Origin of the sequence: Phytohabitans maris, assembly GCF_031085175.1 — a bacterium.
GTDB lineage: Bacteria > Actinomycetota > Actinomycetes > Mycobacteriales > Micromonosporaceae > Phytohabitans > Phytohabitans maris.
In genome coordinates this window covers 229,988-287,658 of the sequence record NZ_JAVHUY010000001.1, presented here as the reverse complement: position 1 = coordinate 287,658, position 57,671 = coordinate 229,988, and the positions used below count along the sequence as shown (strand labels likewise).

At 72.1% G+C, this 57,671-nt stretch carries 47 protein-coding genes and 1 riboswitch (2 of these 48 running past the window's edge); of the genes, 20 read left to right on the top strand and 27 right to left on the bottom strand.

Features of this window, described 5'->3' with window-relative positions; genetic code table 11:
• The 3 genes in view from RB614_RS01290 to RB614_RS01280 are tightly spaced (at most 52 nt apart) and all read left to right on the top strand, a layout consistent with a single transcriptional unit that may run on beyond the window.
• Window positions 1-24, top strand: the final stretch of a protein-coding gene (locus RB614_RS01290; RefSeq protein ID WP_173038887.1) for an acyl carrier protein. It extends 216 nt beyond the left edge of the window; the window shows 24 of its 240 coding nt (coding positions 217-240); its start codon lies beyond the left edge, outside the window; it ends in the stop codon at window positions 22-24.
• Between the two features lie 2 nt (window positions 25-26).
• Window positions 27-1,250, top strand: a complete 1,224-nt coding sequence (gene fabF / locus RB614_RS01285; protein WP_308710421.1) for a beta-ketoacyl-ACP synthase II — start codon at window positions 27-29, stop codon at window positions 1,248-1,250.
• A 52-nt stretch (window positions 1,251-1,302) separates the two neighbouring features.
• Window positions 1,303-2,691 carry an acyl-CoA carboxylase subunit beta gene (locus RB614_RS01280; RefSeq protein ID WP_428982896.1) on the top strand — a complete coding sequence of 463 codons (1,389 nt, stop codon included), beginning with the start codon at window positions 1,303-1,305 and terminating at the stop codon, window positions 2,689-2,691.
• 79 nt (window positions 2,692-2,770) lie between these two features.
• Here the strand turns inward: RB614_RS01280 and RB614_RS01275 are convergent, their stop codons facing one another.
• From RB614_RS01275 to RB614_RS01250, 6 genes are all read right to left on the bottom strand, one after another.
• A complete protein-coding gene (locus RB614_RS01275; RefSeq protein ID WP_308710419.1) occupies window positions 2,771-3,565 on the bottom strand; it encodes a class I SAM-dependent methyltransferase in 795 nt (264 codons plus the stop codon).
• 67 nt (window positions 3,566-3,632) lie between these two features.
• Window positions 3,633-3,995 (bottom strand): hypothetical protein, encoded by a 363-nt coding sequence (locus RB614_RS01270; RefSeq protein ID WP_308710418.1) that lies wholly within the window; start codon window positions 3,993-3,995, stop codon window positions 3,633-3,635.
• Window positions 3,943-5,955: a hypothetical protein gene (locus RB614_RS01265; protein ID WP_308710417.1), complete on the bottom strand. Its 2,013-nt coding sequence runs from the start codon at window positions 5,953-5,955 to the stop codon at window positions 3,943-3,945. Before RB614_RS01265 ends, RB614_RS01270 begins: the two co-directional genes overlap by 53 nt.
• Window positions 5,956-6,020: 65 nt before the next feature.
• Window positions 6,021-7,004: a glycosyltransferase family 2 protein gene (locus tag RB614_RS01260; RefSeq protein ID WP_308710416.1), complete on the bottom strand. Its 984-nt coding sequence runs from the start codon at window positions 7,002-7,004 to the stop codon at window positions 6,021-6,023.
• A 100-nt stretch (window positions 7,005-7,104) separates the two neighbouring features.
• Window positions 7,105-8,112 (bottom strand): coiled-coil domain-containing protein, encoded by a 1,008-nt coding sequence (locus RB614_RS01255; protein WP_308710415.1) that lies wholly within the window; start codon window positions 8,110-8,112, stop codon window positions 7,105-7,107.
• Between the two features lie 4 nt (window positions 8,113-8,116).
• Window positions 8,117-8,250, bottom strand: a riboswitch (cyclic di-AMP (ydaO/yuaA leader).
• Between the two features lie 117 nt (window positions 8,251-8,367).
• Window positions 8,368-9,276, bottom strand: coding sequence for a cation diffusion facilitator family transporter (locus tag RB614_RS01250; RefSeq protein WP_308710414.1), 909 nt, complete (start codon window positions 9,274-9,276; stop codon window positions 8,368-8,370).
• A 190-nt stretch (window positions 9,277-9,466) separates the two neighbouring features.
• Between RB614_RS01250 and RB614_RS01245 the strand changes: the two genes are divergently transcribed.
• Window positions 9,467-10,390 carry an SMP-30/gluconolactonase/LRE family protein gene (locus RB614_RS01245; RefSeq protein WP_308710413.1) on the top strand — a complete coding sequence of 308 codons (924 nt, stop codon included), beginning with the start codon at window positions 9,467-9,469 and terminating at the stop codon, window positions 10,388-10,390.
• On the opposite strand, the gene RB614_RS01240 is transcribed toward RB614_RS01245, so the two are convergent.
• The 3 genes from RB614_RS01240 to RB614_RS01230 form a co-directional block, all read right to left on the bottom strand.
• On the bottom strand, window positions 10,380-12,479 hold the full coding sequence (locus RB614_RS01240; RefSeq protein WP_308710412.1) for a HelD family protein: 2,100 nt from the start codon (window positions 12,477-12,479) through the stop codon (window positions 10,380-10,382). The two genes, RB614_RS01245 and RB614_RS01240, sit on opposite strands and share 11 nt — an antisense overlap.
• 73 nt (window positions 12,480-12,552) lie before the next feature.
• Window positions 12,553-13,458 (bottom strand): alpha/beta fold hydrolase, encoded by a 906-nt coding sequence (locus RB614_RS01235; RefSeq protein WP_308710411.1) that lies wholly within the window; start codon window positions 13,456-13,458, stop codon window positions 12,553-12,555.
• Between the two features lie 182 nt (window positions 13,459-13,640).
• Entirely contained in the window at window positions 13,641-13,967 is a 327-nt protein-coding gene (locus tag RB614_RS01230) for a hypothetical protein (RefSeq protein WP_308710410.1), read from the bottom strand.
• 253 nt (window positions 13,968-14,220) lie between these two features.
• On the opposite strand from RB614_RS01230, the gene RB614_RS01225 reads away from it, so the two are divergent.
• Together RB614_RS01225 and RB614_RS01220 are read left to right on the top strand one after the other, a co-directional pair.
• A complete protein-coding gene (locus RB614_RS01225; RefSeq protein WP_308710409.1) occupies window positions 14,221-14,712 on the top strand; it encodes a DUF3145 domain-containing protein in 492 nt (163 codons plus the stop codon).
• 11 nt (window positions 14,713-14,723) lie between these two features.
• Window positions 14,724-16,469, top strand: coding sequence for a glycoside hydrolase family 3 protein (locus RB614_RS01220; protein WP_428982890.1), 1,746 nt, complete (start codon window positions 14,724-14,726; stop codon window positions 16,467-16,469).
• Between the two features lie 61 nt (window positions 16,470-16,530).
• Here the strand turns inward: RB614_RS01220 and RB614_RS01215 are convergent, their stop codons facing one another.
• Window positions 16,531-17,706, bottom strand: coding sequence for a cellulose-binding domain-containing protein (locus RB614_RS01215; protein WP_308710408.1), 1,176 nt, complete (start codon window positions 17,704-17,706; stop codon window positions 16,531-16,533).
• A 242-nt stretch (window positions 17,707-17,948) separates the two neighbouring features.
• Here RB614_RS01215 and RB614_RS01210 point away from each other — a divergent pair, with 242 nt between their 5' ends.
• Both RB614_RS01210 and surE read left to right on the top strand, forming a co-directional pair.
• Complete coding sequence (locus RB614_RS01210; RefSeq protein ID WP_308710407.1) at window positions 17,949-18,872, top strand: 1-phosphofructokinase family hexose kinase; 924 nt, start codon at window positions 17,949-17,951, stop codon at window positions 18,870-18,872.
• Entirely contained in the window at window positions 18,869-19,675 is an 807-nt protein-coding gene (gene surE, locus RB614_RS01205; RefSeq protein ID WP_308710406.1) for a 5'/3'-nucleotidase SurE, read from the top strand. The genes RB614_RS01210 and surE overlap by 4 nt, the downstream gene beginning before the upstream one ends.
• Here the strand turns inward: surE and RB614_RS01200 are convergent, their stop codons facing one another.
• Window positions 19,676-20,569: a serine/threonine-protein kinase gene (locus tag RB614_RS01200; RefSeq protein WP_308710405.1), complete on the bottom strand. Its 894-nt coding sequence runs from the start codon at window positions 20,567-20,569 to the stop codon at window positions 19,676-19,678.
• A gap of 124 nt (window positions 20,570-20,693) precedes the next feature.
• Window positions 20,694-21,062: an STAS domain-containing protein gene (locus RB614_RS01195; RefSeq protein ID WP_308710404.1), complete on the bottom strand. Its 369-nt coding sequence runs from the start codon at window positions 21,060-21,062 to the stop codon at window positions 20,694-20,696.
• Window positions 21,063-21,504: 442 nt separating this feature from the next.
• On the opposite strand from RB614_RS01195, the gene RB614_RS01190 reads away from it, so the two are divergent.
• Window positions 21,505-22,167 carry a helix-turn-helix transcriptional regulator gene (locus RB614_RS01190; RefSeq protein ID WP_308710403.1) on the top strand — a complete coding sequence of 221 codons (663 nt, stop codon included), beginning with the start codon at window positions 21,505-21,507 and terminating at the stop codon, window positions 22,165-22,167.
• 43 nt (window positions 22,168-22,210) lie between these two features.
• Here RB614_RS01190 and RB614_RS01185 read toward each other — a convergent pair whose 3' ends face one another.
• Window positions 22,211-22,498 (bottom strand): hypothetical protein, encoded by a 288-nt coding sequence (locus tag RB614_RS01185; RefSeq protein WP_308710402.1) that lies wholly within the window; start codon window positions 22,496-22,498, stop codon window positions 22,211-22,213.
• Window positions 22,499-22,747: 249 nt separating this feature from the next.
• On the opposite strand from RB614_RS01185, the gene RB614_RS01180 reads away from it, so the two are divergent.
• The 3 genes from RB614_RS01180 to RB614_RS01170 all read left to right on the top strand — a co-directional run bounded on the left by RB614_RS01180 (window position 22,748) and on the right by RB614_RS01170 (window position 26,249).
• Entirely contained in the window at window positions 22,748-25,024 is a 2,277-nt protein-coding gene (locus RB614_RS01180; RefSeq protein WP_308710401.1) for a sensor histidine kinase, read from the top strand.
• On the top strand, window positions 25,003-25,698 hold the full coding sequence (locus RB614_RS01175; RefSeq protein WP_308710400.1) for a response regulator transcription factor: 696 nt from the start codon (window positions 25,003-25,005) through the stop codon (window positions 25,696-25,698). The genes RB614_RS01180 and RB614_RS01175 overlap by 22 nt, the downstream gene beginning before the upstream one ends.
• Window positions 25,699-25,802: 104 nt before the next feature.
• Entirely contained in the window at window positions 25,803-26,249 is a 447-nt protein-coding gene (locus RB614_RS01170) for a hypothetical protein (protein ID WP_308710399.1), read from the top strand.
• Window positions 26,250-26,448: 199 nt separating this feature from the next.
• Here the strand turns inward: RB614_RS01170 and RB614_RS01165 are convergent, their stop codons facing one another.
• Complete coding sequence (locus tag RB614_RS01165) at window positions 26,449-27,726, bottom strand: ROK family transcriptional regulator (protein WP_308710398.1); 1,278 nt, start codon at window positions 27,724-27,726, stop codon at window positions 26,449-26,451.
• A 296-nt stretch (window positions 27,727-28,022) separates the two neighbouring features.
• Between RB614_RS01165 and RB614_RS01160 the strand changes: the two genes are divergently transcribed.
• Complete coding sequence (locus tag RB614_RS01160) at window positions 28,023-30,329, top strand: putative bifunctional diguanylate cyclase/phosphodiesterase (protein ID WP_308710397.1); 2,307 nt, start codon at window positions 28,023-28,025, stop codon at window positions 30,327-30,329.
• Window positions 30,330-30,954: 625 nt separating this feature from the next.
• Here the strand turns inward: RB614_RS01160 and RB614_RS01155 are convergent.
• Window positions 30,955-32,340, bottom strand: a complete 1,386-nt coding sequence (locus RB614_RS01155) for an MFS transporter (protein WP_308710396.1) — start codon at window positions 32,338-32,340, stop codon at window positions 30,955-30,957.
• A gap of 151 nt (window positions 32,341-32,491) precedes the next feature.
• Between RB614_RS01155 and RB614_RS01150 the strand changes: the two genes are divergently transcribed.
• From RB614_RS01150 to RB614_RS01140, 3 genes are all read left to right on the top strand, one after another.
• Entirely contained in the window at window positions 32,492-33,334 is an 843-nt protein-coding gene (locus tag RB614_RS01150; protein ID WP_308710395.1) for an SDR family oxidoreductase, read from the top strand.
• A 126-nt stretch (window positions 33,335-33,460) separates the two neighbouring features.
• Window positions 33,461-34,522: an LCP family protein gene (locus RB614_RS01145; RefSeq protein ID WP_308710394.1), complete on the top strand. Its 1,062-nt coding sequence runs from the start codon at window positions 33,461-33,463 to the stop codon at window positions 34,520-34,522.
• Between the two features lie 149 nt (window positions 34,523-34,671).
• Window positions 34,672-36,204 carry a sugar transferase gene (locus RB614_RS01140; protein ID WP_428982889.1) on the top strand — a complete coding sequence of 511 codons (1,533 nt, stop codon included), beginning with the start codon at window positions 34,672-34,674 and terminating at the stop codon, window positions 36,202-36,204.
• Window positions 36,205-36,225: 21 nt separating this feature from the next.
• On the opposite strand, the gene RB614_RS01135 is transcribed toward RB614_RS01140, so the two are convergent.
• The 12 genes from RB614_RS01135 to RB614_RS01080 form a co-directional block, all read right to left on the bottom strand.
• Window positions 36,226-37,482 (bottom strand): DUF1501 domain-containing protein, encoded by a 1,257-nt coding sequence (locus RB614_RS01135; protein WP_308710393.1) that lies wholly within the window; start codon window positions 37,480-37,482, stop codon window positions 36,226-36,228.
• 1 nt (window position 37,483) lies between these two features.
• A complete protein-coding gene (locus RB614_RS01130) occupies window positions 37,484-38,755 on the bottom strand; it encodes a DUF1800 domain-containing protein (RefSeq protein WP_308710392.1) in 1,272 nt (423 codons plus the stop codon).
• A 58-nt stretch (window positions 38,756-38,813) separates the two neighbouring features.
• Entirely contained in the window at window positions 38,814-39,980 is a 1,167-nt protein-coding gene (locus tag RB614_RS01125; protein ID WP_308710391.1) for a glycosyltransferase, read from the bottom strand.
• On the bottom strand, window positions 39,977-40,807 hold the full coding sequence (locus tag RB614_RS01120; protein WP_308710390.1) for a glycosyltransferase family 2 protein: 831 nt from the start codon (window positions 40,805-40,807) through the stop codon (window positions 39,977-39,979). Before RB614_RS01120 ends, RB614_RS01125 begins: the two co-directional genes overlap by 4 nt.
• Window positions 40,804-41,958 (bottom strand): glycosyltransferase, encoded by a 1,155-nt coding sequence (locus tag RB614_RS01115; RefSeq protein ID WP_308710389.1) that lies wholly within the window; start codon window positions 41,956-41,958, stop codon window positions 40,804-40,806. The genes RB614_RS01120 and RB614_RS01115 overlap by 4 nt, the downstream gene beginning before the upstream one ends.
• Window positions 41,958-43,067, bottom strand: a complete 1,110-nt coding sequence (locus RB614_RS01110) for a polysaccharide pyruvyl transferase family protein (RefSeq protein ID WP_308710388.1) — start codon at window positions 43,065-43,067, stop codon at window positions 41,958-41,960. The genes RB614_RS01115 and RB614_RS01110 overlap by 1 nt, the downstream gene beginning before the upstream one ends.
• A complete protein-coding gene (locus tag RB614_RS01105) occupies window positions 43,064-44,503 on the bottom strand; it encodes a lipopolysaccharide biosynthesis protein (RefSeq protein ID WP_308710387.1) in 1,440 nt (479 codons plus the stop codon). The genes RB614_RS01110 and RB614_RS01105 overlap by 4 nt, the downstream gene beginning before the upstream one ends.
• Window positions 44,490-45,845, bottom strand: coding sequence for an O-antigen ligase family protein (locus RB614_RS01100; protein ID WP_308710386.1), 1,356 nt, complete (start codon window positions 45,843-45,845; stop codon window positions 44,490-44,492). Before RB614_RS01100 ends, RB614_RS01105 begins: the two co-directional genes overlap by 14 nt.
• An 87-nt stretch (window positions 45,846-45,932) precedes the next feature.
• Complete coding sequence (locus tag RB614_RS01095; RefSeq protein ID WP_308710385.1) at window positions 45,933-47,375, bottom strand: hypothetical protein; 1,443 nt, start codon at window positions 47,373-47,375, stop codon at window positions 45,933-45,935.
• Between the two features lie 109 nt (window positions 47,376-47,484).
• On the bottom strand, window positions 47,485-49,545 hold the full coding sequence (locus RB614_RS01090; protein WP_308710384.1) for an acyltransferase family protein: 2,061 nt from the start codon (window positions 49,543-49,545) through the stop codon (window positions 47,485-47,487).
• Window positions 49,546-49,773: 228 nt separating this feature from the next.
• On the bottom strand, window positions 49,774-51,042 hold the full coding sequence (locus RB614_RS01085; protein ID WP_308710383.1) for an RNA polymerase sigma factor: 1,269 nt from the start codon (window positions 51,040-51,042) through the stop codon (window positions 49,774-49,776).
• A 28-nt stretch (window positions 51,043-51,070) separates the two neighbouring features.
• The gene (locus RB614_RS01080) at window positions 51,071-53,146 is read right to left on the bottom strand and encodes a LamG-like jellyroll fold domain-containing protein (protein WP_308710382.1); all 2,076 of its coding nucleotides are present in this window, start codon (window positions 53,144-53,146) and stop codon (window positions 51,071-51,073) included.
• A gap of 312 nt (window positions 53,147-53,458) precedes the next feature.
• Here RB614_RS01080 and RB614_RS01075 point away from each other — a divergent pair, with 312 nt between their 5' ends.
• From RB614_RS01075 to RB614_RS01060, 4 genes are all read left to right on the top strand, one after another.
• Window positions 53,459-54,475, top strand: coding sequence for an RNA polymerase subunit sigma-70 (locus RB614_RS01075; protein ID WP_308710381.1), 1,017 nt, complete (start codon window positions 53,459-53,461; stop codon window positions 54,473-54,475).
• Between the two features lie 17 nt (window positions 54,476-54,492).
• On the top strand, window positions 54,493-55,035 hold the full coding sequence (locus RB614_RS01070; protein WP_308710380.1) for a dihydrofolate reductase family protein: 543 nt from the start codon (window positions 54,493-54,495) through the stop codon (window positions 55,033-55,035).
• Between the two features lie 314 nt (window positions 55,036-55,349).
• Window positions 55,350-56,744: an ABC transporter substrate-binding protein gene (locus tag RB614_RS01065; RefSeq protein ID WP_308710379.1), complete on the top strand. Its 1,395-nt coding sequence runs from the start codon at window positions 55,350-55,352 to the stop codon at window positions 56,742-56,744.
• A gap of 59 nt (window positions 56,745-56,803) precedes the next feature.
• A protein-coding gene (locus RB614_RS01060; RefSeq protein ID WP_308710378.1) for a carbohydrate ABC transporter permease crosses the window boundary here: on the top strand, window positions 56,804-57,671 show its 5' portion. Its footprint extends 89 nt past the window's final position; 868 of the gene's 957 nt are visible here — the first part of the coding sequence; it begins with the start codon at window positions 56,804-56,806; its stop codon lies off the right edge, out of view.

The following is a 57,671-nucleotide window of genomic DNA, read 5'->3' as shown; positions in this document are numbered from 1 at the left end:
TCCTACATCGAGAGCAACGCCTGACCATGCCACACACAGACGTCGTCGTCACCGGGCTCGGCGCGACCACCCCGTTGGGCGGGGACGTCGCGTCCACCTGGGACGCAATGCTCGCCGGCCGCTCCGGGGTGGGTCCGCTCACCCAGGAGTGGGCGCAAAACCTCCCGGTACGGATCGCGGCGCAGCTCGCCGTCGAGCCGTCCGAGAAGATCGAGCGGGTCAAGCTGCGCCGGCTCGACCGGTCCGAGGCGGTCGCCCTGATCGCCGCGCACGAGGCGTGGGCCGACGCCGGCCTCGCCGACTCCGGGCTGGATACCGAGCGGCTCGCGGTCAGCGTCGGCACCGGTATCGGCGGTGCGATGACGCTGCTCGCCCAGGACGACATCCTGGAGGCCTCCGGCCCGCGCAAGGTGTCGCCGCACACCGTGCCGATGCTGATGCCCAACGGCCCGGCCGCCTGGGTCGGCCTGGAGCTCGGCGCAAAGGCCGGGGTGCACTCGGTCGCCAGCGCCTGCGCCACCGGCGCCGAGGCGATCGCGCAGGGGCTCGACATCATCCGCTCCGGCCGCGCCGACGTGGTCGTGGCCGGCGGCACCGAGGCGGTCGTACACCCGCTGCCGATCGCCGGGTTCGCCTCCATGCGCGCTATGTCGGTGCGCAACGACGAGCCCGAGCGGGCCTCCCGCCCGTGGGACAAGGGGCGCGACGGCTTCGTCCTCGGCGAGGGCGCCGGCGTCGTCGTCCTGGAGCGGGCCGAGCACGCCAAGGCTCGCGGCGCCCGGGTGTACGCGCGCCTCGCCGGCACCGGCATCACCTCGGACGGGTTCGACATCGTGCAGCCCGACCCGGAGGGCCGCGGCTTCGTCCGGGCCGTCCGCAAGGCGCTCGCCGAGGCCGACCTGGCCGGCTCGGACGTGGTACACGTCAACGCGCACGCCACCTCGACGCCCACCGGTGACATGGTCGAGGTCGCCGGCCTGCGCGCCGCGATCGGCGACCACGTGGTGCTGACCTCCACCAAGTCGATGACCGGCCACCTGCTGGGCGCGGCCGGCGCGGTGGAGACGATCGCCACGATCCTGGCCATCCGCGACGGGGTCATCCCGCCCACGGTCAACCTCGACGACCCCGAAGACGGCCTGCTCGACGTGGCCGCGCACAAGGCCCGGCACGTCGACGTGCCGGTCGCGCTGAACAACTCGTTCGGCTTCGGCGGGCACAACGTCGCGCTGCTGTTCACCCGCCCTTAAAGGGAGGCCCGTCGTGACCACCACCACGTCCGCCGTCGCCGATTCGTCCACTGTGGACCATCGCGACCCCGAGGTACGGCTGCGTGCCCTCTTCGACGCCGGCTCGCTGCGGCTGATGATGTCGCGCGACGACTCCGGCGTCCTGTGGGCCCGCGGCGAGATCGAGGGCACACCCGCCATCGCGTACGCCAGCGACGGCACCAGGATGGGTGGCGCGATGGGCGCCGAGGGCTGCCGCCACATCGTCGACGCGATCGACGAGGCCGTCCGCGAGCGGGTGCCGGTACTCGGCCTGTGGCACTCCGGCGGCGCCCGGCTCGCCGAGGGCGTGGTCGCGCTCGACGCGGTCGGCCAGGTCTTCGCCGCGATGGTGCGGGCCTCCGGGCGGGTGCCGCAGATCTCCGTGGTGCTCGGTCCGGCGGCGGGCGGCGCGGCGTACGGCCCGGCGCTCACCGACATCGTCGTGATGGCCGGCGCCGGCCGGATCTTCGTCACCGGCCCGGAGGTGGTCCGCTCGGTCACCGGCGAGCAGGTCGACATGGAGCGGCTGGGCGGCCCCGAGCCGCACGGCCGGCGTTCCGGCGTGGTGCACGTGACCACCAAGGACGACGAGTCGGCGCTGGCCGAGGCGCGCAAGCTGGCCCACCTGCTGGGTCGCCAGGGCCGCCTCAGCCCGGCGGACGTGCCGGTCGGCGACGTCGACGGGCACGACATGGCCGCCGCGATGCCGGCCGAGGCAAACCGCGCGTACGACGTCAAGCCGGTGGTCAAGGCGCTGCTCGACGGCGAGGCGGTGGAGCTGCACGCCCGCTGGGCGCCCAACATCGTGACGACGCTGGGCCGCTTCGCCGGCCGTACCGTCGGGGTCATCGCCAACAACCCGCTGCGCCTGGGCGGCTGCCTCGACTCGGCCAGCGCCGAGAAGGCGGCCCGCTTCGTGCGGATGTGCGACGCGCTCGGGGTACCGCTGGTCGTGCTGGTCGACGTGCCCGGCTACCTGCCCGGCCTGGGCCAGGAGTGGGACGGCGTGGTGCGGCGCGGCGCCAAGCTGCTGCACGCCTTCGCCGAGGCGGTGGTGCCGCGGGTGACGCTGGTGACCCGCAAGGCCTACGGCGGCGCGTACATCGCGATGAACTCCCGCTCCCTCGGGGCGACCGCGGTCTTCGCCTGGCCCAACGCGGAGCTCGCGGTCATGGGCGCCTCCGCGGCGGTCAACATCCTGCACCGCAAGAAGCTCGCCGCCGCCCCGATCGAGGAGCGCGAGGCGCTGCGCACCCAGCTCGTCGAGGAGCAGACCCGCGTGGCCGGCGGCGTCGGGCGAGCGCTGGAGATCGGCGTGGTCGATGACGTCATCAAGCCGGACGAGACGCGACGCCGCATCGCCGAGGCGCTCGCCGGCGCACCCGCCGCCCGCGGCGCCCACGGCAACATCCCCCTCTAGCGCCGCACTCCCCACGGCTGTGATCAAAGCTCCCCTCAAGTCGTTAGAACGACTTGAGGGGAGCTTTGATCACAGCCCATCACCCCGACTCGGTACGGCGGTGGGCGCGGAGCATCAGGGAGACGCCGGGGAGCGACTTGACCGGCAGGTACCGCTCGGCGGCGATGATCGCGGTCAGCCCGAGGTTGACCACGGCCGGCAGGTCGTCGAGGTCGCTGCCGGTGGACTTGCGGCGGCGCCAGGCTGCGATCGGGCGGAGCAGGACGTTCCAGCTCCACATCTCGTCGATGACCAGCCCGGCCTTCTCCACGACGGCGGCCAGCGACTCCCGGGTGTACCGCCGCACGTGGCCGACCGCGACGTCGTGGGCGGACCAGAGCCGCATGTCGCAGGGTACGGCGATCAGCGCGCTGCCACCCGGCCGCAGGGTGCGGTGGATCTCGCCGGCCGCGGCGTGGTCCTCGTCGATGTGCTCCAGCACGTCGAACGCGACGACCAGGTCCAGGCTCGCGTTCGGCAGCGGCAGCGCGCGGGCGTCGGCCCGGATCACGTCGAGCCCCCGCTCGGCGGCCACCTCGGCCCCCTCCGGGCCGTACTCCAGCGCGACCGGCGACCATCCTCGGCGCTTGAGCACCCGCGTGTTGCCGCCGCCGGCCGCCCCGATGTCCAGAGCCCAGCGGCCACCGCCTGCACCAGGCGCCCCAAAGACACCACGAGCGCCGAAACCGCCGCCGGAAGGGGCAGCGACACGGGCGACCGGAGCGACCGGACGAGGGAGGCGGCGCAACGCCCGGTCGAGCAGCACGCGGCGCTCCCGGTACCACCAGTGGGTGTCCTCGAGCGCGGCCAGCTTGCGGATCTCGGTCGCCTCCACCCCGTACACCCTAGGTGGTGCCGGCATGCGACCTGATCACCGCCCACCGGGCACGGGCCCCACAGCCTCATGGCGCGGGCAACGAGTACACGGCCATCCGGGAGTTTTCGAAGCGCAGCGGTGCCAGGGCGGCCAGGTCGGGCGACTCCAGCCGCACGTCGCGGTCGACCACCAGCCAGCGGACGCCCCGCGCGCGCAGAGCTCGCAGCACGTCGGGGGTCGGCTCGTAGAACGCCGCGTCGTTGGCGGCCAGCAGCGCCGGCTCCCAGAACGGTACCCATGGCCCCTGCGGCTGCCCGACCACCCGCGGCGCGAACGCCCAGCCCTCGACCAGCACCGACCGCTCGGTGTACGCGCTCAGCCAGAACGACCGCGCGTCACACAGCCCGGCCTTCTCGGGGAGGAGGCAGTGCGCGTTGGTGGCGACCACGTCGTCCGGGTGGCTGTGGTCGTGCACCCAGCGGGCGGCCTCGATCCGCGAGGCGGGCAGGGCGGTCACCGCGTACGCGCCGCCGTTCGGGTAGCGGTGTGCGGCCTCGGCGTCCATGACCAGCCCCGGTGCGCCGGCGACGAGTACGGCCGTCAGCAGCACCGGAGCGAACCGCCCGCGCCACAGCAGCCCGAGGATCGCGAGCCCCAGCGCCAGCCCGAGCGCCCAGAACAGCAGCGGGAGCAGCGGCTCGTACAGCGGCTGCCAGGTGACCTGGGCCGGGCCGCCGATCAGCTGCACCGCGCAGAGCAGCGCCCCGAACCCGATCGCGAAGCCGACCCGCACGCCGACAGCCCTCCTGTCGCGGGGGGGGGGGGGGGGGGGGGGGGGGGGGGGGGGGGGCCGGCGCCCCCCCCCCCCCCCCCCCCCCCCCCCCCCCCCCCGCCCCCCCGAACCCGATCGCGAAGCCGACCCGCACGCCGACAGCCCTCCTGTCGCGGGCGGTCTCGTCGCGCGAGCGCGACGAGACCACCCGCTCCGGAAAGGAAACGACCGCCCAGCCCCACGCGGAGAGGATCACCCCGAACGCGAACGAGGCCCGCAGGAAGTACTGGTTGCTGCTGCCCGGGTGCGCGGTCGCCAGGTAGAGCACGGGCCCCACGGCCGCCCCGGCGAGCAGGAAGACCTGCTCCGGCAGCAGCCGAAGCCGCTGCCGCCACAGCAGCGCGACGATCCCGGCGAGCCGGAGCTGCATGTTGAGCAGGAACGCGACCACGGCGAGGATCCAGGTGGGCGCGGACGAGACGTACGGTGCGAGGCCGGAGAACGGGCGCACGGTCACGCCGTGGCTCTCGAACGCGAACAGGACCGCGGTCGCGAACACCTGCGCCGCCACCGCCAGCCCCAGCGCGCCGAGCACCGCCCAGGGCAGCCGCCGCCGGCTCACGAGCAGTACCAGCGCGGTGATCCCGAGCGCGCCGGCGGCCACCGGGATCGAGCTCGCCTTCGCCCCGGTCGAGCCGGCGAGCAGGAGCCCGGCGAGCACCCACGTGCCGCGCGAGGCCTCGCCCCGGACGATCGAGGCGAGCACGCCGATCAGCGGCAGGAGTAGCACCCAGCTGTACGTCATCGACGGGCTGCCCCACACGATGAACGTCGCCTGCGTGCCGAAGAGCTGCCGGATCCCGTTCTCGTAGCCGAACTCGCCGATCGTAAACATCAGCACCGCGGCGCCCACACCCACGTACGGCCGGCGGCTGACCCGCCGCCCCACCACGGCGACCAGCACGATCGCGAGCGCGCAGAGCGCGGGCACCGCGAGGCGGAGGAAGACGGTCGGCAGGTCGACGCCGCTGACCAGCGACGCCGCCCCCATGTGCGCGAACCCGAACCAGTGGTAGTGCAGCGGCTCCCCGGCCACCTGCGGCACGTCGAGCGGCGCCTGGTGCTTGGCCGCGCCGGCGATCGACATCTGGAACGACAGGTCGAGGTACTGCGCCTGCCCCTCGGTGGTGGGCAGGATCGGGTTACGGCGCAGGAAGGAGTCCCACAGGTAGGCCGTGAAGCCGGCGATCACGCCGGTCACCGCCCACGCCCAGCCCGCCGGCACCGGCGTGTGGCCGCGCACCATCCAGTGCCGCCGCAGCGCCGGCACCGCGAGGAAGGGCACGACCACCGCGGCCGGCCACACCCACAGCCACCGTTCGGCGCCGGCCGACACGAAGACGAACCAGGCCGCCAGCTCCAGGACCAGCCCGACCGCCGCGCCCATCGCCAGCTCTTCGACCAGCGTGTGCGGCCCGCGGCGCAGCGCCCGGTAGACCAGCGTGCCGGGCAGCACCACCGCCAGCGCCGCATACGCGGCGTAGCGCGCCACGTCCAGGACCGGCGTCCCGGTCGAGAGCAGGGCGGCGGCCACCACCGCGAGGGCCACCGCCGCCGGGCTCCATCTCCGCGCCATCTCTGGTACCCGCGCCGGCCGTCCCGCCTCTTCGGCGCTCCCCGCCGAGCGGCTCGCCGTAGCGGTCACTCGAGGCTGTCCACCATGGACACCTGTGCCGGCGCCGGTGCGGTGGCCCGGGTGTCGTCGGCGATGTAATAGGCCGGTCGCGCTTGCACGGCCGTGTAGATGCGGGCGACGTACTCGCCGAGGAGGCCGAGGCAGAGCAGCTGGACGGCGCCGAGGAAGAGGATCGCCAGGTAGAGGGAGGGCCAGCCGGAGACGGTGGCACCGAGCAGGTACGCGACGATGGTGACCGCGACGAGCAGCCCGCAGACCGCGACCCCGGCCAGCCCGAGCCAGGTGGCCACGCGCAGCGGCGCGGCGGAGAAGCTGGTGATGCTGTCGGCGGCGAGCGCCACCATCCGGGACAGGGGGTATTTGGTGTGCCCGGCCGCCCGCTTTTCCCGCTCGAAGGTCACCTCGCCGCTGGGAAAGCCGAGCCAGGGCACCACGAGCCGGAGCACCGGGGTGCGCTCGGGCAGTTCGCGGAGGGCTTCGACGGCGGCGCGGCTGAGCAGGCGAAAGTCGCCGGCATGGGCGGGCACGTGGTTGCCGACGATGCGCCGCATCAGCCGGTAGTAGACGCTGGCGGTCCAGCGCTTGAACGCGGTGTCAGTGCTGCGGTCGGCCCGGACCCCGTACACGATGTCCAGGTTTTGGTCCTGGGCGAGCCGCAACATGGCGGCGATGGTCTCGGGCGGGTCTTGCAGGTCGGCGTCGATGCTGACCACGTAGTCGCCGCGGGCGCGCATGAGCCCGGCCAGCAGGGCCGGCTGGTGGCCGCTGTTGCGGCGCAGCCGGATCACCCGCAGCTGCGGCCACTCCCGGCGGGCGGCGAGCAGCGCGGCCGGGGTGTTGTCGGTGCTGCCGTCATCGACGGCCACCACTTCGTACGGCTCGCCGAGCGCGTCGAGGACCCCGCGCAACCGGGCCACGAGCAGCGGTAACACCGACTGCTCGTTGTATATCGGCACGACGACTGACAATGCCGGCTCGGAGGCGACCACGCCCGCACGCTATCAGGATGACCTGTGCGCGGTCGGTAGCCATCGACGGCTCAGACCATGGGGTGACGGTGTCACCCCATGATCGAGCCCCGGCAACGCCTCAGTCGATGACCGAAAGGTGTACGTGGTTCGTGTGTAGCTCGCTGGGTCCGCAGCAGCCGCTGTACGACTTCCAGCCGCTGCTCGGCAGCCAGATCTGGCGGAACCAGATCACGTACAGCACGCCCAGCCGGCTCGCGTTGTTGACGAAGAACCTGGCCAGGTTGTTGCCATACGTCTTCGCCGCACCGCTGGCCGTACTGCCGAAGATGTCGTCCTTGTCGACGGCGAAGTCGCAGGCCTTGCCTTCCGGATGCTCACCGGACGAGCCGTCGCGGTAGCAGGAGACGAAGATGCCGAAGCCCGCCGCCTTGGCCTGCTTGTACGCGTGGGACGTACGTGGCGTGATACACCCGTTGCCCGACGTCGGGTCGGGGCGGATCGTGCAGCCGGAGCCTCCGCTGAAGCGTGCCGCCACCGCGGTGGCGCCGCTGCCGACGGGCGGGCCGCTCGCGTTCTCGCCGCCGCCGGCCTCCTTCAGCGCGGTCTCCGCCTGCTTCTTGCGGGCCGCCATGACCTGCACCTGCTTCTGCTGCTCGCGGATCTCGTTGTCGATCGCGAGCTTGGCGCGGGTCGCCTGGTCCTTGGTGTCGAGCAGGTCACGGAGCTTCTTGTCTTCGGTGGCCGCCACCGCGTCGAGTGCCGCGGCCCGGTCGACGAAGCCCTCCGGGGAGGAGCTGTTGAGCAGCGCGGAGACCGGGCCGAGCCGGCCGCGCTGGTACGCGACGTTGGCCACCTCGCCGATCACCGCGGTCTTGACCACCAGGTCGCGCTCCAACTGGGCCAGCTGGCTGGTCAGCTCCTGCTGGCGCTTCTTGGACGCGTTCAGCGTGTTTTGCGCCGCGAGAAAGCCCTTGGTGGCCGCGTCGAGCTGTTTGCGCAGGGTGGCGGTGCCGCCCTCGTCGTCGGTGGGTGCGGCGGCCGCCGGCTCCGCGGGTAAGCCGATCAGCGCGAACGCCGCGGCGAGCAGCACCACGACAAGGCTGACCCGGCTGCGGGCATGAGCCATCAACCATCCTTCCAGTCAGCCGCCTACCGAGTTAGCTGACGGGTTCGGGACGGAAGTACCCCTACCGCTGTCGCGGATTCACCCCAGTGGATCGGTGGTTCCCCGGCTCGCCCGAGGGCGACTCGGCGGCGGTCAACACCGGCGCCGGGGGGCGCCACCGGGCGTCGACCGGAGCCGAGAATAGCGGCTTTCCATCGATGTGCCCACTGTTGCACTGATCGTGACGAATCAAGTACGCCCTGCTCAGGGCCACTTTCACCAGCCGGCGGGATGGCAGTCGCCGGCCCGCGGCTCCACCTGGAGGGTCGCGTGCCCGATGTCGAAGTCGTCGTGCAGCGCCTCGCGGGCGGCCACCAGCACCGGCCCCACCTGTGCGGACTCGTCCAGCGTGAGGTGTGCCGAGGCGACCTCCATGCCCGAGGTCAGCGTCCACACGTGCAGGTCGTGCACGTCGCAGACGCCGGGAACGGCCGCCAGCCGCCGCTGCACCGCGGTCACGTCGAGGTGCTCGGGCGCGGCCTGGACCAGGATGCGCACGGCAGCGCGGGCCAGCCGCCAGGTGCGCGGCAGGATGAACAGGCCGACCGCGACCGCGATGATCGGATCCGCGTACGCCCAGCCGGTCAGCCCGATCACGGCCGCGGCGACGATCACGCCGACCGAGCCGAGCAGGTCGCCGAGGACCTCCAGGTAGGCGCCGCGCACGTTGAGGCTCTCCCGCGCGCCGGAGCGGAGCAGCCCGAACGCGACGAGGTTGGCGACCAGGCCGGCGACGGCGACCACCAGCATCGGGCCGGCGGGCACGTCGGGCGGGTCGCCAAACCGGCGGACGGCCTCGACCAGCACGTAGATCGTCACGCCGAAGAGCAGGACCGCGTTGGCGAGGGCGGCGAGGACCTCCAGCCGGTACAGCCCGAAGGTGCGCTGCGGGTCACTGGCCGCCCGGGAGGCGGCGTAGATCGCGGCGAGCGCCATCCCGATGCCGAGCACGTCGGTGAACATGTGGCCGGCGTCGGAGAGCAGCGCCAGCGAGCCGGTGAGCAGCGCGGCCACGGCCTCGACCAGCATGAAGACGGCGAGCAGGACGAACGCGCCCCACAGCCGCGCGCGGTGGCGCTCCCCCGCGCGCACAGCGGTGGCGCCGTGATCGTGTTCCGCACCCATCGGCCCAGGATACATGCTGACATTGCTATGTATGCAAACCTGAGACTGGCATTCAATGTCGCCTGGCCCGCGCGCTCGTGACGGCCGACCCGCCGCCGGCACCCTCGTCGGCCGCACCCGCGCGAAGTCGAACCGGTCGGGAAAGATGTGCGTGGATTCTGATGTGGACCGATCACAGGGAGTACCCATCGTGCTGACCAGACGAGCCCTGATCACCTCATCCGCCGCCGCGGCCCTCACCGCGGCCACGCTGACCGTCCCGGGCGCCGCCGGCGCCCACGGCTCCCGCCATCGACGCTTCCCCGACACGATCCCGCTGCCGAACGCGTTCCAGCCCGAGGGGATCGCGATCGGCCGCGCGTTCGCGTACTTCGGCTCCCTCGCCAACGGCGACATCTACCGCGCCAGCCTCGCTACCGGCCGGGGCGAGATCATCTCCACGGGCCCCGGCACCCCGTCGGTGGGCCTGAAGATCGACGACCACGGCCGGCTCTTCGTCGCCGGCGGGGCCGCCGGAAACGGCCGGGTGGTCGACACGCACAGCGGCCGGATCCTGAAGTCGTGGACGTTCGCAAGCGCTCCCACGTTCGTCAACGACGTGGTGCTCACCCCCAAGGGCGCGTTCTTCACCGACTCCAACCAGCCGTTCCTCTACAAGGTGCCGCTGAGCCTGCGCGGCGAACCGGTCGCGCTCCCGCTCACCGGCGACCTCGTCTACGGCACCGGCTTCAACGTCAACGGCATCGCCCGTACGCCGGACGGCCGCGGCCTGCTGGTCGTGCAGTCCAACACCGCGAGCCTCTTCCGGGTGGACCCGGACACCGGCGTCACCAAGGCGGTCGACCTCGGCGGGTACCCGCTGACCAACGGCGACGGGCTGCTGACCATCGGCCGCACGCTGTACGTGGTGCAGAACCGCAGCAACCTGGTGTCCGTCTTCGCGCTCGACAAGCGGGGCCTGAGCGGGCGCCTCACCGGCACCCGGACCAACCCCAACTTCGACGTGCCCACCACCGTGGCCGCCTTCGGCGACCGCCTCTACCTGCCGAACGCCCGCTTCGGCATCACGGTCACCCCGGAGACCACGTACAGCGCGAACTCCGTCAAGCGCTGAGAGTCACCAGGCGCTGGGTGGCCCGCGACAGGGCCACGTAGAGCGTCCGTGCGCCGGCGTCGGTCCTTATCTCCTCGGGCGAGATGAGGACCACGCCGTCGTACTCCATGCCCTTGGCCTGCAGGCTCGTCACCACCTGGAGGCGGTCGGTGGGCAGGCCGGCCACCCACCCGGCGACCTCGTCGCGGCGGGGCACCGGCGTGATCACGCCGACCGTGCCCTCGACGTCCGCGAGCAGGCGCTCCGCGGCCTCGCGGGTCGCGTCCGGCAGGGCCGCCGCGGCGACGGTGAGCTCCTCCGGCGGCACCCCGGTCGAGCGCACCGCGCGCGGCAGCGCGATGTCCGGCGAGACCTCCCGGATCACCTTGGCCGCCACCGCGAAGATCTCCGCCGAGTTGCGGTAGTTGGTGGTGAGCGTGAACTCGTGCCGGCGCCGGCCGCCCAGCGCCTTGTCGCGGGCCCGGGCCAGCTCGGCCGGGTCGCCGGTCCAGGCGCTCTGCGCCGGGTCGCCGACCACGGTCCACGAGGCGAGCCGCCCGCGCCGGCCGAGCATCCGCCACTGCATCGGCGAGACGTCCTGCGACTCGTCGACCACCACGTGCGCGTACTCGCGGTAGTCGTCGGGGCGGCGCACCGCGGCGGCGCGGGCGGCCCGCTGCCGGTCCGCGTACGTGCTCACCTCGCGCACGCCGTCGACCACGTGGAACGGGTCGCGCTGGCGCTTGGCCGGCTGCGGCGGGCGGCCGAGCATCTCGTCCAACTCGTCCAGCAGCGCCACGTCCGCGACGGTCGGGTCGCCGGGGGTGAAGGCGCCGCGGAGCAGCGCGGTCTCCGCGCCGCTGAGGATCCCACCGGTGTACGACCGCAGCCGCCCCGGGTCGGCCAGCCAGGCCAGCACGTGCCGGGGCGCCAGCCGGGGCCACCACGCCTTGAGGAACTCGCGGAAGTCGGGGTGCTCGGCCAGCTCGTCCTCGAAGTCGACCTGCTCCGGCAGCCCGCGTACGCGGTTGCGCCGGGCCTGCGCCCAGAGCGCGTCGAAGAGCCCGTCGATGCCGGCCCGGCGCACCTCGTTGCGGCGGGCGCCGCGGGGCAGCGCGCGGGCCCGGATCGCGTCGAGCTCGGGGCGGGTGAGGCGGAGCAGGTCGCCGTGGTAGAGCAGGCGCAGCTCGGTCGGGCCGCCCGGCACCGCGTCGCGGACCGCCCGCTCCAGCACCCGGCGCATGCGCAGCGAACCCTTGATCGCGGCGACCGCGGTCGGGTCGGTACGGGTGGCGCTCACGCCCTCCACGATCGAGCCGAGCGACTGCAGGGTGGCCGCCTCCTCGCCGAGCGAGGGAAGCACCGAGGCGATGTAGTCGACGAAGACCGACGAGGGGCCGGCCACCAGGATGCCGCCGCCGGCGAACCGGGAGCGGTCGGAGTAGAGCAGGTAGGCCGCGCGGTGCAGCGCCACCGCGGTCTTGCCGGTGCCCGGGCCGCCCGAGACGATCGTGACGCCCGAGGCGGGTGAGCGGATCGCCTGGTCCTGCTCGCGCTGGATGGTGGCGACGATGTCGCGCATCCCCCGGCCGGTGGCGCGGGCGAGCGTGGCCAGCAGCGCGCCGTCGCCGACCACCCGCATGCCCTCGGGCGCGGCGGCCGGGTCGAGCAGGTCGTCCTCGATGTTGGTGACCTTTTCGCCGCTCGACTGGATCATGCGGCGGCGCACGACGCCCCGCGGGTCGGCGGCCGTGGCCTGGTAGAACGCCGCCGCGGCGGGCGCCCGCCAGTCGACCACCAGCGGCTCGGCGTCCTCGCCGCGCACCCCCAGCCGCCCCACGTGCAGCACCTGGCCCTCGCGCAGGTCGAGGCGGCCGAAGACCAGGCCCTCGTGCTCGGCGTCCAGGGCGTGCCGGCGCCGCGCCGCGTGGAAGACCATCGCATCCCGCTCGACCAGCGCGCCGAAGTTGCCCACCCGGGCGAGGCGGTACCCCTCCTTCTCCGCCCGGGCCGCAGCCTGCCGCAGCACCGCCAGCCGGGCGTAGACCCGGTCGACGTGACGCTGTTCGGCGGCGATCTCCTGCTGAAGGGTGGTGGCGGCGTCGGTCAAGTTTTCGGGGCTCCCAGGAGAAGGTGCGGCGCCTGTGTGACAAGGCCAGACAAGGGTACGCGTCCGGCGCTCGTCATGCCCTCCGGTGCCGATCGGCGGCGGCCCGGACGACGCCCAGCAGCGCGGCGGTGACCACGTCCGGGCGTTCCAGCATGAGCATGTGCCCGGCGCCCGGGCAGATCGTGAGCGCGGCCCCGGGCAGTGCCTGGGCGATCGACACCGCGCAGACCGGCGGGGTGAGCCGGTCGCGCTCCCCGACCAGGACGGCGGCCGGCACGGTCGGCAGCGCGGCGAGCGTCTCCAGGCGGGCCTGGGCGCCCACCGAGGGGCGGAAGCCGCCGATCGAACCGAGTGAGGCGCGGGCGACCGCCTTCGTCGTGAGGTGTACGTCGGCCGGGTCGCACGGGTGCCCGAAGAGCAGCCACCGCAGGCTCGGGCGGAGCGCCAGCGTGAGCGCCCGGTGCGGCCGCCAGCCACCGAGCCGGGCGAGCAGCTGGGCGCCGGTCATCTCGGCCGCCCGGATCAGATGGGCGACCCGCGGCGGCAGCCCGTACACGGTATGGGTGTGTCCCTCGGCGGTGGTGCTGAGGAAGAAGAGGCCGCCGACCCGGGCGGCGAAGTCCGCGGGGTGCCGGTGGGCGTACTCCATGATCGTCATGCCGCCGAGCGAGTGGCCGGCGAGCACGACCGGCCCGCTGGGCGCGACCGCGCGCAGCACCTCGGCCAGGTCGTCACCGAGCTGGTCGAGCGTGGCCGAACCCCGCTCGACGCTGCTGGAGCGGCCGTGGCCGCGCGCGTCGTACGTGACGACGCGGGCCTCCTCGGCCAGCGGCAGCACCTGGCGATGCCACGTGCGACCGTCGAGCACCCAGCCGTGCAGCAGCACCACGGTGACCGGGGCGCCGGGCGGGCCGGCGGTGCGCAGGTGCAGTCGGGGGCCGTCCGAAAGCCGGATCTCGGCCTGCTCGACTGTTGTCATGGGCGCCTCCGTAAGTACCCACGGGTAACAATCATGCCTCGGAAACGCCCCGGCGAACAGTTGGGGTCTGTATGCGGGCTTGCGCATGGCGGCGTCTGGGCGCGGCGCGGCCCGGCAAAGGAATCTGATACAGAGCCCAGAGGCCCCGCCCAAATGGGCGGGGCCTCTGTCAGATGTTGGGCTCAGGCCTCGAAGACGCCGGCGTCGACCAGGCGCTTTTCGGTCGCGTCCCAGCCATCGCCGGGAGACGCGGCGGCGAGGGCGACGATCTCCGCACGGATCTTGGCGCCGTGGCCGGCACCCGCCAGCGACCGGATCTCCTCCACGAACGCGTCGGAGTCGGTGCGCAGGTGGACGGTCTTGCCGTTGGTCAGGTTGCGCACGTAGGCGTGCTTGCCCTTGTTGAGAGGGATCAGGTACTTGTACTCGCCGAGCACGCTCAGGGCGCCACCCGCGCCCTGGCCGGCGCGGACGGATGCGCGCGCGGTCTTGGAGGTGTTGCTCGCCACGGAGGCACTCCTTGCAGGGAGGACAGAGTAAACAGACCAGAGAACTTTACCCGATGCACCGGCCGCACCGCTCGTGCGGTGGCCAGCGCTCTCCGTCACAACGCCGGCGGAAATGCGTTACGACCAAGGGGAATTCTCGGCCGAGTTTTCCGATTCTCTGGCGCACCATCCGTCACACCAGTCATCATGTGATTCAACCGCCCGTTGATCGAGGTCGTAGGGGAAGACGCACCTCGCTCTCCGGGAGGTCACAGTGCCAACGCGTGGCGTCGTATACGTCCACTCGACCCCGCTCGCCGTGTGTGCGCACGTCGAGTGGGCGATCGCGCGCGTCCTCACCGCGCCGGTCAACCTGCACTGGACCAGCCAGCCGGTCGAATCCGGCGCTCGCCGGGCCGAGTGCAGTTGGACCGGACGCCCGGGGACCGGCGCGGAGCTGGCTGCTGCCCTCCGGCAGTGGCCGATGATCCGTTTCGAGGTCACCGAGGAGCCCAGCCCAGGCGCCGACGGCGAGCGCTTCATGTACGTGCCCGGCCGCGGCCTCTTCCGCGCCACCGCCGGCGCGGCCGGTGACATCCAGCTCGGCGAGGACCGGCTGCGCAGCATCATGGAGAGCGCCCGCGCGCCGGAGGCCCTCGCCCACGCCCTCGAGCGGGCCCTCGGGACGGCCTGGGACGCCGAGCTCGAGCCCTACCGGTACGCCGGCGACGGCGCCCCCGTCACGCTGCTCACCCGGGTCGGCTGACGGTCGTCCATTTGCCCCGGCTCGCCCAGGCTGTTCTGATAGCTGGCGTGCGTCTGCGAACCCGCGCGCTCCTGGCCGTGCTCCTGCTCGCGGCCGGCTGCCAGTCTTCCCCTCCGGCGCCGGCCCCCACCACGTCCGCACCCGCGTCCGCCAGACCGACGCCGCCGGCCGGCTCAAGCCCGGCGCAGCGGGCCGCCGCCCTCGCCGGCACGCTCTCCGACGAAGACCTCGTGGGGCAGGTGCTGATGCCGTACGCGTACGGCTCCTCGGCCACCGACGTCACGCCCGGCAACAAGGCGGGCAACCAGCAGCTGGCCGGCGTCGACACCCCGGCCGAGATGGTCGCCCGGTACCGCCTCGGCGGCCTGATCCTGGTCGGCTTCTCCGCGGACGACCCCACCTCGCAAAACCAGGGCACGACCAATGTGGACAGCCCCCAGCAGGTGCGCGGGCTCACCACTGGGCTGCAGGCCGCCAGCGCCAAGCTCGCCGCCGGCTCCGCGCCGCTGCTCATCGGCACCGACCAGGAGTACGGCGTGGTCACCCGGATCAAGACCGGCGTGACCGCGCTGCCGAGCGCGATGGGTGCCGGCGCGGCCGGTGATCCCCGCCTCACCGAGGCCGCCTGGCGCGCGGCCGGCGACGAGCTCGCCGCGCTGGGCGTCAACGTCGACTTCGCCCCGGTCGCCGACGTGCTCGGCAACGCGGGCAGCTCGGTGATCGGCTCCCGCTCGTTCGGCGCCGACCCGACCCAGGTCTCCGCGCAGGTCGCCGGCGCCGTACGCGGCCTGCAGGCGAGCGGCGTCGCGGCCACGCTCAAGCACTTTCCGGGCCACGGCCACACCGCCGGCGACTCGCACGACGCGCTGCCCGGTCTCGGGCAGAGCCGGGCCAGCCTCGACCGCGGCGACCTGCCCCCGTTCGTGGCGGGCATCGGCGCCGGTGCCAAGCTCGTGATGTCCGGCCACCTCGACGTGAAGGCGATCGACCCGGGCACGCCCGCGACGTTCTCCCGCAAGGTCCTCACCGACCTGCTCCGCGGCCAGCTCGGCTTCCAGGGCGTGGTCGTCACCGACGGCATGAACATGGCCCCGGCCAAGCGCTGGCCCGCCGGCGAGGCGGCGGTGCGCGCCCTCAACGCCGGCAACGACCTCCTGCTGATGCCCGACAAGCTGCCCGAGGCGTACAACGGCCTGCTGTCCGGCCTGCGGGTCGGCGACCTGAGCCGCGCCCGCCTGGTCGAGGCGGTCACCCGGGTGCTGACGCTGAGGTTCGAGCTGGCCGGCGGCGCCGCGCCGGAGATGTCCACTGTGGGCAGCGCCGCCCACCGCGAGGCCGCCGCCAAGCTCGCCGCCGCCGCGGTCACCCAGCTCCGCGGCGCCTGCGGCACCGCACTGCGCGGCCCGGTCCAGGTCACCGCCGCGGGCGGCCGCGACACCGCGCGCGGCTGGCTCGTCGAAGCCCTGCGCGCCGCCGGCGTCCAGGTCGTCACGAGCGGCGGTACGGTGGTCCACCTGGTCGGGTACGGCGACGGGCAGGGCGACCTCCGCAAGGGCGCGGCCGTCACGGTCGCGATGGACACCCCGTACCTGCTGGCCAAGTCCGACTCGCCGGTGCTGCTCGCCACGTACTCGTCCAGCCAGCCGTCGATGGCCGCCCTGGCCGCCGTACTGGCCGGCAAGACCCCGGCGAAGGGCCGCTCCCCCGTCCCGGTCACCGGCCTCCCGCGATCGTCCTGCACCGCCCAGGCCGGCTGAGCAGGTTGCGCCCGCCACCGTCCGGGAGGGAGCGGGGTCGCTCCCTCCCGGATCGCTTGTGCTAGCAGCCGATGCGGGTGGTGCTCAGGGCTACGTCGTCGAACCAGAGGGTGTCGGCGCCCTCGCCGTAGCTCTCCCAGCCCAGCCGCAGGTCCGTGAGGTTGGGGCGCCAGTTGGCGCGGGACGACCACTGGCGGTCGACGTCCGGCGTGGGGGTGCCGTCGGCGACCAGGCCGGCCACCTCACCGCCGTCCACCCAGGTACGCAGGTGGCCCTGTGTGCCGTCCACAGTGAACTCGACGCAGGTCCACCGGTTCGTCGCCAGCGGCAGGCTCAGCGCGACCCCGGCCGGGCTCTGCTCGGGCAGCGTGGCGTCGTCGGAGGCACGGTTCCATTGCAGGGCACCGTTCTGGCCGCCCATGCGCAGGTCGCGGTTGCCGTCGGCGGCGTCGCGCATGGCCAGGAACGTGACGTGCTGGGCCGGAAGCGCGGTCGTGTGGCGTACCCAGAAGCGGGCGTACCGCACGGCGCCCAGGCCGCTCACTCCGCTCGTCGTACCCACGAAGACGTGGTTGCAGTAGCCGGTGGCGCCGTTCACGCGTACCGACTTGGCGCTGCTGTGCGCGACCCCGGTGTCCACTGTGGCCGTCCCGGTGCCCTGGCAGTCCGGATAGGACACGCTCCACGCGCCGGACGGGGCACCGCCCGCCTGGCTCTCGAAGCCGTCGCAGAAGGCGGCCGTCCCGCACCCGGTGGGCGGAGGCGGCGACGTGGGCGGAGCGGAGGTCGGCGGAGCGGAGGTGGCGGGAGGCGAGGTGGGGGCCGCACCGTTGCAGGCCTCGCCGTTCAGCGTGAAGCCCGACGGCGCGGCGTTGCTCGCCGCGTACGTGCCCTGCACGCCGAACTCGGTCCAGCCACCGGCCGGCAGCGAGCCGTTCCACGCCGCGTTGGTCGCGGTGACCGCGGCACCGGACTGGGTCACGGTGGCGCTCCAGCCGTTCGTGATGCGCTGGTCGCCGCCGTACGTCCAGGTGACCGTCCAGCCGTTGGCGGCGGCGTCGCCCGCGGTCACCCGTACCGTCGCGGTGAACCCGCCGGCCCACTGGTTGACCCGGTAGTCGACGAGGCAGCCGGCGGCCGCCCCGGCCGCTGGTACCAGGGTCGGGCTCACCGCGACCGCGGCGCTGACCAGCAGCGCGGCCGCCCCGGCGACGGCGACCCGTGCACGCACTCTCATGAAGCAACCCTTCCATTGATGATGTTCGTTAATCATAAACGTCAATGGCTTTCGTGTGCCTCCCGGGCGTACCCGGATCGCCGCTGCCGGACCGACGGCGGCGCCGACCCTTCCCGCGAACGCGTGTCGTTCGTGGCGCTGACCGCGCTAACCGCCATTTCCGCCTACAAGCCGTGGGGCAGGACCCGCCGCACCGGCGGGCGGGCGCGCGTATCAACCGCCCGGGCGGGGAACTAGGGGGTATGGCCAACCACGTCCTGGTGTTCGCGCCGGCGCCGCAGCTCACCGTGACCGTCGAGCAGCCGGCCGAGGCGGTGGAGATCCACGTACACCCAGGCGGCCAGGGCGTGTGGCAGGCCCGCATGATCATCGAGCTGGGCCCGCCGGTCGTCATGTGCGCGGCGGTCGGCGGCGAGATCGGCCAGGTGCTCCAGGCGCTGCTCTCCGCCGAAGGGATCGAGCTGCGGGCGGTCACCCGCGAGGCGACCAGCGGAGGGTACGTGCACGACCGGCGCGGCGGCACCCGCACCGAGATCGCCGACGTGCCTGGCGAGCCGCTGAACCGCCACGAGCTGGACGAGCTCTACAGCCTCACGCTCGCTGCCGCCATGCGGGCGCAGGTCGCGGTGCTCAGCGGGCCGGCGGAGCCGTCGATGCTGCCCGCCGACACGTACCGGCGGCTCGCCGCGGACCTCGGCCGCAACGGTGTCAAGGTGGTGGCCGACCTCTCCGGCGACTACCTGTCGGCGGTGCTCCAAGGGCAGCCGTATCTGGTCAAGGCCAGCCACGAGGAGCTGATCACCGACGGGCGGGCCAAGGACGACAGCGAGGCCGAGCTGATCGGCGCGCTGCACGGGCTGCACGCCGACGGCGCCACCACGGTGCTCGTCAGCCGGGCCGGCGAGGGGGCGCTGGCGCTGCTGGACGGCGAGGCGTACCGGGTGGAGTCGCCCCGCCTGGAGGTGGCCGACGCGCGCGGGGCCGGCGACTCGATGACCGCCGGGGTGGCGGCCGTGCTGGCCCAGGGCGGCGACGCGGGCACCGCGGTGCGCACCGGCGCGGCGGCGGGCGCCCTCAACGTCACCCGCCACGGGCTCGGCAGCGGCCGGGCCGACGCGGTGCGGAGCCTTGTCGAGCGGGTAAACCTGAAGAGACTTGACGCATGAGGATACTTGTCACGAACGACGACGGGATCCAGGCGCCGGGCATCCGGGTCCTGGCACGGGCGCTGGCGAGCGCGGGGCACGACGTGGTGGTCGCCGCGCCCAGCCAGGAGGCGAGCGGCATGAGCGCGGCGATGACGGCCGTGGAGGAGGACGGGCGGATCGTGGTGGTGACCCACACGATCGACGGTCTCGACGGCGTCGAGGCGTACGGGGTGGCCGGCTCGCCCGCGTTCATCGTGCTGATCGCCAGCCGGGGCGCCTTCGGCCCGGCGCCCGACCTGGTCTACTCCGGCATCAACCGGGGCGCCAACGCCGGCCTCGCGGTGCTCCACTCGGGTACGGTCGGCGCCGCGTTCACCGCCGCCGACAACGGCTCGCGGGCGCTCGCCGTCTCGCTGGACGTGCTCACCGCCAGCGCGGCCTCCGCGGCGAGCGGCGGCGCGGCCGGGCTGCGGCCGGGGCACACCGACGCGGGGCGGCACTGGGAGACCGCGGCGGCCATCGCCGCCGACCTGCTCCCCACGGTCAAAGACCTCCCGGAGGGCACCGTCCTCAACCTCAACGTCCCGGACCTCCCCCGCGACCACGTCAAGGGGGTACGCCGGGCCCGGCTGGCCCGCTTCGGCCAGGTGCAGATGGCGGTGGCGGAGACCGGCCGGGGGTACGTGCGGACGGCGCTCGAGGAGTCCAGCGCGCGGCTGGAGGAGGGTACCGACCTGGCGCTGCTGGCCGAGGGGTACGCCACGCTCACGGCAGTACGCGCGGTAAGCGAGGTCGACGTCGACCTGCCCGACGGCCCGTGATCAAAGCTCCCTTGACGTCGTTCTAGCGACTTCGAGGGAGCTTTGATCACGGGTGGGGATGGACGGGGCGGGCAGCATCGCCCAGAGCGCGAACGCGAGGTCGCGGCTGCTCGGCCGGTCGGCGGGGCGCTTGGCCATGCACGAGCGGCACATGTCGGCGACCTCGCGGGGCAGGCCGGCGATCGCCAGCACGGGCGTCGGCGCCAGGCGGCGCACGTGCGGCGACTCCAGCGACCCCGGGTACGGCGAGCGGCCGGTCAGCATCTGGTAGAGGAGCACGCCCAGCGAGTACACGTCGTCGGCCGGCTGGGCAGCGCTCGTGACCGGGTGCGCGGGCACGGCCGGCCGGCGCGGCACGGTGGTGCGGGTCACCCGCGGGCGGTCGTTTCGCGGGCGGTCCACAGTGGTCGCCAGCCCGAAGTCGATGATCTTCACGCCGTCGCGGGTGAGCATGATGTTTTCGATCGTGAGGTCGCGGTGCACGAAGCCCCGCCGGTGCGCCACCGCCAGCACGTCGGCGACCGTCGCGGCGACCCGCAACGCCTCCTCCCACGGCATCGGGCCGTCGGCGAGCCGGTCGGCCAGCGAGACGCCGCTGAGCAGCTCCATCACCATGTACGGCGCGGAACCGCCATCGGGCAGCCGCATGTCGCCGAAGTCGTAGATCCGCGGCACGCTCGGATGCCGCAGGCGCTGCGTGATGAGCGCCTCGCGCCGCACGCTGTCCTGCGCGCGGGCGTCATCGGCCAGCGCCGGCGACAGCACCTTTACGGCGAGCGGGCGCGGCGACACCGCGTCCACTGCCTCGTACACGACCGACACGCCCCCGCGCCCGATCGGCCGCAAGACGATGTATCGCCCGACGATGGCGGTGCCCATCCGCAGCAGCGTCACGCCACCGGACTATTCCGTACATGCTGGATCAATTACAAGGCCCAGTTGCGTGTCACACGACATCGACGAACGTCTCGCACGCTGCGCGATTAGCCGGTCACGCGCCGGGCGACGGAGGGCCGGATCAGACGCCGGGAGAGGGCACCTCGGGAGCCTGCGCACTGCCCGCGAAATAGGGCTCGGGCGCGCCGAAGAGGCCGAGCAACCCGGTGACCCAGAGCTGGCGGTGCACGAACCGGCTCGGCTCGGTCACCAGCAGCTTGACACCGCTCACCTCGGCCGTCTGGAACCCGGCGACCATCGCGCTGATGCCCACCGAGTCGATGAAGGTGACAAGTCTCATGTTGAGCTCGATGCGGCCCGGCCGGCTCTTTGTGAGCACCGCCGCCACCGCCTCACGCACCTCGTGCGCCGTGTCGACATCGATCTCTCCGCGCGGAGCAATCTCCACAACACCGTCGGGGGAAACCGACGTCACGATCGACAGGCTCACGCGAACACCTCCACCCGCCCGGAACCCAGGCGCCTCGTCAGTACGCGGGCCGCGACCGAGCGTATTCCTCCGCCCGGCCAGCCGCCAGACCCCGGTGCCGGCAATGTTTCCGGTCTCCCGGGACAAAAGCGGCCAACCCGGACAGTCAGTATCATTCTTACCCACGGCCCCACGCACGCAAACTACCCACCAGGGTACCGGTGCGCGCCACTGGAATCGCCGGTCGAGTGTCGCGAATTGAGTTGATCGTCGCAGCTTGAGGCCGTAAACCCGGTTCGTGCCAAGATCGGGGTTGCGCTGATCACCATCTGCACGTGCAACGCGCAGGATAAGGTACTGCCATTGATGAAAGTTGCAGGTTTCTGTTGACCGGCCGATGAGGCAGGAAAATACTCCCGGTATGCGGGAGATTACATATTGCGCACCGCCTGTGGCGCCTTGCGTGGCAGCGGCAGCGCCCGCCCCCCGCCTGCCGGCCGTCCACTTCGGCCCCGTGCTCCCGTTGCCACGGCAGGTCGCCCGCTCGGACCCGCCCCCGGCAGAGCCGCCCCCGGCGGCGCCACTCCCGGCGGTGGCCGACCTCAGCACCGGCGGCGAGCGGAGCCTGGCCCGGCTGGCCGCCCTCGTCCGCGCGGAGATGGACGACCCCGACGGCCTCGTCTACCAGCCGGTCCTCGCCGGGCAGCTCTGGCAGGCGGTGCTCAGCGGGCTGCTGGCCGCGACCGCCGACCGGCTCCGCGAGGACCGCGCCCGGCGGGAGCCGGCCAGCCGGCCGCGGGCCGTCAAGCGGGCGATCGACGCGATGGAGGCCGAGCCGGACCGGGCCTTCACCGCCACCTCGCTCGCCGCGGCCGCCGGCACCAGCGTGCGCACGCTGCAGGAGGGTTTCCGGCAGCACGTGGGCATGCCGCCGATGGCCTACCTGCGCCGGTTACGGCTGACCCGGGCGCACGCCGACCTGCAGGTCGCCGAGCCCGGCCGGGAGACGGTGGCCAGCGTCGCGCACCGGTGGGGCTTCGCACACCTCGGCCGGTTCGCCGCGGCCTACCGCGCCGAGTACGGCCGGGCGCCGGCCGACACCCTGCACGACCGCCCAGCCGGATAGCCACGCCCGGGCCGCACCCCGCGCGGTCCGGGCAGGCCCGGGGCTACTCTCCCGGGTCGCCGTGGCGCAGCAGCGCCATCCGCCGCACCGGTACGCCGTTGAGCGACTCACCCGCCGCCGGCTCTCCAGCGAGCGCCCGCACGTACGCGGCGACCCGGTCGATGGCCTGGCGGCCGTCCCGGAGCGTCAGCGCGAGCGGCGACTCCCAGCCGGGCGCCATGCCGAGCTGCGCCGCGTGTGCCTCGTCGTAGCCGGCCAGGAACGCCACCGCCTGGTCCAGCGCGTGTGCCGCGAGGTTGAGCTCGCGCCGCACCTCGACCTCATCGATCATGACCGAATCCCCCACTCGAGCCATGCCAGAGCCGGTCGAGTCGCGGGCTGGCGAGCCGACCGGGCAGCGGAAACACATCCGGTGCGAACCTAAGCACGCAGAGTCACTCGGTCGAGCCGATACACGCGGACCCTGTCCACAATGCGCAGCCGTTAACAACAGCCAAACTTCTACCTCCAGAGGTATAGGTGGCCTACGCCCTCCGTCGGATGCCCGCGGCGGCCGCCGAGCCCTATCGTCGTACCCGTCATGGGGGTCCTGCGAAGCTGGCTGCTGCCCGCGCTGCTGGCCGCCGGCCAGGCGGCGCTGTGGCCGGGCCTTCCGGTGCTGCTCGACCGGCCGGTCGACCGGGTGGAGGTGGCCGCGGCGCTGGCCGCGACGGCGCTGGCCGCCACCGCGCTCGGGTGGCGGCTGCGGGCGCCGGTCGGCGCGCTCGCCGTGATCGTGCCGGCGCTGACCCTGGGACTGGCCGCCACCCCGCGCGACTCCCTCATCCTGCTGACCTTCGCCGACGTCATCGCGCTCTACTCGGTGGGCGCGCGGCGGCCGGGCCGGGTCACGTTCGCGGTCACCGTCGGGCTGATCGCCTGGCAGGCCGGCGTCGGCGTGCTCCTCTACCCGGACCTGCGCGACTACCTCGGCAACGTGGTGATCGCGGTCATCGTGTACCTGCTCGCGGCCGGGCTCGGGCGGAGCCGGCGGCGGTGGCGGGCGGCACGTGCGCGGGCCGCCGACCGGCTGGCGCGGGCCGAGGCCGACCGGCGGCAGGCGTCGGTGCAGGAGCGCCAGCGGTTAGCCCGCGAGCTGCACGACGTGAGCGCGCACCACCTGACGTCCATCGTGGTCACCGTGACCGCCGCGCAGCGGCTCGCCGCCCGGCGGCCGGAGCTCGCCGGCGAGGCGCTGGAGTTCGCGGCGCGTACCGGCCGGGAGACCCAGTTCGCTCTGCACCGGCTGGTGGCCGTGATGCGCGGGGTCGAGCTGGAGGGCGGTACCGGGCTGGGACACCGGATCGAGGAGCTGGCCGCCGGTTTCGCCGCGCTCGGCCAGCCGGTCACCACGCGGCTGAGCGTCGACTCGGTGGCCGGCCCGGTCTGCGACGCGGCGTACGGCATCGTGCGCGAGGCGCTCACCAACGCGCTGCGGCACGCGCCCGGGGGCCCGGTGGAGATCGCGCTGAGCCAGCGGAGCGGCACGGTCGAGGTACTGGTGACCAACGCCGCCGCCACCGCGCCCGGCGCCGCGAGCGGGCTGGGCTCCGGGCGGGGCGTCGAGGGCATGCGGGAGCGCGCCACTGCCACCGGGGGCACGCTCGAGGCGGGCCCCGAGCCGGACGGCGGCTGGCGGGTGCGGGCCCTGCTGCCCGGTTCCGCGGCGTCCACGATGGCGCGTCCACTGCGCCGGGTACGTGGACCACGGCTGGCCGACGTCGCGATCGCCCTCGCCGCCGCCGCGCTGCCGGTCGCGCTGATGCTCGTCCCCGACCCGACGATGCCCGAAGTGGACGCGGCCGCCGCGGCCCTCGCGACCATGCTGACGGCCGCGCACGCGCTCCCGCTGCTGTGGCGCCGGCGGGCGCCGTGGGCGGTACTCGGGGCGGTGCTGGCCACCACCGCGCTCTGGCCGGTCGTGGCCGGCTTCCACCTGCTGCCGGCGGGCGCGCTGGCCGCGCTCTTCGCGGGTGTCTGCGCCGACCTCGTCGCCGTGTACGCGGTCGCCGCGTACGGCCGCCCCCGCCACCTCACCTGGCTCTCGATGCCGCTCGCCGCCGGTGTGCACGGCGCGGTCACACTGCTGACGTTCGCGCTCGACGGGCGGCTGCTGGACCAGCCGATCGCGCCCGCGCCGATGGTCGTCCTGCTCGCTCCGACCGCCGCGCCGTACCTGCTGCTCGTCGCTCCGGTGTGGACAGCCGGGTTTCTGACCCGGGTGGGGCGCGAGGGCGTGGTGTCGCGGGAGCGGCGGGCGGTGGCGGCCTCAACGGCGGGCGCGGTCGAGCTCGCGTACGCCGAGCGGCTGCGGATCGCCGCCGGCCTGCGCGCCGCGGTCCTGCGGCACGCCGCGCTGGTCACCGAGGCGGCCGAGGCGGGGCGGCTCGACGCCGTCCTGGAGTCCGCCCGGGCGGCGCTGGCCGCGATGCGCGAGCTCCTCGGCGACCTGCGGGTCGACCCCGAGCGCGCACCGCAGCCGACCACCGCCGCGATCGACGCGCTCTGCCGTGACCTGCGCGCCGCCGGACGGCGGGTGGAGCTGCACTCGCCCGCGCCGGCACCCGTGCTGCCGCCGGCGGTCGACGTGTCCGCGTACCGCGTGGTGGAGACCGCGCTCGGCGCGGGCGACGACGGCCCGGCCCGGGTGACCCTCGGCTATGGCCCGGCCGACCTGCGCATCACGGTGACCGGCGTCCCCTCGGCGACCGCCGGACCGGTCGCGGCCGGCCTGCACGCGCGGGTCGCGGCGATCGGGGGGCGCATGACGGTTGATCCAACCGGGACGATGGACGTATGGCTGCCCTCCCGGACCTGACCCGCGTGCTCGTCGTCGACGACCAGCCGGTCGTCCGCGCCGGGTTCGCCGCGATCCTCGACGCCGAGCCCGACCTCTCCGTGGTGGGCATGGCCGCCGACGGCGCGGCCGCGGTGGAGCTCTCCGGCAGCCTCCGCCCCGACGTCGTCGTGATGGACATCCGCATGCCGGGCATGGACGGGTTGACCGCCACCCGGCTGCTCACCGGTGCGCCGGACCCGCCGCGGGTGCTGGTGCTGACCACGTTCGACCTCGACGCGTACGTCTTCGAGGCGCTGCGCGCCGGCGCCTCCGGGTTCCTGCTCAAGGACGCCCACCCCGACGACCTGCTCGCCGCGATCCGGGTGGTCGCGGCCGGCGACGGCATGCTCGCGCCGGCCGTCACCCGGCGGCTGATCGCCGCGTTCGCCGGTGGTGTGGTCGCCCCGCCGGCCGAGAGCGCGCCGCCGCCCGGCCTGACCCCGCGCGAGCGCGAGGTGCTCGCGCTTGTCGCGAGTGGACTGTCCAATGCGGAGATCGGGGCACGCCTGGGCGTGGCGACCGGCACGGTCAAGACACACGTCAACGCGCTCCTCACCAAGCTGGGCGTGCGCGACCGCGTGCAGGCCACCATCCTCGCGTACGACATCGGGCTCGTGCGGCCGCGCGGTGCCGCCCCGCCGGCCGCGGGCTAGGCGGTATACCCGACCTCTACCCAGCGATACAGGGCGATCTCCTTGTCCGGCATGACGATTCGCGTCTCGTCTGTTCGTACCGTCAGCTCATGGTTGATCGAAGCGTGCGAAGCACCGGCATCCTGGCGACGGCGGCGGTGATCGCGGGCGTCACCGCGGTGGCACTGATCGTGCTCGGCTTCTGGCTGCACGGCTGGGTACCCCTGAGCGACGGACCCCGGATCGCCGATCCGCGCTGGTGGCTGGGGGTGCTCAGTCATATCGGCGGCTCTCTGGTGCTGGGCAAGGGCGGGTTCAAGGTCGCGCTCGCGCTGGTACTCGCCGCGTCCGGCGCCGCCGTCTGGCTCCGCGAGCGCCGCCGCCAGCGACGGGAAGCGGCGCTACGGCCGGCGGCGAGCTGGCGCTCGCCGAAATCCCCGGCCTCCGCTGCCGGGTCCGCGCCACAAGCCCACCGCGGCGCTCGCCGGCTGGCTGCCGGGGCCGAACGCACAGACGGGGCAGCTCGAGAGCTGCCCACACACACATCCGTCCGTCCGGCGTCGAGGTGCTGAGGTGTCATGGACGCGCAGACCCCAGACGGCCGCCGGCTCCTCGCAGGGGCTGGGGTGAGTTCGCCGACCGCGGAGGGTGAGGCCGCGGGAACGCACCCCAAGAAAACGCTCCGCTGCGCTCCACGTTTCCCCGGGGACCCCGCGCAACGGTCTGGACCACGACGGACAGCGCGGCAGGCCATCCCTTGAAATAGATCCTTTAGGCGGGCGTCCGGGTGCGGGCGAGCGTGGCCAGCGGGTCGGCCATCAGGTCGGCGAAGCCGAGCTCGGCCGCACCGACCAAAGTGGAGTCGTCGCCGAGGGCCGAGGTGCGCAGCCGCACCCGCTCGCGGGCGACCGGCAGCACGTTGGTCGCGATGCGGTGGCGCACCTGGGGCGCGGCGCCCGGGTACACGTCGCGGAGCATGCCGCCGAAGATGACCATGCCGGGGTTGAAGAGGTTGATGAGGTTGGCGACCCCGATGCCGAGCCAGTCGCCGATGCGGCGCAGGGCCTCGCGCGCCACCTCGTCGCCCCGGTCGGCGTCGTCGACCACGGCGCGCAGCGCGTCGCGGCCCCAGAGGTCGGCGGGGCGGCCGGCGGCGTCGAGCAGCGCCCGCTCCCCCACCTCCGCCTCCAGGCAGCCGTGCGAGCCACACCCGCAGGGCCGCCCGTCGTACGGGTTGACCACCATGTGCCCGAGCTCGCAGCCGTACCCGCCGTCGCCGTCGAGCAGCTTGCCGCCGACGATGATGCCGCCGCCCACGCCGACGTCGCCGTGCAGGTAGAGCAGGTTCTGGAAGCCGATGCCGGCGCCCCGCTGCTGCTCGGCGAGCGCGCCCAGGTGCGCCTCGTTGCCGACCGGAACGGGGATGCCGAGCCCCAGCCGGCGGCCCAGCTCGGCGCCGAATGCCTGGTCGACCCAGCCCATGTCCGGCCCGAACCGCACCATGCCGTCGCCCGGCCGGATCATCCCGCAGTACGACGCACCGATCCCCACGCACACCGACTCCGCCGGCGCCGCCTCGTAAAGCTGGCGGCCGAACCGGGCGAGCACGTCCACCACGCGGTCGAGGTCGGCGCCGGCCCGCTGGCGTACCGCCTCGCGCCGGTCGAGCACCGCGCCGCCGAGCCCGACCCGGGCGGCGACCAGCCGGTCCACGGCGACGTCGAAAGCCAGCACGTACGCCCAGTCGGGGCGCACGCGCACCACCAGTGACGGGCGGCCGGCACGGCCGCGCTGGTCCTCACGCCGCGGGCCCGCGGCACCAGCGCCGGCGAAGGCGCCGGTGGGCGGCTCCTCGCGTACGAGGCCGGCGGTGCTCAGCTCCGCGGTGAGCGCCATGATGGTGCTGCGGTTGAGCCCCATGCGCTCGGCCAGCGTGGCCCGCGACACCGAGCCGGCCAGGTGCACGTGGCGCAGCAGGGTGCCGAGGTTGTGCCGGTGGATGCGCTCCTGCGGCAGCCCGATCGCCGGCGTCGTCGGGGCTCTCGACATCGTGGGAAACCTCGTACAGCGGGACTTTTCCCAGGATCGTAGGTTGCCACCGACCGGCACCGCCAGCATGCGCCGGCGGAGGCCGCGTGGCGCCGCCGGGCGGGAGTGGACCGGCCACACGGCACCCAGCCGGGCGGAAGCGGAAAATACCGATTAGTCCGTAGGTACGGAACGCGAGAGGGCAGTAGACTCAGGCGCTGCCCAGCCACTCTTGGCCGCCCCCAGGGGGTTCCGTGATCGGTGCGCCGCGCCGCGCCTGGCTTGTCGTTCTGGCCGGGGGTCTGACGCTGGTCCTCGTGGCCTGGCCCCTGCCGCCCGCGGTCGCCGCCCCGATCTGGATCCTCACGCAGCTGGTCACGGTGGCCGTCGCGACGTACGCGCTGACGAGCCGCGAGGCACTGCACCGCTCCGGCTGGTGGGTGCTGCTGGCCAGCTGCGGCCTCGGCCTGGCGAGCGCCGCGCTGCACGTGGTGCCGGCCGGCGAGATCTCCGACACGGCGTGGCCGGTCGCGCTCGCCGCCCGTTCGGCCCTCTTCGTGCTCGGCCTGACGCTGCTGCTCGGCGTGCGCCGTGCCCAGCCCGCCGACCAAAACTTCCTCGACGCCGCGATCGTCGCGGCCGGCCTGGCGATCGTCGCGTGGGCGTTCCTGGTCGAGCCGTGGCTCAGCGTCGACCCGCCGGACGCCCGGTTCATCGGGGTGGTGGCCTGCTTCGGCGCGCTCGACCTGCTGCTGCTCGCCCTCTCCCTGCGGATCCTCACCACCCCCACGTCGCGTACGCCGACGATGCTGATGCTCGCCGCCGCCGCGGGCGTGGTGCTCGCCGCCGACCTGGCCTCGATCCCCCGCGTGGGCACGCACGCGCTGGACGGCTTCCAGCCCGGCGGGCTGGTCTTCACCGCCTGGCAGCTCTGCGGGGTACTGGTCGCGGCGGCCGCACTGCACCCGTCGTACCGGCACGGCTACCGCCGGCCCGACGGCGGCACCGACGACGTGCTCCCCCGGGCCCGGTTCGTCACGTTCGTCTTCGTCGCGCTGCTCGCACCCGTCGTACCGGTGATCGGTCTGGTCGCCTCCGGCCTGGTCCGCCGCGAGTCGGTGCCCGCCCTGGTCGGCGCCGCCGCCCTCACCTGCGTGCTGCTGGTGCTGCTCGTGGTGCGGCTGGGAAACTTCGCCCGGCTGGCCGTGCGCCGGGCCGCCGCGATGAACGTGCAGTCCGCCGCGCTGATGGTGCAGGCGACCGCGCTGCAGCAGGCGCTCAACGACCAGGAGGCGCTGCAAAAGGAGCTGGCCCACCGCGCGCTGCACGACCCGCTGACCGGGCTGGCCAACCGCGCCGTGCTGGCCGAGCGGCTGGAGCTGGTGCTGCTCGACTCCGGTCGCGGGCCGGGCGGGCTGTTGCTGGTCGACCTCGACGGCTTCAAGGACGTCAACGACACGCTCGGCCACCCGGCCGGCGACGAGCTGCTCATCCGGGTGGCGGACCGGTTGCGGGTGGCCGCCGCGGGCGCCGACACGGTGGCCCGGCTGGGCGGCGACGAGTTCGCGGTGCTGCTCACCGAGACCGGCGCCGAGCGCTGCCGGCTTCTCGCCGGGCGGGTCATCGAGGCGGTCCGCGAGGCCTACCCGCTGGCCGAGCGGCAGGTCCTGCTCGCCGCCAGCGCCGGCCTGCTCATCCTCGACCCGGCGCGCGCCGAGCCCGCCGAGGCACTGCGCGACGCCGACCTCGCGCTCTACGCCGCGAAGGAGGCCGGCAAAAACCAGGTCGTCGAGTTCACGCCGCGGATGCGCGAGTCTCGCCTGCGCCACGCCGAGCTGGCCGCGAGCCTGCGGGCCGCCCTGGCCGACGACGCGCTCACCGTGCTGTACCAGCCGATCGTCGACCTCACCTCGGGCCAGCCGGTCGCGCTGGAGGCGCTGCTGCGGTGGCGGACCGCGGACGGCCGCGACGTGCCGCCCAGCAGGTTCATCGCGGTGGCCGAGGAGATCGGCCTCGTCGTCGACGTCGGCTCGAAGGTGCTGCGCGACGCCACCGCGCAGGCCAGCCTCTGGCACGCCCGGTACGACGTGGCGGTCAGCGTAAACGTGTCGGCGCGGCAGCTGGCCTCCCCGACGTTCGCGAGCGACGTGCTCACGGTCCTCGCTGAGCGCAGGCTGCCGCCGGCCGCACTGATCGTCGAGATCACCGAGACGGTACTGGTGGAGGCGGCCGGGGCGGCCGGCGAGCTGACCCAGCGGACGCTCACCGCGCTCCGCGAGCACGGCGTGCGGATCGCCGTCGACGACTTCGGCACCGGCTACTCGTCCCTGGCCTACCTGCAGCGCCTCCCCATCGACATCCTGAAGATCGACCACACGTTCACCGCGTCGCTGGAGTCGCCCGGCGAGCGCGACGTGCGGTTCGTCGGCGCGATCCTCGGCCTCGGTGCGAGCCTCGGCGTGCCGACGGTGGCCGAGGGCGTCGAGACGCCGCGCCAAGCCGCGCTGCTGCGCGAGCTGGGCTGCCCGCTGGGGCAGGGCTTCCACTTCGCCCGGCCGTGCCCGCCGGAAGACGTGCTCGACTACCTCTCCGCCCCGGTCGCCATGCGCGCCTCCCTCACCTGAAAGACCGGTTCAAAGAGAAAGATTCGAGCTACCGCGACGCCCGCGGCGGTCCAGACCGTTGCTCCCGCGGCCTCACCCTCCGCGTCCCACACCCCAACCCACCTGGGACGGTGGCCTCCTGGATCGACAGCGGGGGTGACACACACTCGGGCCGACCCCGCGCGGATCGCGACGTTCAGGGTGAGACACGGGCCCCCTATCCCAGGATCGGCGGTCCGAGATCAGCCCAAGCACGGAGATCGTGGTACGAATCCGCCCGCGTAGGGGCGGTTGCGTACCACGATCTCGACGGCCACCGGCCGCAGGAATGCCGCGGCGACATTCACGATGTCTCGGACGCGGCCCATCGCGACGGTGTCTGGTCGCGGCGGGAGCCGCCGCAAGCGCGGACATGGTTCTGCGAGGTGTAATCGGCGTGCGGGGTAGGGCGGGCTGGCTGGGGCCTTGCGCTGGCGGGGTTGTGAAGCGCGGAGGGTGGGGCCGCAGGAACGCACCCCAAGAAACGCTCCGCTGCGCTCCACGTTTCCCGGGGACCCTGCGCAACGGTCTGGACCACGACGGGCATCGCGGTAGCTCGGATATGGCTCTTGGCGTTGGTCTTCCGGGGCGCCCGCGGGCGGCGGGGTCAGTGGGCGCGGGCCTCGTGTGGGATGCCGGCCGGGGTCGGGGGGCCGGGGCGCCGGGCGGCGCGGGGCGCGGTGATCGTCGGGGCGGCGATGTCGATGTCGCGGGTCTCGCGCGAGAAGAGGAACGCGACCAGCGAGATCAGCGCGGTCAGGATGATCCAGCCGGCCACCAGCCAGGGCGCGCCGCCGCCGGCCCGCAGCAGCGCCGCCGCGACCAGCGGCGAGAAGCCCGACACGACGGCGCCGATCTCGCGGGAGGCGGCGAAGCCGGTGTACCGGACGCCGGCGCCGAAGAGCTCCGCGTAGAAGATGGGCTGCACCGCGATCATCGGGGCGAAGCCGAGCGCCATCGCGGTGACCATCGCCAGCCAGATCACCACCGGCTGGCCGGTGCCCACCAGCAGGAAGAGCGGCACCGCGAACGCGGCGGTGAACACCACGCTGAAGAGGTTGAGCGGGCGGCGGCCGATCCGGTCGGCGAGCGCGCCGTACACCGGCTGGAGGGCGATCACGACCAGGCTGAAGAGGATCACGCCGGTCAGCGCGACGGCCCGGCTCTGGTGCTCCTCGTCGACCAGGTAGGTGATCATGAAGGTGCCGTAGACGTACACGACGGCTGTGTCGCAGACATGCGCGCCCACCCCGACGAGGAAGCTGCGCGGGTAGCGCCGCAGCGTGGTCTGCACCGGCGCGGCCACGGTCGTGCGGTTGCGCTCCATGGCCAGGAAGACCGGCGACTCGGCGACCCGCAGCCGCACGTACAGCGAGACGAAGATGAGCACGAAGCTGGCCAGGAACGGCAGCCGCCAGCCCCACTCCCGTACCGCCTCGGTGCCGAGCAGCTGCACCAGCAGGAACGCCACCGTGCCGGTGAGCAGGCCGAGCTGCACGCCGGTCTGCACGAACGAGGCGTAGTACGCCCGCCGCCCGCGCGGGGCGTGCTCGGCCAGCAGCGTGGAAGCCCCGCCGAACTCCGCGCCGGCGCCCAGTCCCTGGCAGACGCGGGCGAGGACCAGCAGGATCGGGGCGGCGACGCCAGCCGTCTCGTACGTCGGCAGCAGCCCCACGATGCCGGTCGCGAAGCCCATCAGCAGCGTCGTCATCACCAGCGTGGAGCGGCGGCCGATCCGGTCGCCGAGGCGGCCGAAGAAGAACCCGCCGAGCGGCCGGAAGATGAAGGCCACCCCGAACGTCGCGAACGACGCCAGCACCTGCACCGGGTCGGAGGCGGTGGGGAAAAACAGGTCACCGAGGACAAGTGCCGCGGCAAGGCCGTAGATGAAAAAGTCGTACCATTCCAGGGCGGTCCCCACCAGGGACGCCGCGACCACCCGGCGCAACTCGGCGCCGGCGCTGGTAGATGCGGCGGGGGTCGGCGGGGTCAAGTGGGGCGCTCCGGCTCGGTGGGAAGGGTGAGATATGCAACCCCGTGTTTCTGGGACGGGGGTTTCGCGGCAGGGTACAGCGTGCCAGGTTTGACGCCGCCCGTGGTGGTTTCGCGGGCGTGTTGCTGATCGTGGGAAGGACGATGCAGCCGTGACACTCGCCGTCACCGGTGCCACCGGTCGCCTGGGCCGCCGCGTCGCCGAGCGGCTGTCCGCCTCGGGGACGCCCCAGCGCCTGGTGGTCCGCGATCCCGAGCGGGCGCCGAGCCTGCCCGGGGCCGAGGTGGTCCGCGCCGAGTACGCCGACGGCGCGGCCGCCCAGCGGGCCCTCGCGGGAGTGACCACGCTCTTCATGGTCTCCGGCGCCGAGGAGCCGGGCCGGGTCGAGACGCACCGCACGTTCGTCGACGCGGCGGTCGCGGCCGGCGTCCGGCACGTGGTGTACACGTCGTTCTTCGGCGCCGCCCCGGACGCCACGTTTACGCTGGCCCGCGACCACTGGGCCACCGAGCAGCACATCGCCGCCAGCGGGCTCGACGCCACGATCCTGCGCGACAACCTGTACATCGACTTCTTCCCGCTGATGGTCGGCGACGACGGCGTGCTGCGCGGGCCGGCCGGCGAGGGGCGGGTCGCCGCGGTCACCCAGGACGACATCGCCGACGCCGCGGTGGCCGTACTGCGCGAGCCGGCGGAGCACGTGAACGCCCGGTACGACCTCACCGGCCCGGCCGCGCTGACGCTGCGCGAGGTGGCCGCCACGATCACCGAGGTCACCGGGCGCCAGGTCAGCTACCAGGACGAGTCGCTCAACGAGGCGTACGCGTCACGCGCGGCGTACGGCGCGCCGGCCTGGCAGGTGGACGCCTGGGTCAGCACGTACACGGCGATCGCCGCCGGCGAGCTCGACGGCGTCACCACCGCGGTCGCCACATTGACCGGCCACCCCGCGACCAGCCTCGCCGAGCACCTGTCCGCGCTGCCCGCCGGCTGACCTCCGGCTGGCAGGCGTGCCACCGGTCGCCATGCGGAGTCGACGCTCACTGATCATCGACGGTCGTAGCAGCGGTTTAACATGCGGGGCAAACGCCGAGTGGGATGTGTCAGTACCATCAGGCCCATGCCTCGCCGCCCACCCCTCGCGGAAATCGACTCGACCCGGTCCCTGGATATTCCTACGGAGGGCGCCCCGACGAAGAAAACGTCGACCAAGCGCCGCCGCACAAAGCGCATCGCGCTCATCACGCTGCTGGTGCTGGCTCTGCTCGCCGGTGGCGGCCTGTTGGGGACCGGCCTTTACCTGCGGTCGGTCGAAGGCAGCATCGAGCGCGTCGAGGCGTTCAGCGACGTGCCTGAGGAATCACGTCCGCAGAAGGTGGCCGAGGACGCCGAAAACCTCCTGATCCTGGGTAGTGATTCACGTGACCCGGAAAACACCTCTGGTTCCCGTAGCGACACGATCATCCTGGCCCACCTGTCCAAGGGCCGGACGAGTGCCCAAATGATCTCGATACCGCGCGACACCTGGGTGCATGTTCCCGCCACAAAGGACGGCCAGCGCGGCAACCGCGACGCGAAGATCAACGCGGCGTTCGCCTGGGGTGGCTTTCCACTGATGGTGCAAACGGTGGAAAGCTTCACCGGCGTACGAATCGACCATTTGGTGATCATTGACTTCGCCGGCTTCCAGGAGATCGTCGACGCCCTGGGCGGAATCGACATCGAGGTGGATCAAAACTTCACCTCCATCCACGAGCCGTACCGGAAGTTCACCACGGGCCAGCACCACATGGACGGCGCGACCGCGCTGGACTACGCCCGCCAGCGCAAGCAGTTCGCCGATGGTGACTTCGCGCGGATCCGGCACCAGCAGCAGGTGATCAAGGCCATCCTGGACAAGGCCACATCCGGCGGCCTGCTCACAAATCCGGCAAAGCTCAACTCATTCCTAAAAGCGACAGCCAACGCCGTATCTGTCGACAAGACGCTCAACATCTTCGACACTGCGACCAACCTTCGCCATCTACGCAGCGAAAATCTCACATTCATCACTAGCCCGACAAAGGGCACGGGTCGGGTCGGTTCGGAGAGCGTTGTCTTTCCAGACAAGGAAAAGGCCAAGGTCTTCTACGACGCGGTGCGCCGCGACGCGGGTGCTGAAATCCTCAGCAACGCAAAATAGGAGCCGAGGGTGTCCTCTTGGCCATGGCGTACCAACATGTCCGGCCGTATCCTGCTGACGGCCGCTCGCGGTTCGCAGTCTGCTGCCAGGCTTCATCGGGGGACGTCATGAGCAGTTCGAGTGTTTCTGCCGTTGGTCACGAGGCCACGGTGGAGTTACCGATCGTCGGACCGCGTCACCGCGCACCGGCGGTGACGGCCGACGACCCGGCCGAGGGCGACGAAGACGACAGCAGTCTGGCCGTGGTCCCGCGCCAGCGCCCCGCGTCCGGGGAGCGGCCGCCGGCTGAGACGATCCGCTCGCGTCCGGCCGCGACCGCCGTCCTGCCGTACGTGGGGTCCGACGCGTCCAAGCGCACCCGGCCACTACGGGCCTGGATGATCACCGCACCGGTCGACCTGGCCGCGCTCCTGGCGCCGCTGCTGCTGACCAACCAGTACTGGCGGGGCACGCTCTTCGCGGCCGGGTTGACGATCCTCATTTTCGCCGCGGGCCGCCTCTACCATGCGCGGCGGCACGTGAGCATCCTGGACGAGCTTCCCAGCCTCTGCGGGCGGCTGCTGGCCTCGGCCGCCATCGTCGCGATCATCGCGGCGCTGCGTCACGAGTCCGTGGAGTACGTGGCCGGTTTCATGCGCGGCGTCGCCCTGTCCGCCGGGCTGGTGATCGTGGGCCGTGCCCTCACCAGGAGCTTCACCGTCCTGGCGCGCAAGCGGCGCTGGGTCGAGCACAACGCCATCGTGATCGGTTCCGGTCCCGTCGGCGTCGAGCTGGCCCGGCTGCTGCGCCGCTACCCGCAGTACGGTCTGCGCTTCGCCGGCTGGGTCGACACCGGCACCCGCGACGATCCCGAGGCGCCACCCCTGATCGGCACCCTGGACGACCTCGAAAAGACGATCACGATGGTCGAGGGCGACGTCCTCATCGTCGCCGACACCGAGTGCGCCGAGTCGACGCTGATGGAGATTCTGCGGCGACCCGGCTGCGCCACCTGCGACCTGTGGGTGGTGCCGCGGCTGTGGGGTTCGCACGCCCAGGGCCGGCTGCCCGATCACATCGGCGCGATCCCGGTGGTCCAGGCCCGCCACATGTCGCTGTCCGGCCCGCGCTGGGGGGCGAAGCGGGCGTCGGACATCGTGTTCGCGTCGATCGCACTGACCGTGCTCAGCCCGGTCTTTCTGCTGTGCGCCATCGCCACCTTCCTCGACGGAGGTCGCGGGATCTTCTTCAAGCAGGAGCGGATCGGTCGCTACGGCAAGCCGTTCCAGGTCATCAAGTTCCGCTCGATGCGGCCGCGCGACGACCACGAGTCGCAGACAAACTGGTCGATCGCCGACGACCAGCGGGTCAGCGCGATCGGCCGGTTCATGCGCCGCACCTCGCTGGACGAACTGCCCCAGCTGTGGAACATCCTGCGCGGCGACATGACCGTCGTCGGACCGCGCCCGGAACGCCCGTTCTTCGTCGAGAAGTTTTCGGCCGAGCACCCCGACTACGCGATGCGCCACCGGGTGCCGGTCGGGCTGACCGGACTCGCACAGGTCAGCGGCCTGCGCGGCGACACGCCCATCTCGGATCGGGCCCGGTTCGACAATTACTACATCGAAAACTGGTCACTCTGGCTGGACGCGAAGGTGCTGCTCCGCACGATCGCGGAGGTCTTCCGGGGCGGCGGGCGTTAGGCCCTGTCTCTGAAACAGGGCCTAACTCGGCGGGATCAGCGGCAGTATCTCCGCCTCGTACCCGTGCAGGTAACGCGCCGGCTCGGCGTCAAGCACGGCCGCGAGAGCGGTGCCGAAGATGTCACGGAAGTCCATCGTGGCCTTCAGGTCGCCATCGTCCAGATCGGACAGTGACGGCTGCTCGCCGTAGAAGCCACCGGCGACGCTCGGGCCCAGCACGAAGACCGGTCCGGCGGTGCCGTGGTCGGTGCCGTCCGAGGCGTTCGCCCGTACCCGCCGGCCGAACTCGCTGTAGACCACCACCATCACCCGCTGGCCGGCCTCCGTCCGCGCCATCCGGGTAGCGAAGCCGGAGAGTGCCTGATCGAGCTGCCGCAGCAGGCGCTCGTGTCCGGCCCGCTCCTCCGCGTGCGTGTCGAACCCGCCGAGGCTCACCGAGTACACCTGGGTGGGGACGCCCACCTCGATGCATTTGGCGATCAGGGACAGCTCCGCCGCCAGCGTGCTGGAGCCACCGGTGCCGGTGGCCGGCAGCTCCATGACGTCTTCGAGGCCGGGCGTACTGGCTGTCTGCTCGGCGTGCTTGACCAGCTGGTCCACCTTGATCAGGTCGGCGTACGCCGCCGCGGCGCGCGCCTGGGCCGGCGATTCCTCCGGCTGGCTCCGCCCGAGCTGGGCGAGCATGTCGGTGGTCAGGCCGTCGGGCAGCCGGAGGCCACCGGTGCTCACACACGCGCCGGTGCGCGTCTCGCCGGCGAGCAGCGGTGGGAGCACCGACTCGAAGCTCACCGCCGCCTCCGGGGCGGCGTTCGTGCCGTCCAGCCAGCGGCCAACCCAGCCCGTCTCGACGGGTCCGCTCGGCGATGCGCTCTGCCAGATGTCCATCGACCGGAAGTGGCTGCGATCCGGCTTGGGATAGCCGACGCCCAGGGCGATGGCGAGCCGCTTCTCGTCCCACAGCCGCTTCAGCCCGGGCATCATCGGGTTGAGCCCGAGGGCGCCGTCGAGCCGCAACACCTTCTCCGGCTGGTACGCCAGCTCGGGCCGAGCGGCGTAGTACCTCTGGTCGCCGTACGGGATGACCGTGTTGAGGCCGTCGTTGCCGCCGTACAGCGTGACGATGACGAGCTTGCCGGTCTTCGCGGTCTCCTCCTTGGGCGCCTTCGCCGCCGTGTCCAGCAGCTCGGCGATGCCCAAGCCGGCCGCGCCGGCCACGATGGCACCGCCACCGACGACTCCGGAGGCGAGCAGAAACTTGCGACGGGTCAACGCGTCCATCTCACGTCACCAGGTATTCCGGGCTGGCGAGCCCGAGGACCAGCAGGGTTGGCGTATCGGACACACCCTTCATCGCGGCATACGTTCGGTTGGTCCAGGTATCGACGGCGAGCAGGTTGGCGAGCGACTCGGGCGTCAGCCGGTCGGTGACCGCCTGCTTGGCGAATCGGTTGGCCAGGCCGAGCCGCACCTGCGCCGCCCCGGCGGTCAGCCACGCCGTGCCCGCCGGCCAACCGCCGACGCTGGGCGGCGCGAACGGCAGCTGTCCCAGCCGTTCGAGGCCGTCGATCACGAGCAGCAACGTGTCCGGGGGGAGGCTGCCCGGCCGCAGCCCGAGCTGGCGCATCGCCCCGACGAGCCACTCCACCGGCTGCTTGACCAGCTTGCCGCCGGTCGCCAGGAACGCCTCGTCGACGAGGAGCACGCGCAGCATCGCCATCGTGTCGGGGAACGCGGCGACCATCCGCTCCCGGGTGGCCTCCGGTATCGGTTCGGTCGCCGACGCGTACCGGAACCACAGCCGGGAGGCGAGGAAACGCGGGCACGCCTCCTGCGTCAGCAGGAAGTCGACCAGACCGTCGGTGTCGAAGTCGCGCGTCGTGCCGAGGATGGTCTTCCTGCCGCGATCGGCGGATGCGGGATGGAGGAACGACGTCGCGGCGTCGTAGTCCAGCCGCCAGCCGGTCAGCGCCCGGCCAGCCTCCTTGACGTCACGCTCGGTGTACGTGCCGATGCCGAGCATGAAGAGCTCCATCAGCTCGCGACCGAGGTTTTCGTTCGGCGCCGACCGGGTGTTGAGCTGCCCGTCGAGCCAGTAGATCAGCGCGGGATCGCGAACCATGCGGTGCGCCATCGCCGAGAAGTCGAACGTGCTGCGCAGCGTGCGGTGCTGCCGCAGCATCAACTTTGGACGGATCACCTTGCGCACCGACGTCGCCCAGTGCCCGTGCCAGAAGAACACGAACTTTTCGCGTGCCTGGTGGTCGGCCATGGTGAGGCGGTCCAGCCACCACTGGGTCAGCGTCTGCGTCTGCCGCCAGCGCTTGTCGGCCGCCACGGCCCGCTGCGCGGTGGTGGCATTCTTCGGCAGCATGGAGAACGGATCCGGTCCCAGGCTCGGGATGGGCGTGCTGGAGGCACCCACGTCCGGTCCGGTGGGCGCGGTCAGCGAGGCCACGGTCGCCTCGTAACCGGCGGCTCTGGCGGCGGCCAGCTCTGTGGAGATCGGACCGTAGCCGGCTCGCCGCAGCAGCAATGCGACGTCGTCGGCCATGTCAATCAATGTAGGGGACCGTGTTCGCTCGCGCGCCCAGGCCCCCATGATCTATTTCTCAAACATCGACGGCCGCGCTGCCCACGGCGGCGGCATACGCCACGTTCAGCTGCCGGGCCACCGCTGCCGAGCTGTGGTTGGCCACTGCCCACTCGCGACCGCTGTGGGCGAGCCGCTCGGCCTGCGCCGGCTGGCTGAGCAGGTCACTGACGGCCGAGACCCAGCCGGTGCCATCGTCCGCCACCCGCACGTGTACGCGGTCCTGTACCCCCGCACGGGCGGCCACGGTGGTGGTCGTCACGGTCGGCACGCCCGCCGACAGCGACTGGATGAGCTTCATCTGCACGCCGGTGCCGCGGAAGATGGGAGCGATGGCCACCGCGGACTGCCCGTAGTGCGGCTCGACACTCGGCGCGTTCGGGTAGAGCTCGATCCCGTTTCCCGCCTCGGCCAGCGCCTGCACCGACCGGGGCGGATCCGAGCCGACGATCCGGAGCCGCGCGTCGGGCACCAGGGCGCGGATGCCGTCCCAGCACTCGCGCACGAACCAGAGCAGGCCGCTCACATTCGCCTCGTACGAGAGCCGGCCGACGAAGAGCACCACCGGCTCGACCGGGCCGGGGTCCCGCTGGATCGGAAAGTCGCAGGGGCTCCGGACGACGTACGTGCTGGGCCGCTCCACACCGGTCAGCGACGGCGCCGACAGCATGAGGGGGACCCGCTTGGCGACCAGCTCGTCCTCGCGCGCCCGCATCCGGGCCGCCTCCACCCGGCCGAGCGCACGCCAGGCAGGGCTCGAGCTGGTGGCCGCGAGCTGTTCGTAGTACTCGCTGCGGAACTCGTCCAGGTCGACGATCACCGGCGTGCTCCCGCACTCCTCGACGAGGTGGACGGTGCGAAACACGTTGAGGTGCACCACATCCGGCCGCCACTCGTCGAGCTTCCTCCGCAGGGCGGTGGTCAGCGCCTTCGGGCTCGCGTACCCCTGCTGCAACGAGACGCCGGTGAGCAGCGCGCCGAGGCTGCGGGTCATCGAGCCCGCGCGGGTATTGGGCACGAGCGTCCGCTCCCCCACCGGAAGCTCGTCCGCGAGGCGGGCCTCCGCGTCGTGCTTCACCAGACTCAGGAAGTGGACGTCGTGCTCCTTGGCGAGCATCTGCAGGAACACGTGACTGCGCGGGCGGACCGGGGCCGGCACCCACGGCGTCACAAAGAGGATCTTCAAATCGGTAACCTCCTCAAGGCACCCGCGAGAACACGCTGGCCGCGCGTGCCGTGTTTGGAAAAGTAGACAGACATGCCCGACCGGTACAGCCGGCGCTTGCCGACCGCGGCCGTGCTCGTGCTCTCCTTGTGGTCGGCCACGCTCGAGCCGACCGAGGCGACACCCCAGCCGCGGTCGCGCAGCCGCCGGCAGATGTCGACGTCCTCGAAGTACAGGAAGTATCCGGGATCGAAGCCGCCGACGTCGTGAAACGCCCGCGCGCGTACGAGCATGCAGAATCCCGAGACCCACGACGCCGCGCGGGTCTCGCCGGAGGGCCCGACGTCGAGATACTCCAGCATCCGCAGCCGCGACCGGAGGAACGGCAGCCGTGGCAGCCAGCTCTTGACCCGCCGGGGCACCAGGTGGTCGACACGCAGCGCGGCGAGCCACTCCTTGGCCATGCTCGGCTCGGGGCCTGACGAGATCCCGTACGTGCCGTCGGGATACCGCATCAGCGGCGCCACCGCACCGAACCGCGCGTCGCTTCGCAAAGCCTCGACAAGCACCGCGTAGTCCTTGTCGGCGATGTGGCAGTCGGGGTTGAAGAGCAGGTACGCGTCGACATCCGGGACGCTCTCGACGGCGGCGTTGATGGCCGCTCCGAAGCCGACGTTCGGCAGCGTCAACACGTGCGGCGTGTACGACCGCGCGATCCGCACGCTGTCGTCAGTGGACGAGTTGTCGACCACCACGATGCGGTCGAGCGGCAACGCGTGCAACGAGCCCAGGCTCATCGGCAGGTCGCGCGAGGAGTTGTACGAGACGACGACGGCAGCGACTCTCACTGTCCACTCGCAATCGTGTAGGCGTCGAGGTAGGCGCGGACAGTGTTGTCCCACTGGAACATCTCGCCGACGTGTGCGCGCGCCCGGTGCCCGCGCCGGGCCGCCTCGTCCGGTGACTCCACCGCGACCCGGACCGCGGCGGCGATCTCCTCGGCCGTGTCGGCCACGAAAAGCGTCGAGGCGTCACCGCGAACCGACTCGGCCGGGCCGGGCGACGTGATGACCGGGCAGCCCAGCGCCATCGCGTGGACCACCTTCATCAACACGCCACCGCCCACGATGGACGGTACGACGACGGCGTGCGCGGCCATCATCTCGTCGCGGATCTCCGGCACCGCACCGGTCACCACGATCCGGCCGTCCGCCGCGCCGAGGGCGAGGATGTCCGCCGGCGGTTCCGCGCCCACGATCCGCAGCTCGGCGGTGGGCAGCACACGCCAGACGGCCGGCATCACGTCGCTGGCCAGATAGTGCGCCACCAGCGCGTTCGCGCGGCGCCACATGGCTCCGGCGAAGACCAGCCGGGGCCGCTCGGCACCGGCGGGTGGCTGCCAGGGCACGTCGGCGATCTCTATGCCCGGGCGGGCGACGAGCGTATTCGGGTTGTACGACGACGCGACCGCGTAGTCGGCGTCGGAGAGCGTCAGCACGGCGGCCGCGCGGCGGATCGCGGCCCGCTCGAAGCGGCGCGTCCGCACCAGTTCGGCGAGCCGGTACGGGCGTTCCAGCCCGGAAGAGGCCCGGTACGACTCGGCCATGACGTTTTCGGTGATGTCGTGCAGGCCGAGCACCGTATTGCGGTATCCGCCGAGCACCTCCGCGCACTGCAGGTACTCCCCGTGCACGACGTCCGGCTTGAGCCGATCGATCAGCTCGACGACGTCCGCGGTCGACTGCCGGGGCCATGCCTGCCGCAGCCACGCCGGCTTGGGCCCGAGCCGGTCCAGCGGGCTACTTCGCGGCGGCGCCGTCGGCCCCAACAGCGAATAGCTCAGGCCCGCCTGGTCGGCCTCGGCCGAGCGATGCTGCGGCGAGTAGACGAACAGGTCGGTTTTTTCGGCAAGTCGCGGTGTCAGCCGCACGATCGTGTCGGCTGCCGCGTGGAGGTGCTTGACGTTCGGCGCGAACGGCGTGAGGAGCAGGACCCGCATCAGCGCAGCCCCTTCATCGCCGACCCGACGAAGTCGTGTGCGATCCGCCCCTGGCCCGCGACCCGGGCCGCCGCCGCGCGAAACTCCTCAGTGGACTGCGCCGCCAGCATCGCGGTGCGGTGCAGGGTCGCGGCGTCGACGTCCGCTGGCACGACGAACCGCTCCAGCTTCAGGTCTACGAACGCGTCGAGCACCTTTCGCTCGTACGCGACGGCGACCGTGGGCACGCCGAGCGCCACCGCCATGACCGCGGCGTGCAGCCGCGTACCGATGACGAGCTGGTGCGTGGCCAGCCCGCCCAGCCACTCGTCGAGCGCATCGGCGAGCCGGCCCGTGCCGTCCAGCGGGTTGGGCGCCAGCTCCAGCACGTCCTGGAACGCCCGGTCGTAGATGTCGCGGTCGTCCTCGCCCTGCGCGCCCCGGCCGAACGCCATCGGCAGGAACGCGCCGGTCCACCCCTCGGAACGCAGCCGGTCCACGCAGCCGGTCAAGCTCGCCAGGAGCGTGCGCTCGGTCTCCGGGGCGAGCGGGCGCATCGACAGCGCGAAGCGCCGGCCCGGCCCGGCCGGTGGCACGTCGGGGAGCTTGAGGGCGTACGCCATGTCGCCGATCACCTGGGCCTTGCCGCCGAAGTGCGCGGCGCTGCGCTGGTCCCGTACGCCGACGGCGGCACACGCCGCGCCGAGCACCCGCAACAGCCGGCGACCGAACGGCGTGGCCCCTTCCCGTACGCCCGCACCGGCGACCACCACCGGCGTGCCGGCCACCTTCGCCATGCCGACGATCCTGGAGAAGAGCACAAGTGTGCCCGGCCAGGGCAGGTTTGGCGATCGCTCCTGAAACACCGTGCCGGGGCCGAGGAGCAGCACGTCGCAGTCGCGGATCGCCCGCTGCGCCGCGGCCTGCCGTTCACCCGCCCCGCGCGCCCGGATGGTCGGCATGTGCAGCGCGTCGACGGGGTGCAGGGCCGCGACCCGCTCGGGCGTAGGTGTGAAGACGACGAACGACGCGTCCTCCACGACGGACCGCACGCACGACATCAGCGTGTGCAGAAGGATTTCGTCACCCAGGTTGTCAGAACCGAACCAGCCGACAATGCCGACCCTCATGCGCTCTCCCCGATGGTCTGCGGAACGCGGCGCGAAGCCCGTCTCTGGTAAAGGAAACTGAGCGCGGCTGTCGCCACGAAGTAGCCGCCGGTGATGACGGCGACCGCGGTGGGCGACGCCAGCGCGGACAGTACGGACAGCAGGATCGCCGCGACGGCGACGTATCCCACCGAGGCGAGAACGGGCCGTACGAGCGCCCCGATCCGCACGAACCAGAGCAGCGAACCCGCCACGACCAGTTCGGTGAGGGCCGCCGCGCTGGCCGCCCCGTACGCCTCGAACCTCCGGTCGAGCAGCAGGTTGAGCCCGACGCTCGCGCAGATGCTCAGCACCAGCACGACCAGCCGGCTGGACGCCCTCCCGTGGGCGAGAAGGATCGCCGACAGGCCGAAGTTGGCGAACCGCAGCGCCAGGAAGAGCGTGAGGATCGACGCCAGGACCAGCGTCGTACGGCCCTCGCCGCCGAAGAGGATCGCCACGGCGATCGGCAGGCCGATGCCGATCAGCCCGGCCGCCGCCTGCCCCGCGATCCGGAAGAAGGTGAAGATGGTGAGCGGGTCGTCCGTCGACGGGGCGCCGGCACCGATACGCGGCGCCGCGTACGCGAGCGCGCCCACCCCCATCGAGGCCGCGACCTGGACCGCGGGGCCGATGATGGCGGCGGCCGAGACGTACTCGCCAACCTGGGTGGCGGTGACGAAGAGCGCGAGCACGGCGACGTCGCCGCGGAAGTAGACGAGCCCGAGCAGGTCGGTCGCGAAGTACGGCAGCGACCGTCGCGCGTGCCGTACGATGTCGAGCCGGCCCGGCGCGCGCACCGCCCGCCAGATGCCGACGAGCAGGAAAGCGGCGCCGGACCGGACGATCGCGGCCACCACGACGTACGCCGCGGCGTCGCCGAAGGCCAGCCCGTCGCCGAGCCAGGCGTCGGCCGCACACACGGCGACGAGCGCCAGACCCACGGAGGTATTGGTGAACGGCTCCACCCACGCCCGGTGGGTGCCCCGGACCAGCACCCACGCGGTCTCGTTCCACTGCTCGAGGACGCTCGCCAGGAAGAACAGGAAGAAGCCGAGCCGGATCGGCGCCGGAAGGGCCAGCAGCGACACGGGATAGGCCACCCCCGCGGCGAGCAGCAGGACCGCGAGCCGTCCACAGTGGATGCGGCCGACCTCCGGCGGCGACACCAGCCCGGCCGCCACGTCACGCGTGAGGTACGTGGGCAGGCCGATGGAGAGGGCCGCGGCGGTGAACGAGGCGGCGAGCGTGGCGAGGCCGTAATAGCCGACCGCCTCCGCGCCGGCGCCACGGGCGAGCAGCGCCATGACGACGAGGGTGGTCAGCCGGGCCAGGATCGTGGAGAGCCCGAGCAGCCCGGAGGAGACGGTCAGCGAGGAACGCTTGCGCTCCGGCGCGTTGACGTCAGTTGAGACCATCGCCCACCTGCCCTGAGCCGGTGCCCGCCCGCGCGCCGAAGTAGCCCAGCACGAGCGAGAAGATGAGGAAGTACGGACCCTGCATCAGGCCCCAACCGGTCATGGCGATCAGGCCGATGCCGGGCAGGGCGCTGACCACGACCCGGGCCGCCAGGTCCGAACCACGGGTGCGCCACGTGTAGTAGATCGCCCGCGCGGCCACGACGAGGAACGGCAGCCACAGGTAGAACGCGCCGGCTACGCCGACCTCCGCCGCGCTCAGCAGGAAGACGTTGTGCACCGGCACGCCGCCCGCGGTGAGCGGGTCCGTGGCACCGACCACGGCGACGTACCCGTTGGGCCCGACTCCCGCCCACGGGTGGGCCTCGATCGCGTGGAACGCGACCTTCGCGACGTGCCCTCGGGCGCCGCCGCTCGGATCGGCCGAGAAGCGCGCGATCAGCCACGGCAGCGACGCCGCACCGAGCGCGAGCGTGATGCCGATGACGACGAAGTGCCGGCGCTGCCACCGGCCCGCCGTGAGCTCCAGCAGCACGAAGATGACGATCATCGAGATGATGGCGACGAGCACGGACCGGCTCTGGGCCAGCGAAACCCCGACGAGGACAGCGCCGAGCGTCAGCCAGGCGGCCCATCGCTCCCAGGTGGTGCGCTGCGGCAGCATGAGCGCGCAGAGCCCGCAGAAGAAGAGCAGCTTTGCCAGCTCGCCCGGATGGCTGGTCAGGCCCGTGGCCCGGCCGAGCACGTCGAGCGCCTGCTGGCCGCCGATCCGGCGCAGTGGCAGGCCGATGCTCGCCAGGAGGATCGCCGCGAGCTGGATCCACGCCGCGATGGCGAAGGCCCACACCAGGAACGACCTCGCACGGTCCTGCGCCTCCCCCGCGACTCCGATGGCGAATGTGATCGCGCCGAGGGCGAGCTGGAGCAGGCCCGAGACGGTGCGCGCCGACGGGTCCCAGGCCGAAATCATGAATATGATCAGCCAGACGAGGAAAGGCGCCCACAATAACAATCCGGTCAGAAAGCCGCGAGTAGCGCGGATTGCCACCACCACACCCGCAACGACGATCGCCGCCGTGTACGTATGAAGGGTTGGTGACGGATTTGCTATCCCGGCATAGATGGCGCTTTCGGACGGAAGGATTGCCACCGGAACGAGCGCCAGCGCGGCGATCACAACACCCACGGCAAGCGGCACCCGCTGCCGCCGGTCGAGCAGTTCGGCCGCGAGTGATCGACCCTTCATCAGCAGTGAAGGATCCCGCTCACCGTCGCTGGAGCGCTCGGCCACGGGGGGACCGCCTGCTGTGCCGGTAAACATGCCGATCTCCGTGTGTTTCACCGAAGTAAACGCGACCCGCTGCCGCGTGCGAGATTGCATGTACCGAGCTGGGGTGGTCGGTCGCTCGCGCGCACATCATAGATCGGATCAGAACTTCGTCTGGTCCCGGACGCCGTTCGCGACGCGACGCAGGTCGTTGAGCCAATCGGACGGGCTGGTCATGCGAAACACGAGCTGGCGGTCGATCGCACCCTCGGGTGTGCTGCGCCAGAAGGCGACAATCACAAGGCCATAACGCGTGCCGCCGTCGAGCTTGACCGTCTCGGCCAGCACGGCGTACTCGCCGGCGAAACGCCATTGCAGCCCCCACGCCTCCTCGGCCTTGCGCATGTCGACCTGCCGCTGGTCGTCGCACGGCTGCGGGCAGTCGCGGACGATCAGTTCGCCGCCGATCTCCACTCCGACGCTCGGCTTGGCACCGCAGTTGTACTTGACGAACCCTTCCGCCTGGCCGCCCGGGGTACATTCCCAGTTGGCCGGCAGGGTGAGCTTGAAGCCTAGGCCGTCGAGGTCGTGCGTGGCCACCTGGGCACCTTTGGCATAGACCGGCCACACCGGCCAGTCTCCGACCCGCGGCGGCTCCAGGCCCGGTTGCAGGGGCGAGACGGTCGGCAGCGGTGCCGCCGACGTCGCGGTCGGGAGCGTGCGCGGTTCCTCCTTCTCGTTTCCGAGCGCCTGCCACGCGACGAAGCCGCCACCGCCAAGCAGCACGATCACGACCAGCGCGACGGCGCCAACGATCAGCCCGGTGCGCCGCTTCGGGCTGGCGGCAGGACCCGGATAGTACGGGTCGTACGGCGCGGGCCCAGCCGGAGGGATCGGCCCTGAACTGGGCGAATGCGGCGCCGGCGAGAACGGCATCGGCGAGTGCGGCGTGGCCGACACCGGAATCGGAGACCCCGACACCGGCATGGGAGATGCCGACACCGGCTGGATGGGCGGGTACTGCGACTGCGGCGGGGACACGGGCTGTGGAGGCAGGGCTGCCGGACTCTCCACGGTCCAGGGGCCCGGCGGCGCCGAGGACGGCGCCGTGGGCTGCGTCGCTTCCAGGTCCGCCGGCGCGTGGTCCGCGCCCGGTGCCGGCGCCGGCGCGTTGTCGGCGACGGGAGCCGTCGGCGGATCCGGCACGGCCGCTCCGGGCTGCTGCAGCAGGTCCGCGTACGGCTCCGCGGCCGCGGGCGTCTCGTTCACCGGCGGCAGCGCGTACTCCACGTCGGGCGGGACCAGCTGGTACTCCATCCCCAGTGCCTGGAAGACCTGCTCCGCCCCCATGAAGCCGTCAACCGCATAAGCCACAAAGGGCGCCGAAGCGGAAAAGTCGGCGTAGAGGAAGGGCGGCCTGCCCTCCCGGCTGAGCAGGTTGGCCGCCTCCGCGAACGCCTCGCGCCAGCGCTGGTCCGCGGCTACCGACGCGTCGAGCACCGCCACCGTCAGTGACCTGCCCTGGGCGTCCACGGCCGACCAGACATTGCCCACCTGACACGAGCCCAGCGTCTCGATCAGATGGAACGGACTGCCTGGCTGCATCCCAACCTCCCCGCGTTGCCTCCCTCGGGATACTAGTCAGACGCCGCTCTATCCCATCAGGCGCTGCCGGCTCAGTCCCGGATCCGGTCGAAGCTGGCCCTCGGCCCGCTCAGCCGGCCGCCGCAGTGTCGATCGCCTTCACCAGGTACGGCCCGAGCGTCTTGCTGAACGTCCCCGTGATGTGGCCGACGGTGTCGCGATAGGCGATGACGTTTCCGATCACCACCGGGCATGAGGTGTCGTCGCAGTAGAACGGCCGCAGGTCGACGAGGCCGACCCCGTCCACCATCGCGGCGGCGGCGACAAGCGCGTCGACTTCGGCGTACGCGTCCTCGACCGGGATGACGCAGTCGTTCTCTCGTACCGAGAACCCGACCCGCTGCACGCACTGCAGCGCCGACGGCGGCACGCCAGGGTTGTCGGCGATCACGACGATCTTCGTGCCACGGGCCGCGACCGGCCGCCACGCCTCCGCGTACATGCGGGAGACCCAGTCCTTGTCCTTCGCGGTCTTGTGGCGCGCCCCGGTCACGATCGCGATGTCGTACTTCGGTCCGTTCACGAGGCGTTCCTGGATGTCCTTCATCGCCGCGTCGCAGGTGCTGCCGGTGCCGGTCCGCATCCACTGGCAGCCCCACCCGGTGTAGCTGTCGAGCCGCCAGCCGTACGCGTCCAGTTGCGCCCGGAGTCCGGGGAGCAGCATCGCGGCGTGGCTGTCGCCGAGCAGCGCGACGGACCGGGCGGCTCCCGGCTGGCCGTCGGAGCACACCTTCATCGGCGCACCCTCGTCGATCCAGCAGTCGAACGCGCCAGCCGTGTCCTTGGCCATGGCGGCCGGCGCCGGGAGGACGAAGTTGCCCGCCACCGGACCGCAGCCGAGCGCCGGATCCATCGCGGCCGCACCGAGGCAGCGCTGCTCCGCCGCGGTCGGGCCCGCCGCCGGCGACTCGGTCGACCAGCCGTGCACCACCACCGTGGCGGTCACCGACGTCACGATCATGGCGGCGGCCAAGCCGGGGCGCAGCCCGAGGCGGGCGCCCGGGACCAGCGGCCGGCTCGTCAGCCACGACGAGCGCCGGATCGGATCCTCCACCAGGTGGTACGAGCTCACCGACAGGACGGCCATCAGGACAAGGGCCACCACGTAGTACCTGGCCGAGTCGGTCGGCAGCACGGCCGCCAGCAGGATCACGACCGGAAAGTGCCACAAATACAACGAGTACGAGACATCGCCGACATAGCGGCTCACCCGGTTGGTCAGTGGCCACAGGTAGCGCTGCTCGCCACCCTGGCCGGCCGCGATGACCAGCGCGGTCGCGAGCACGGGAAGGGCACCCCACGGCGCCGGAAAGCCGGGCGACGGCGGCACCACGAAAAGGGAGACGAGAATGCCGGCCAGGCCGATCCAGCCCAGCACCGCCCGGACGGCGGCCGACCGGATCGCGACGGCGTTGCCGAGAACGGCGAGCAGTGCGCCAACGCCGAGCTCCCAGGTCCGGGACAGCGTCGAAAAGTACGCCACCGTCGGCTCCGACGCGGTCTCACGAAACGCCCAGAGGAACGAGACGACGGTGACAGCGCCGATGGCGACGCCCACGGCGACCCTGCGCTGGCGCCCGTTCCAGGCCAGATAGCGCACGCCGAGCGCCAGCAGGCCGAGCATCAGCCACGGCCAGAAAAGGTAGTACTGCTCCTCGACCGCGAGCGACCAGAAGTGCTGCACCGGCGAGGGGGGCTGCCCCTCCTGGAAGTAGTCGGTGCCCTGGATGGCGAATCGCCAGTTGGCGGCGAAGAGAACCGACGCGAGGATGTCCTTCGCCGTCAGCGTGAACCGGTCGCCACCCAGCAGGAAATACGACGAGACACCGGTGGTGAGGAGGACCAGCAGGGACGCCGGCAGGATCCGCTTCACCCGGCGGACGTAGAAGCCTTTGAACGAGATCGTGCCGGTACGGTCGTGCTCGCGCAGCAGCAGGGACGTGATGAGAAAGCCCGAGATGACGAAGAAGACGTCAACTCCGACAAACCCACCATCGGGATACTCCAATAGGTGGTCAGCGACGACGGCCAGCACCGCGACGGCACGCAGGCCCTGCACGTCCGGGCGGAAACCCGCCGTCTTCGGCACGGTAACGGTGTCGCGCTGCCGCTGTGCGTAGCCGACCGACATCTACGGTTTTCCTTCCCTTTGAAGCTGTTTGGCACGCGCGGCAGCCTGCGACGGCTCGTCGGCCGACTGATGTCAGCGGCGATCACGATACTGGAGCGCTGTTTCCGCAGGGGGCCGCGCCAGACTTGCCGCTAGCCTCAATGCGGCGCCAGAGCGGCCGAGGCTCCTGTTACCGGAGGAGTGCATCGGCAGGCCAGCCGATCGCGGCCGCCACCGCCGCACGGTGGATCAGGATTCCGGTGCGGTGCCAGGCTGACTGGCCCGGGCGCGCTCGAGCAGCAGGTCTCGTTCCCGGACATTGCGCGTAAGCTCCGCCGCCCGCAGAAACTCGACGCGCGCCTCGTCAGCGCGGCCCAGCTTGGCGAGCAGATCGCCGCGCACGCTCGGCAGCAGGTGGTAGTCCTTCAGGGCGGACATGGCGGCCAGATCGTCCACAAGCTTGAGACCCTCTTCCGGCCCGAAGGCCATGGCCACCGCCACCGCCCGGTTTAGCTCCACCACCGGCGACGGCGCGGTCATCGCCAGTGCCTCGTAGAGCGCGGTCATCCGTACCCAGTCTGTCTCCTCGGCGGTCCGGGCCCGCGCGTGGCAGGCCGCGATCGCGGCCTGGAGCGCATATGGTCCGCCCGCGCCGCCGAGCTTTTCCGCGCGGTCGAGCGCGGCGAGGCCGCGACGGATGAGCAGCTGATCCCAGCGGGCCCGATTCTGGTCGAGCAGAAGCACCGGCTCACCCGCGGGTCCCGTGCGAGCCGCGGAACGCGATGCCTGGATCTCCATGAGCGCGACGAGCCCGTGCACCTCCGGCTCGTTCGGGATCAGTTCGGCGACGATGCGCCCGAGGCGCAATGCCTCCTCGCACAGCGCCGGCCGCATCCAGTCGTCGCCTGCCGTGGCCGTATAGCCCTCGTTGAAAATCAGGTAGATGACTTCGAGTACGGACGAAAGCCGTTCGGGCAACTCGGCACCCGAGGGCACCTCGAACGGGATCCCCTTGTCGGCGAGGGTCCGCTTGGCCCGCACGATGCGCTGCGCGACGGTCGACTCCGAGACCAGGTAGGCCCGGGCGATCTCGTCCGTCGTCAGGCCGCCGAGCACCCGCAGCGTGAGCGCGACCCGGGCCTCCGTGGAAAGCACCGGATGGCAGGCCGTGAAGACGAGGCGCAGCAGGTCGTCCTCGATATCCTCGACGGCCGCGTCGAAGTCGGGCGTGTGCTCGGTCTCCAGGTCGCGACCGAGCTGCTCCACCTTGCGCTCGAACCGCTCCCGCCGCCGGAAGTGGTCGATCGCGCGGCGCTTGGAGATGGCCATGAGCCAGGCGCCGGGATTATCCGGTACACCCGACTCAGGCCATTGCTCCAGCGCCGCGACGAGGGCGTCCTGCGCGAGCTCCTCGGCGAGCCCGACATCGTGCGTCATCCGCGCCAGGCCGGCGATCAGCCGCGCCGCCTCGATCCGCCAGACCGCCTCGATCGTCCGCTTGACCTCAGTCCCAGCCACGCCCCCGATACAACCACGCCAGCGGTGGTCAGTCCTGCTGGTCGTGCAGCTCCGCCACCTGGGCGTCGGTCATCGCGCCTCGGAACGCGTACACGTCGTCGACGCCGCCGAACCAGAGCTCACCGGCGGCCGCGCCCGATCCGGCGGCGCCTACGACGAGTGGCCCGCTGGCCTGCCAGGCGTACGACTGGTCGGCGGTGGCCGCCAGCACGCCGTTCACGTAGAGCCGGATCTGGCCGCGGGTGGCGTCGTAGACCCCGACCAGGTGGGTCCAGGTCGTGGTGTCGTCCACGGTCAACGGCTGCGGCGCCACCGCGGTAGCGGCCGGCTCGGCGCTCGGCCCGTCGGCCGGCGCGGTGGTGAACGTCCAGTGCTGCCGCGTCACGCCGCCTTCCGTGCGGTTGCGGACGCCCAGGTGGAACGCGGACCGGTCACTGCCCCGCTGCGCCAGCACGGTCATGTCGTCACCGGCCACCCGGTCGGGGCGCACCCATGCCGAGACGGTGTACGACTGGTCGGTGCGGAGCACCGGCGCGTCCACCCACTGCTCGGGCTCGCCAAGCTCGGCCACGTTTCGCTTCGTCACGCCGTACTCCACCGTCGCGACGCCGTGCAGCGGGTCGCCCTCCTCGGCCCAGTGCGTGCCGTCCAGCTCCAGGACGCTGGCCCCCGACTCCGACTCCACCCACGTGCCGCGGGTGAGGAACAGGTTGCGGGCCCAGAGGTCCAGCGCCAGCTCCATGCAGTACGTGGGATCGATCGTGTCGTCGTAGCAGGTGCCGCCGCCGGTCTCGAACGTGTACCTGCCCACAGGGGTCGGCAGGACCACGCCCACCGTGGACGTGGCCGGGTCGCCGAACAGGTCTCCGGCGAGGAGCAGGCGGTCGTAAACGCGCACGTTCGCGATCTGGCCGGCAAAGCCACCGCCGTCGGCGCCGTCGAGCCGGTCGCGCCCCAGCACGAACGGTCCGGTCGCGTCCCAGCCGTCGCCGTACGTGTCCAGCCACCCGCCGGCCGGTGTCGCTGCGGCTACCCGGACACCGTCGACGTAGAGCAGCACCTCACGAGCGGTCGCGTCCCAGCTCCCGATCAGGTGTTGCCAGAGCCCCGCCTTCGCGGGCGTGGGCGCCCAGGCGTCCACGGTGGCCGCGCCGGCCCGATCGGCGTCGGCCAGCCGCATGCCCCACTTCGCGGTGGCGCAGTCGAACGTCAGCGCGAAGGCACTGGTATACGTACCGTCGATGGAGGCCACGGTCTGCCTCCCGGTGCACGGCAGCGAAGGGGTGCGCGCCCACGCCGTGACGGAGAAGGTTTGCGAGGTGCTGACGACGGGCGCGCCGGCCGACGCGAACGAGGTGGCGGCACCACCGAACCCGGCGGTGCGCGCGCCGATCAGCCGCACGTCGGGCGCCCAGGTGAGGCCGTACGGCGTGAGCGGGGTGAAGCCGGACCTCTCGCCCTGGTCGGCGAGGGCGTCCTCCTCGGTGATGCCCGGATATGCCTCAAGCAGCCACACGGCCACCGCCACCGACGGAGGCGACACGACGACATCGACCGAGCTGGCCGGACCACGGAGGCCGGTGGCGTCGATGGCCCGTGCGAAGAGGAGGTTGAGACCGATGCCCGGCGGGACCAGCGTCACCGTCGCGGTCTTCCCTGTCCCGCCAGCCGTCGCGGGCACTTCCGACGTGCCCGGTTCGCCCCAGCCGTAGCGGAACTTCACCACGTCCGAGGCGGGCGAGTCGAAGCGGAACGTGCCCGGCTGGCCCACCCCGACCGGCGGCGTCACGGTCGTCACCGTCACCGGCGGAGCCTCTATGTCGACGGTGAACACGCACCACCGCGACCACGGGCTGGTCTGGCTCTGCGGCGCCGGGTCGGTGCCCCTGGCCCGGAAGGCGTACCGCTTTTCATGGGAGAGCCCGGAGACCTCGGCGGACGTGGCCCGGGTGTTGGCCGAGACCGTGGTCTGCGGGGGCGCGGGCAGGCGCGGTGTCGATGGGCCCCAGGTGCCGGAGGCGGGCACCTCCAGCCACTCCCAGGTGCCGGTGAGGGACTCGTGCGCGTCGGCGTCCGGGAAGACCGCGGAGAACCTCGGTGTCACCGTACCGATCAGGATCCCCGCTTCGGTGCAGGCGACTCCGGAGACTTGAAGGTTGGTTGGCGCGCCCGGGCGGGCATCGCGCGGCCGGTGGGATGCCGCGGCGGCGGCCGGCGCCGCCACCAAGGACGGCACCGCAGCCAGGACGGCGACCGCCACCGTCCACAATCGAGCAAAACGCACCGGGACCCCCCGTTAGACGATCGACATGTGGAAAAGCGTGCGCACGATACCCGTGCGGGGTGGCGTGTACGCAAGAGAGATCGGCGAAGTCTGTCCGATGGTCCAGGGTTCGCCACGGTAGCGTTCCCGGTTATGGGGGAAGAGTCCGCGTTCGCGGGGTTGGTGGAGCGGCACCGGCGGGAGCTGCGGGTGCACTGCTACCGCATGGTCGGCTCGTACGACGAGGCGGAAGACCTGGTGCAGGAGACGTTCCTGCGGGCCTGGAAGGGCTGGGACGGCTTCGCCGGGCGCTCGTCACCGCGGGCCTGGCTGTACCGGATCGCCACCAACGCCTGCCTCGACACGCTGCGCGGCCGGGCCCGCCGGGTGCTCCCGCAGCATCTCGCGCCAGCGTCCGACCCGACCGCCGACCTGCCGCCGCGCACGGACATCCCGTGGCTGCAACCCTTTCCCGACGCGGCGGCACCGGTGGAGAGCGAGCCGGACTCGGTCGCGGTCACGCGGGAGACGATGGAGCTGGCGTTCCTGGCCGCGATCCAGCACCTGCCGCCGCGGCAGCGGGCCGTGTTGATCCTGCGCGACGTGCTCGGCTGGCCGGCGAAGGAGGCGGCGTCGGCGCTGGAGGCCAGCGTCGCCTCGACCAACAGTGCCCTGCAGCGGGCCCGCGCCACGCTCCGCGAGCACCTGCCGGAGCACCGGCTCGACTGGGCGCACCCGCTCGGCCCGACCGACGAGGAGCTGGCCGTCGTCCGGCGGTACGTGGATGCGGTCGAGCGGGCCGACCTCGACGCGCTGGCCGGCCTGCTCGCCGCCGACATCCGCGCGGTGATGCCGCCGTGGCCGATGTGGTTCGCCGGCCGGGAGGCGGTGCTGGCCACCCTCAGGGTGAGCTGGGACCCGGCGGGACCGTATTACGTGGGCAGGTTCCGCATGGTGCCGACCGCGGCCAACGGCATGCCCGCCGTCGCCGCGTACGTGTGCCCGCCCGGCGACGACACGTACCGGGCGTTCGCGATCGGGGTCATCCGGGTGGAGGGCGACCGGATCGCCGAGCTGAGCGCCTTCCACGACACGAGCCTCTTCGCCGCGTTCGAGCTACCGATGACTTTCGCGCCGGGCGGCGTCTCAACGGGTGTACCCCACACCTGACGGGAAAGAGGCAGCTCATGGCAAAGATGCTGTACGGGGCGACGATGTCGCTGGACGGGTTCATCGCCGGACACGGCGGCGACATGTCCTGGCTGAAGCCGTACTTCGGGCCCGATCCGGAGATGGACAGCCTGGTCCACCGGGTCGGCGCGCTGCTGGTCGGCCGGCGCACGTTCGAGGGCGACGACCCCAACAGGGGCACCGAGCACGAGGGGGCGTTCGGCGGTGCGTGGGACGGGCCGACGTTCGTGCTCACCCACCACGTGCCGGCCGATCCGGTGCCCGGCGTGACGTTCATGGACGACCTGGAGAGCACGGTGGCCGCGGCGAAGGCGGCGGCCGGCGACAAGTACGTCAGCATCCTGGGCGCCAGCACCGCGCGGGCCTGCCTGGACGCGGGCCTGCTCGACGAGGTCCTGGTCAGCGTCGCGCCGGTGCTGCTGGGCGACGGCACGCGGCTGTTCGAGCGGCCGGGCGGCGACAACGTGCCGCTGGAGCGGATCAGCCTGACCCACGGCCCGCTGGCGACCAACATCTGGACGCGCGTCCTGCCGCGGTGACGGGCTGATTTCAGGGCGGTTGCGGTCACGCAACCGCCCTTTTGCTATTTAAACCCCCATTAGGTACGGAACACGCGTGTCCGTCAACGATCAAACACGGTTGAGTCTCGACTTTGCAGAGTTCGATCGAAACCTTGCAGAAATATGTCGCGTTAGCTACGGTGACTCCACTTGCGCTTGTGCACGAGATCCGGTGCGCCAGCCATCGATCGACATCAGCAAGTAATCCGCACCGCCGAGTAGAAGGACGCACCGCGGTGACGCGTCACCGCAGGGCACCGATGACGCAACCGGAGTTCCCGAAGGGAAGGACAATGTCCGCACCGCTGTTTCGAAGGGTCGTCGCCGTAGCGGCCGCGGCCGGTGTCGCGGGGCTGAGCCTCGCGGCCTGTTCCACGAAGGGTGACGACGACGGGTCGTCGTCGGCTGGCGGCAAGGTCTCCATCACCGTCGACTGCCAGCCGGTCGCGTCGCAAAAGGAGCTTCTGGCCAACTGGAACGCGGATGTCGATGCGTTCCAGAAGGAAAACCCGAACATCGAGATCAAGAGCGTATCGGTCGGCACCCAGTGCAACAACCCGCCGGACTTCACCGCCCGACTCCAGGGCGGCACGACGACGGACGTCTTCTACGGATACATGACGGACCTGCAGCAGGTGCTCGACTCCGGACAGGTCATGGACATCACCGAGTACGTAAGCGCTTCGACGGTGTCCACATGGGACAGTGTTGACGCGGGTGCGAAGGCCGCCTTCACCGACGGCGGCAAGGTCTACGGCATCCCGACGAAGAACTACTCGATGGGGCTCGTCTACAACAAGAACCTCTTCCAGCAGGCCGGGCTCGACGTCAAGAACCCGCCGAAGACCTGGGCCGAGGTCCGCGAGGCCGCGAAGAAGATTTCCGCGCTCGGCAACGGGATCGCCGGGTACTCGGAGTACAGCGCGGGCAACACCGGCGGTTGGCACTTCACCGCCGAGCTCTACTCGCTGGGCGGGCAGATGGTCACCGAAGACGGCAAGAAGGCCGACTTCAACAACCCGATGGGCAAGCAGGTGCTGCAGACCCTGAAGGACATGCGGTTCACCGACAACAGCGTGGGTGAGAAGCAGCTGCTGCAGTGGCCGGACCTGCTCACCAACGCGGGCGCCGGCAAGGTCGGCATGTTCATCGGCGCGCCGGACGCGACCCAGGCGATCGTCACCCAGTTCCAGGGCAAGTACCAGGACTGGGCGATGGGACCGATGCCCGGCCAGGACGGCGCGGCGAAGGCGACGCTCGGCGGCGGTGAGGGCTACTTCTTCAAGAAGGGGCTGAGCAAGGAGCAGGTCGAGGCCGGCCTGAAGTGGCTGGCGTACCAGAAGCTCACCCCGGGCAAGGGACAGTTCGACTACGTGCGGGCCAAGCCGCAGAACTACCCGGTCGGCCTGCCGCAGCCGCAGCTGTTCACCGTCGGCAGCGCCGCGTACGGGCAGGAGCTCGAGCAGCGCAAGGCGAACGCGAACATCACCGTCGAGGACTTCGCGGTCTTCGAAAACAACCCGGTGCCGGTCAAGGTGGAGCCGCCGAACGCGCAGGCGATCTACGCGGTGCTCGACGCGGCGATGTCCGCGGTGCTGACCGACCCGAAAGCCAACGTCGACCAGCTGTTGAAGACGGCCGAGGACAAGGTGAACCAGGTCCTCGCCACGGGCGGCACAGGTAGCTGAAAACCCAGCGTGCGGGGGCCGACGCCGACGGCCCCCGCACCGTCCACACTGGAGTCTTCATGGCGACGATCACGGCACAGGGCAAGCCCGCCAAGGTCTCCGGACCCCCTCGGCCGCCAGCGCGGCGGCGCGGCCGCCGCACCCGCCGGATCCAGAGCAACCTCACCGGGTACGCGTTCCTCCTCGGCGCCGTCGTGTGCTTCGCCGTCTTCTCCTGGTACCCGATGATCCGCGGAATCGTCATGAGCTTTCAGCGGACGCGGCGCGGTGAGACCACGTGGGTCGGCTGGGACAACTACGAGCGGATCGTCAACGACCCGAGCTTCTGGACCGCCTGGAAGAACACGTTCTACTTCACCGCGCTGGCGCTGATCCTCGGCTACGCGGTGCCGTTCCTCGTGGCGATCCTGCTCAACGAGTTCCGCCACGCCAAGGGCTACCTGCGCATCCTGGTGTACCTGCCGGTGATGCTGCCGCCGGCGTCCGCGCTCTTCCTGTTCAAGTACTACGCGTACGACCCGAGCGACGCCGGCCTGTTCAACGCGATCCTCAAGTTCCTGCACCTGCCCACCTCGGAGTGGATGCAGTCCACGACGATGACGATGCCGGCGATGGTCATCGCGTCCACGTGGATGAACATGGGCGCCGCCGTCCTCATCTACCTCGCCGCCTTGCAGAACATCCCGGGCGAGCTCTACGAGGCGGCGGAGGTCGACGGCGCCGGGATCTGGCGCCGGATCTGGAACGTGACGATCCCGCAGACCAAGCTGATCCTGTCGCTGATGGCGATGCTGCAGATCGTGGCGACGATGCAGCTGTTCATCGAGCCGCTGATCCTCGCCAACGGCGCCGGTACGCAGGACTCGGCGACCTCGGTCGCGTACCTCATCTACCAGCACGGCTTCTTCCAGAACGACCTCAACGGAG

Bases quoted from the DNA above. Each gene is read 5' to 3' on its own strand.
- RB614_RS01235 (WP_308710411.1), bottom strand. From the start codon at position 13,458: ATGACAACAGTCGAGCAGGCCGAGATCCGGCTTTCGGACGGCCCCCGA.
- RB614_RS01130 (WP_308710392.1), bottom strand. From the start codon at position 38,755: ATGGCCGACGACGTCGCATTGCTGCTGCGGCGAGCCGGCTACGGTCCG.
- RB614_RS01135 (WP_308710393.1), bottom strand. From the start codon at position 37,482: ATGGACGCGTTGACCCGTCGCAAGTTTCTGCTCGCCTCCGGAGTCGTC.
- RB614_RS01075 (WP_308710381.1), top strand. From the start codon at position 53,459: ATGGGGGAAGAGTCCGCGTTCGCGGGGTTGGTGGAGCGGCACCGGCGG.
- RB614_RS01265 (WP_308710417.1), bottom strand. From the start codon at position 5,955: ATGGCGCGGAGATGGAGCCCGGCGGCGGTGGCCCTCGCGGTGGTGGCC.
- RB614_RS01070 (WP_308710380.1), top strand. From the start codon at position 54,493: ATGGCAAAGATGCTGTACGGGGCGACGATGTCGCTGGACGGGTTCATC.
- RB614_RS01105 (WP_308710387.1), bottom strand. From the start codon at position 44,503: ATGGTCTCAACTGACGTCAACGCGCCGGAGCGCAAGCGTTCCTCGCTG.
- RB614_RS01090 (WP_308710384.1), bottom strand. From the start codon at position 49,545: ATGTCGGTCGGCTACGCACAGCGGCAGCGCGACACCGTTACCGTGCCG.
- RB614_RS01175 (WP_308710400.1), top strand. From the start codon at position 25,003: ATGGCTGCCCTCCCGGACCTGACCCGCGTGCTCGTCGTCGACGACCAG.
- RB614_RS01250 (WP_308710414.1), bottom strand. From the start codon at position 9,276: ATGGGTGCGGAACACGATCACGGCGCCACCGCTGTGCGCGCGGGGGAG.
- RB614_RS01180 (WP_308710401.1), top strand. From the start codon at position 22,748: ATGGGGGTCCTGCGAAGCTGGCTGCTGCCCGCGCTGCTGGCCGCCGGC.
- RB614_RS01110 (WP_308710388.1), bottom strand. From the start codon at position 43,067: ATGAGGGTCGGCATTGTCGGCTGGTTCGGTTCTGACAACCTGGGTGAC.
- RB614_RS01065 (WP_308710379.1), top strand. From the start codon at position 55,350: ATGTCCGCACCGCTGTTTCGAAGGGTCGTCGCCGTAGCGGCCGCGGCC.
- RB614_RS01215 (WP_308710408.1), bottom strand. From the start codon at position 17,706: ATGAGAGTGCGTGCACGGGTCGCCGTCGCCGGGGCGGCCGCGCTGCTG.
- RB614_RS01255 (WP_308710415.1), bottom strand. From the start codon at position 8,112: ATGGCTCATGCCCGCAGCCGGGTCAGCCTTGTCGTGGTGCTGCTCGCC.
- RB614_RS01115 (WP_308710389.1), bottom strand. From the start codon at position 41,958: ATGCGGGTCCTGCTCCTCACGCCGTTCGCGCCGAACGTCAAGCACCTC.
- RB614_RS01185 (WP_308710402.1), bottom strand. From the start codon at position 22,498: ATGATCGATGAGGTCGAGGTGCGGCGCGAGCTCAACCTCGCGGCACAC.
- RB614_RS01095 (WP_308710385.1), bottom strand. From the start codon at position 47,375: ATGCAGCCAGGCAGTCCGTTCCATCTGATCGAGACGCTGGGCTCGTGT.
- fabF (WP_308710421.1), top strand. From the start codon at position 27: ATGCCACACACAGACGTCGTCGTCACCGGGCTCGGCGCGACCACCCCG.
- surE (WP_308710406.1), top strand. From the start codon at position 18,869: ATGAGGATACTTGTCACGAACGACGACGGGATCCAGGCGCCGGGCATC.
- RB614_RS01165 (WP_308710398.1), bottom strand. From the start codon at position 27,726: ATGTCGAGAGCCCCGACGACGCCGGCGATCGGGCTGCCGCAGGAGCGC.
- RB614_RS01145 (WP_308710394.1), top strand. From the start codon at position 33,461: ATGCCTCGCCGCCCACCCCTCGCGGAAATCGACTCGACCCGGTCCCTG.
- RB614_RS01210 (WP_308710407.1), top strand. From the start codon at position 17,949: ATGGCCAACCACGTCCTGGTGTTCGCGCCGGCGCCGCAGCTCACCGTG.